Below are 56,893 nucleotides of genomic sequence, written 5' to 3' on the forward strand. Positions count from 1 at the left end.
TCCGTGGCGTACCACGTCTGGGTGAGCCGCCCGGCCGGGTTGACGTCGCCGAAGAGCACGTCGGCGACCGCGTGGCCGGTCTCGGCGCCGGCGTGGGTGGTCCACAGCAGGGTCGGCGCGTCCACGATGACCGGATAGCTGGTCTCCAGCACGACCACGGTCCTCGGGTTGGCCTTGCGCACGGCGTCGATCAGCCGCCGCTGCCCCTCGCCGAGCTGGAGGTTGTCGCGGTCGTGGAACTCGCGGGCCGCGACGAACGGGTGGCTGCCGACCACCACGACCGCCACCTCGGCCTTGCGGGCCTGCTCGGCAGCCGCGGCGACGCCGTCGGAGACGACCTCCTTGGCGAAGCGGGCCGCCTGCGCCTTGGGGGCCAGGCCGAGCGTGCCGTCGGCGCTGACGCTCACGTACGGGTCGGGCAGGCCGTACCAGCTCTCGACGCTCTCGTAGCCGGCGTAGCGGACCAGGTAGGAGCCGTCGCCCTGCCTCTCCATCGCGAACTGCTGCTGGACGTACCAGCCGTCGGGCTCGGCGTCGTCGGTGTCGAGCGAGCGCCAGTCGCCGCCGAGCAGCTTGCCGTTGCCGGCGTTGCGCAGCGTGGAGACGCCGCCGGTCCAGTCGGTCAGGTCCCACTGGGAGGCGGGGGTGGGGGCGGTGTCCACGAGGGCGGCGTTGTCGTCGGGGCCGGTGCCGGTGGCCGTGAGGTACCTGCCGGTGCCGAGGTGCTTGAGCGCGATCCGCTCCAGCCCGGCGCCGGTCGTGACGTCGGCGACGCGTTCCTTGATCCCGTCGAGCGGGGTCACCTGGTAGGCCGCCTGCCCGCCGTACCAGTCGCGGTGGAGGCGGTCGGCCAGCGGGCCGACGACGGCGGCGCTCTTCGGCCCGGCGAGCGGGAGCACGCCGGAGTTGCGCAGCAGCACGGCCGCCTTCCCGGCGGTCTCGCGGTTCAGCCTCCGGTGCGCGGGGCTGTCGATCACATCCTTGGTGATCTTCTTGTACGGCCCGCCGTCGGGGTCGAAGTGGCCGAGCCGGAACCGGATCGACAGCACGTGGCGCACGGCGTCGTCCACGTCGGCCTGGGTGAGCAGGCCGCGGTCCAGGGCGCTCTGGAGGAGCTGCGCGGTCGGCCCGGGGTTGCTGTCGTCCACGGTGTAGCTGTCGAGGCCGGCCTTGAGCGCCGCGGCGAACGCCTCGGGCTTGTCGTCGTAGTACTTCTCCAGCTCGGTCAGCGCGTACGGGCCCCAGGCGTCGCTGACGTTGTAGAGCGTCTTGTCCGTCCAGGACCGGACGGCGTCGTCCAGGTCGGGGTTGACGTGGTTGGGCCGGCCGTTGACCAGGTTGTAGGAGGCCATGACGCCGGTCGCGGCGTCGGCGGAGATCGCCGCCCGGAACGCCTTCTCGTAGTACTCGTGCCTGAGCTTGGGCGTCAGGTTGGAGGAGGTCACGCCGCGGTCGGTCTCGTTGTTGTAGGCGAGGTAGTGCTTGAGCACCGGCGCCGTCTTCAGGTGGAGGGGGTCGTCACCCTGCAGGCCCTTGCCGTACGCGGTGGAGACGGCGCCGGTCAGCAGCGGGTCCTCGGAGTAGCCCTCCTCGTTACGCCCGGCCCGGGGGTCGCGCAGGAGGTCCACGACCGGCGCCCACACCTGGAGCCCCCACAAGGTGGGGTTGACGGCGTTGTAGCCGCGCGCCTCGTCGCCCACGGCCGAGCCGACCCGCTTGATCAGGTCCGGGTCCCAGGTGCTGGCCAGCCCGACGGCCTGCGGGAAGACTGTGCCGCTGGCGAACTTCTGCTTCCAGCCGTCGTCGAGGTCGTTCGACCAGGCGACGCCGTGCAGCGCCTCGGTGCCGTTCTTGTGGTACGGGACGCCGAGGCGCGGGATGGCCTGCTGCGACTGGTGGAGCAGGCCCAGCTTCTCGGGCAGCGTGAGCCGGCCGAGCAGGTCGTCGATCCGCCGCTCCAGCGGCAGGGCGGGATCACGGAAGGGCGGCTCCTCGGCGGCCTGCGCGGGCGCGGCCAGGAACGAGGCCGCCAGCGCGAGGACGGCCAGGAGGGAGGTGCGGCGTAAGCGTGGGGGCATGGCTGCTCCAGTGCGGGAGGCTCACTTGACGGCGCCGACCGTGACGCCTCGGGTGAGCGTGCGTTGGAAGATCAGGAAGAACGCGACCGCCGGGACGATGCCGAGCAGCGCCGAGGCGCTGGACATGGTGGCGTCCATGTACTTCTCGCCCTGCAGGACTCCGAGGGCGACGGGTACCGTCTGGTTGTCGTTGGAGATGAGGAAGATGAGCGGCAGGAAGAACTCGTTCCACGTCCAGATGAAGAAGAAGATCAGCAGGACGTTGATCGTGGGGCGGCTGATGGGCACCACGATCCGCCACAGGGCACGGAAGCGGCCCGCGCCGTCGATGGCCGCCGCCTCCAGGATCTCCCGGGGGAACTGGCCGAGGACGGCGCTGAGCAGGTAGGTGCCGAACGCGGCCTGGATCGCGGTGAACACGATGATCACCGAGAGCTTGGAGTCGTAGAGGCCCACCTCCTTCGACAGGTAGTAGAGGGGGTAGGCCAGCGCCTCCTGCGGCAGCGTGTTGCCCACGAGGAACAGCACGAGGATCCACAGCCGGCCGCGCACCCGCCCGATGCCCAGCGCGTACGCGTTGAGCACCGACAGCACGACCGCGAGCACCGCCACCGAGCCGCTGATGACGAGGCTGTTCCAGAGCTTGCCGCCGAAGTCGACGCGCCTCCAGAAGTCGGCGATGCCCTGGAGGTACAGCTCGCCCGGCAGGCTGAGCGGCCCTTCGGCGCCGTACTCCGCCGGCGACTTCACCGCGTTGACCGCCACGACCAGGAACGGGAACAGCATCACCGCGGCCAGCACGACCAGCGCCGCCAGCACGGCCCACCGGCCCGGCCCCGCCCTCATGACTCACGCTCCTGCACGCGCAGGAACAGGAACGTCACCACGATGATGATCAGGGCGAGCACCGTGGCGATGGCCGAGCCGTAGCCGACGTTGCTCTTCTGGAAGAAGCTCAGATACGAGAAGTACGACGGCACCATCGTGGCGTTGCCCGGCCCGCCGCGCGTCAGCACGTAGATCGGCCCGAACACCTTGAGCGCCGCGATCGTGCAGGTCAGCAGCACCACGAACGTCTCCGGCCGGATCTGCGGGATCGTGATGTGCCAGAACCTGCGCCACCACGACGCCCCGTCGATCTCGGCCGCCTCGTGCAGCGCCGGGTCCACCCGCTGGAGCCCGGCCATGAAGATGACCACCGGGTAGCCGAGCTGGAACCACACCATGACCGCCATGACCGTGGCCAGCGCCAGGTCGGGGTCACCGAGCCAGTCCAGCTTGAGCCCGAAGATCTCGTTGACCGCGCCGTACGACGGGTGCAGCATCCAGCCCCACACGACGCCGGCCACCGCCACGGGCAGCACCTGCGGCAGGTAGTACGCCGCCCGCAGCGCGGCGGCCGTGCGGGCGCCGAACCTGCGGCCGATGTAGTCGAACAGGACGGCCGCGAGGAGCAGGCCGAGCGCCGTGGGCACGATCGCCATGGCCACGATGAGGCCGACGTTGTGCTGGAAGGACTGCCAGAAGCGCTCGTCGTCGAGCAGCCGGGTGTAGTTGTCCAGCCCCACCCAGCGCGGCGTGCCGACGCCCGACCAGCGGGTGAAGCTCGTGGCGACGTTCATGACGAACGGCGCCACGATCACGGCGAGGAACAGGACCAGGCTGGGGGCCAGATACCACCAGTAGCCCTTGGTGCGAGCCCTCATCTAGTTGCCGATGTCGGCGAGGTTGTCCTCGTACGGCTTGGCCAGCTCGTCCAGCACCTGGGCCGGCGGCTTGCTGCCGTTGACGAGGTTCTGCACGCCCGCCACCATCACGTCGTAGTAGCCGGGCGCCGGCCAGTCGGGGTAGAAGGCCAGGCCGTCGGCGGCGGTGAGCTTGTTGAAGCTCTCGATCAGCTCCTTGCTCCGCGGGTCGGTGATCGCGGCCGGGTCGGCGGCCACGGGGACGCCGCCGGAGTTGCCCAGCAGGTTCTGGATGTCCTTGCTCATCGTGATGTCGATGAAGTCGTAGGCGAGGTCCTTGTTCGCCGACTTCTCGGGGACGACCCACACGTTGCCGCTGGAGCCGGGCGACATGGTGGCGCCGGGGAACAGGAAGTGGCCCCACTCGAACTTCTTGATCTCGGAGGCGAACCGGCCGTACCACCAGCTCCCGCTGATCATCATGGGGTACGTGCCCTTCATGAAGGCGACGCCCATGTCCTCGGCCTTGAGCCCGGCCGCGTTCTTGTCCAGGTAGCCCTTCTTCACCCAGTCGGCCAGGGTCTGCGCGCCGTAGGTGAACTCGGGCCCGTGGAAGTCCACCTTGCCCTTGTACGACTGGAAGGCGTCCACCCACGGCCGCTGCGCCTTGGTGAGGGCGAGCTGGTAGAAGATCTGCTGGGCGGGGTACTCGGCGCCGGCCGTGGCGATGGGCGTCACGCCGGCCTTGACGAACGTGTCGAGCGCCGCCGTGAGCTCGTCGAACGTGCTCGGCACCTTGACGCCGTGCTTGGCGAACAGGTCCTTGTTGTAATAGACCATCACGAACTCGCCGTAGTTGGGCACGCCGTACCACTTGCCGGAGCCCATGACGCCCCGGTCGTCGTACTTCGCTGTCACCTGGAGGCCGCCGGGCAGCAGCTTGTCCCAGCCGCGCTTGGTGGCCTGCTCGCTCAGGTCGGCCAGCAGCCCCTGCTTGGACAGCAGGCCGGCGGTGGCGTTGCCCTTGTTGTACTCCATGACGTCGGGCGCCTCGTCGGAGTTGAGCACCATGCTCGCGGTCTTCTGGATCTGCTCGAAGCCCTTCTCCTCGAACTTCACGGTCACGCCGGGGTGCGCCGCCTCGAACCGCTTGACCGCCTCGGCCCACGCCTTGCCCATGGCGCTGTCGGCCGTCTCGTAGTGCCAGAGCTTGAGCACGCGCGGCTCGCCGCTCGCGGCGGTCTTCCCGCCGTCGCCCGCGTCACCCGAACCGCCGGACCCGCAGGCCGCGAGCGCCAGCGCCACGGCGGCCAGCACCGCGACGCCCATCGACTTTTTCATCAGATACCTCCGAGGAGACCCCTGCCTTCAGGCGAGGGAGAAATCGGATCATCCCTGCTGAGCAGGGCAAGGGCGGGCGATCTGCCGCCGGGCGGCTCGCTGTCAACGCAAACAGGCCACCGGTCAGCTGATCCCGCGGCAGGCTATGAGGGTGCCGCGCATGATGAAGCGGGCCTACAAGTACCGCTTCTACCCGACTCCCGGGCAGGCCACAGAGCTTGCCCGGACCTTCGGCTGCGTGCGACTGGTCTACAACAAGGCTCTGGAAGAACGGACCCGCGTCTACACCTTGCACGGGCGCCGTGTCTCCTACGTGGAGACCTCTGCGGCGCTGACGGCGTGGAAGAAGACACCGGAGCTCTCGTTCCTGGGCGAGGTGTCGTCGGTACCGTTGCAGCAGGCGCTGCGCCACCTCCAGGCAGCGTTCGTGAACTTCTTCGCGCGTCGCGCCAAGTACCCCGTCTTCAAGGCGCGCAAGAAGTCTCGCGCGAGCGCTGAATACACCCGCAGCGCGTTCCGATGGCGAGACGGTCGGCTCACCCTGGCGAAAATGGACGCGCCGCTGGACATCGTGTGGTCGCGCCCGCTGCCGGAAGGCGCGCAGCCGTCCACGGTCACCGTGTCGAAGGACGCGGCCGGGCGCTGGTTCGTATCCCTTCTGGTAGAAGAAGCCATCACGCCGCTGCCACCGGCCGAGCGGTCGGTGGGCGTCGACGCGGGTATCACGGCGCTGGTCACTCTCTCGACCGGCGAGAAGATCGCCAACCCGACGTTCGAGCGGGCCGACCGGCGCAAGCTGGCCCGTGCCCAGCGGGTACTCGCCCGCAAACAGAAGGAATCCAACAACCGGATCAAGGCTCGGCTGCGCGTGGCGAAGGTGTACACCCGGATCGCCGACCGCCGCCGGGACTTCCTGCACAAGGTCACCACACGGCTCGTTCGCGAGAATCAAGTGATCGCCGTGGAAGACCTGACGGTGCGCAACATGGTCAAGAACCGCTCGCTGGCCGGCGCCATCGCGGATGCGTCCTGGCGGGATCTGCGGATGATGCTGGAGTACAAGGCGGCCTGGTACGGGCGCACGCTGGTAGCGGTGGACCGCTGGTTTCCCTCCTCCAAGCTGTGCTCGGCCTGTGGGACCATGCGCGACAAGATGCCGCTGAACGTCCGTGAGTGGACCTGTCCCGCCTGCGGCGAGACGCATGACCGGGACGTCAACGCGGCACGCAACGTGCTCGCCGCCGGGCTGGCGGAGAGCTGAAACGCCTGTGGAGCTGGTGTAAGACCTCAACGAGAGTCCTCTCGGGAGGGCGACCGGCGACGAAGCAGGAAGGCCGACCGGCGACGGTTGGAATGCCCTCCCTTCGCTTCGGGGAGGGTGGAGGTCAAGCGTTCTCCTGAGTGATGACGGCCCGGCCGGGGGCGCCCGCCACCGGGGCGAACTCGACCGTGGTGATCCGTTTGGGTCCGGTGACGGCCACGCGCAGGGTGTCGCCGTCCCGGGTGGCCACGACGACGGTCACGCCATCGGTGTCGTGGATCTCTGTACGGCTGTCGCCGCCCCCGAAGGCGACCAGCGTGAGCTCGGCCGGCGTGGTCACCGTGTCACCGGGGTCGGTGACCGGCAGGAGCGCGCCGTGCCGGACGAACAGCGGGATCTGCTCCAGCGGCTTGGCGACCCGCACGTAACCGGGCCCGGCCAGCACCTCGCCGGTCCAGTAGTCGACCCACTCCCCGCGCGGCAGGTAGACCTGGCGCGTGCCGTCCGGTGAGGTCATGGGGGCGACGAGCAGGTCGCGCCCCAGCAGGTACTCCAGGTCGGCCTGCCAGGCGACCGGGTCGTCCGGATGGTCCACGCACAGGGCGCGCATCATGGGGGCGCCGGTCCTGGCCGCCTCGACGGCCGCCGCGTAGAGGTAGGGCATGAGCCGGTAGCGCAGCCGCAGCGCCTCGACGGCCCGCTCCTCGACGGCCGGGAACTGCCACGGCTCGCGGCTGGTGGTGCCGTGCAGGCGCAGCAGCGGCGACAGGGCGCCGAACTGGGTCCAGCGCACGTACAGGTCGTCGGTGGGCCGGCCGGTGAAGCCGCCCGCGTCGTGGCTCCAGAACGGCACGCCGGACAGGCCGTGCGCGAGCCCGCCGCGCAGCGTGCTGCCCATGGCCGCGTAGCTGGTGTAGGTGTCGCCGCCCCACTGGGCGCTGTGCCGCTGGCCGCCGAGGTAGGACGAGCGCGCCCAGACCAGGGTGTGGCCGTGGACCTCGCGGGTGACCTCGGCGACGGCGTCGTTGAACAGCAGCGTGTAGACGTTGTGCAGGTCGGTGCCCGTCATGCCGTTGGCGGCGACGGCGTCGTGCGGCACGCCCTCGGCGAAGTCGGTCTTGAACGCCTGGACGCCCTGGCGCAGCAGCGGGCGCAGCAGGCCCTGGAACCAGGCGACGGCCTCGGGGTTGGTGAAGTCGACGATGCCGCAGGGCGGGAACGAGCCGTGCCAGCAGTCGGCGACGTACGCCTCCTCACCCGCCGTTTTCAGGAAATATCCGGCTTCGGCGGCTTCGAGGAAGACGGGGCTGAGGTGGGAGACGTACGGGTTCATCCAGAGGCAGACCTTGAACCCCATCCCGTCCAGCTCGGCCAGCATCGCCTCCGGGTCCGGGAAGGTCTCCGGATCCCAGCGCAGGTCCGACCAGTGCCCCTCCTTCTGCCAGTACGTGTCGAGGTGCAGCACGTCGCACGGGATGCCCTTCGCCCTGATCGTGCGCGCCCTGGCCAGCACCCGCTCCTGGCTGTCCACGAAGAACCCCGAGGAGATCCACGTGCCGAACGCCCACTTCGGCGGCAGTGCCGGGCGGCAGGTCAGCCGGTCGTAGCGGTCGAGCACCTCGGCCGGGGTCGGCCCGGCCAGCACGTAGTAGTCGAGGACGTCGTCGGGCACGAGGATCTGCACGACGCTGTGGGTGGACTGGCAGACGTCGAACTCGGCCGGGGCGCCGCTGTCGAGCAGCACGCCGTACCCCCTGCTCGACAGGTACAGAGGCACGTTCTTGTAGGCGCGCTGCGACTCGGCGCCGAAGGCGTCGAAGTTCCACATGACCGGCCGCTGCCCGCGCTTGTCCAGCGGTGTGAACGACTCGCCGAACCCGGTGAACGCCTCGTCGGGGGCGGCGGCGAGGCTCTCGTGGTAGGCGACGGCGCTTCCGCCCGCGCTCGACCGGCCGAACGGGAGCGTGCGCAGCCGGCCGCTGATGTCGGTGTGGCCGCGATCCTGCTCGACCAGGGTCCGGCCGGAGGCGTCCACGAAGCGCAGGTGCCACGGCGTGAGGCTGATCTCGGCCCGGATCGAGCCCGCGTCGATCACGATCGGCTCGCCCGGCGTGACCCCGGCACGGGCCCCTGCGTACGTGCCGGGGGTCACCAGCGCGACGGCCCGCTCCGAGCGGGGCCGGGCCGACGGGTCCTCCGACAACCGCACCCGGATGACGCCCTCACCGGCCACGCCCACCTGGACGACCAGTGCCTCCTCCGCCGTGGTGACCGCCTTCAGCATCACCTCGGCACCGTCGGCCGCGACCAGCTCGGCGGAGGTGACCGCCGACAGGCCGCCCTCGCCGCGCGTACGCACCGGAAGCTCGGGCGGGTCCGCGACAAAGTACTCGTGCGCGACCAACGGGGGGCGGTAGGGCATGGAGGCTCCTTCCAGGGCTTGCGCCAGCTCGTGGATTAGTTTGGTCTCCATACCAACAAACGTCAACGATTCGGCCCGCCCCGACCCTTCCGCGCGACTCCCGCGCCCACCCCCTCTCCCCGAGGGGCCAACCCTTCCAGGGCCTCATGCCGCTCTTCCCGTTCTTCCGCCTCGCGCGGAGGGCGCGGCTCGCGAGAGGGCGGCGCGGAGGGGCTTGGCGGCCGCGAAAAGCGGTGGTGCCGGGCGGCGAGGGGCGCCCACACTGTGCGACGGGGCCCGCGACGCGAGAGGCAGCGCCATGATCGAGTTCTACTCGTCCCAGAGCACCGTCACCGACCCCGGCGACCTGCGCCGGTGGATCGACGCCGTGCCCGCCGACCTGTCCTCGATCCGCGAGGCCGCCGCCCGGCTGGTGTTCCACTACTGGGCCTACGGCGACATCACCGGCCATGGGATCTCCGCCGACCGGATCGGCGAGATCAACCTGCGCTACGCCGACGCCCTGCTGGCCCGCGCCGCCGAGCTGGGGCCCGGCTCGCCGCTCGCCCGGCGCGCTCCGGCCGAGCGGGTGGTCGGCTGCTGCCGCGACCACACGGTGATCTTCCTCGCCGTCGCACGCCACCACGGCATCGCGGCCCGGGCCAGGTACGGCTTCGCCGACTACCTCATCCCCGGCTGGTGGCTGGACCACATGATCCCCGAGGTGTGGGACCCGGCGGAGGGACTCTGGCGGCTGGTGGAGCCGGAGTTCGAGGAGGGCTGGACGCCGCCGGGCGAGACGCGGCCGCTCCCGCTCACCGACGTGCCTCGCGACCGGTTCCTGACCGGGGCGAGGGCCTGGCGGCTGTGCCGGGACGGCCGGGCCGACCCGGAGCGCTTCGTCGTGGCCCCCGGCATCGGGCGGCCGTCGCTGAGGTCGTGGCCGTACCTCGTGCACAACGTCGTGTTCGACCTGGCAGCCATGAACAAGCAGGAGATGATCAGTTGGGACCTGTGGGGCATGCTCGACTCCCCGCACCCGCCGGGCGAGGCGGCGTTCCCCCTCGCCGACGAGCTGGCGGCCCTGCTGGAGGATCCGGCGCTGACGCCGGAGCGGCTGCGGGCGGCCTACGACGATCCCGCGCTGCGCGTGCCCCCGGTGATCGCCACGTACGCGCCGCCCGACCACCGCCGCGAGCGCGTCACCCTACGGCCCGCCCGCGACTGACCGCCCACCCGCCCCGGGCGCGCCGGGGTCAGGGCGCCCTCGGGAGGGTGGGCGGCCGAGGCCATGCGGCGCCCAGGGAGAGTGGGCGGCCGAGGCCATGCGGCGCCCAGGGAGAGTGGGCGGCCGAGGCCATGCGGCGCCCAGGGAGAGTGGGCGGCCGAGGTCATGTGGCGCCTCGGAGGTCACGAGGCGCCGGCGGGCGAGGACTTGCTCCTGCGGGCGCGGTAGGCCGCCGCCTTGACCCGGTTGCCGCATTCCTCCATGCCGCACCACTGCCGGTTGCCGGCGCGGGAGCGGTCGACGAAGACGCGCGTGCACGCGGCGCGCCCGCACTCGCGGACCCGCGACCTCTCCGCCCCGCCCAGCAGACCGACCGCCGCCCGCGCCACCTCGGCGGCGACCGCCTCCACCCCGCCGGTGCGCACGACACCGGCGGGCGTCAGGGACATCCGGGCCGGGGCGCCGCCCGTCTCCTCGTTCACCAGGCGCAGGTCGTCGTCGGGCCAGGCGAGCCCGCGCATGCCGTGGAGCGCCAGCCGGTAGACCGCCTCGCGCAGCGCGCGCACCCGTGCCACGTCGGCGGTGTCGAGGGCGGGCGCCTCGGTGAGCACGCCGGCCTCGACAGCCCATCGCGCCAGGTCGGCGGGGGCCTCCAACAGTTCCTCCGGCTCGCTGCGCCGCCATTTCAGCGTGCCGGCGAGGTCCAGCGCCAGGTTGCCGCTGACGAAGACGAAACTCACGTCACCATCTTGACAGGTGACGGCTCGCGGCCGCAATGTTGGCGTCACCTGCTCAACAGGTGACGCGACGCACCGACGGCCGAGGAGCCGCATTGATCACCGAAGACGACTACCTGTACTTCGCCTGCCGGGCCCTCGACGGCATGCGCGGCATCGTGGAGGGACTGGGCGACGAGCTGGCCAACCGCAGGCCGTCGATCCCCGGGGCGAACTCGCCGTACGCGCTGCTCACCCACTGCCTGGGCGTGGTCTCGTACTGGGCCGGGGCGCTGGTCGCGGGACGGGAGGTCGTCCGCGACCGCGACGCCGAGTTCACGAGCGCGGGCCCCGTGCGCCCGCTCCTCGACCGGGCCGCGGCCGTGCGCGACCGGCTGGCCGAGGACGTGCGGGCCGCCGAGCCGGGCGCCCCGCTGCGCGCCGCCCCGCCGTCCGCCTACCTCGGTCCCGACCGCGAGCTCACCCAGGGCGCCGCCCTGCTCCACGTCTACGAGGAACTGGCGCAGCACCTCGGCCAGATGGAGGTCCTGCGCGACGCCCTCCTGGCGGAGGACGCCCGCCGGGACGGCGGGAAGTCCCGATGAGCGGGGCGTTCGACGTCGTGGACGTCACCCGCCTGCGCTCGGGGCACGGCGTCAAGTGGGGGTCCCTCCCGGCCGGCATCATCGGCGCCTGGGTGGCCGACATGGACTTCGGGGTGCCGCCGGCCGTCCGCGAGAGCATCGTCCGCGTCGCCGAGCGCGAGGACTTCGGGTATCCGTTCTGGCCCGGGGAGGACCCGGTGGTCGAGGCGTTCGAGGAGCGCATGGCCGGCCGTCACGGCTGGCGGCCGCGCCCCGGACGGACCCGCGTGTTCACCGACCTCATCCAGATCCTCCAGGTCATGATCGAGCACGCCACCGCGCCGGGCGACGGCGTCGCGATCCACGTCCCGTCGTACCCGCCGTTCCTGGCCGCCGTCGCCCGCTCGGGACGCCGGATCGTGCCCCTGCCGATGCTGTGGGACGAGACGGGCTGGGGCTTCTCGGCCGAGGGCCTCGCCGACCGGCTGCGCGCACAGGGATGCCGCATGATCGTCCTGGTCAACCCGCACAACCCGACCGGCCGCGTCCTGACCCGCGCGGAGCTCTCGGCGGTGGCCGCGGCGGCCGAGGAGCTGGACCTGGTGGTTCTGGCCGACGAGATCCACGCGGACCTCGTCTTCGCCCCGCATCGGCACGTGCCGTTCGCCTCGCTCGGCGCGGACGCCGCAGCGCGGACGATCACCGCGACCTCGGCCACCAAGGCGTTCAACATCGCCGGTCTGCGGTGCGCCGTCGCCCACGTCGGGCCGGAGCGCGTCCTGGAGTCGCTGGCCGCGGCCCCGCTGGACTACTTCGGCACGCCGAGCGTCCTCAGCCGGGTGGCGACCGTGGCCGCCTGGCGCGAGGGCGGCGCCTGGCTGGACGGCCTCATGCGCACCCTGGACGACAACCGGCGCACGCTGGCGGACTGGGCGGCGAGCTCGCCGTGGGACCTGCGCCACCACACGCCGCAGGCCACGTACCTCGGCTGGCTCGACTTCGCCCGCACGCCGGTGGGGGGCGACTCCCCCGCCGCGTACCTGGAGCGCCACGCGGGGGTGAAGCTCAGCGAGGGGGGCGAGTTCTCGCAGCACACCAGCGTCTCGACCGCCTCGTTCGCGCGCGTCAACTTCGCGACCAGTCCGGCCAACCTGCGCGAGATCCTCTCCCGCGTCTCGGCCGGCCTGGAGGCGGCCTCCGCGGCCTAGATGCCGATGGCGGCCTCCGGCTGCATGAGCCGGCGGGCCGCCTCGGTGATCGAGCCCGACAGCGACGGGTAGACCGCGAACGTGTGCGCGAGCTGGTCCACGGTCAGCCGCTGCTGCACCGCCACCGACACCGCGAGGATCAGCTCGGACGCGCGCGGCGCCACCACCACGCCGCCCAGCACGATGCCGGTGTGCGGCCGGCAGAACAGCTTGACGAAGCCGTCGTTGAAGCCCTGCATCTTGGCCCGCGCGTTGGTCGCGAGCGGCAGCTTGACCACGTTGGCCTCGATCTCGCCGGCCTCGATGGAGCGCTGCGCCACGCCGACGGCGGCGATCTCGGGGTCGGTGAAGATGTTGGAGGCCACGGTCGCCAGCCGCAGCGGCTGGACGGCCTCGCCGAGCGCGTGCCACACGGCGATGCGGCCCTGCATGGCCGCCACCGAGGCCAGCATGAGCACGCCGGTGCAGTCGCCCGCCGCGTAGACGCCGGGCGCGGAGGTGCGCGAGACCTTGTCGACCTTGACGAACCCGCCCCGGTCGAGCTGCACCCCGGCCTCCTCAAGGCCCATGCCGCCGGTGTTGGGCACCATGCCGACCGTCATCAGCGCGTGGGAGCCCTCGGCGGTGCGGCCGTCCTCCAGCGTCACCACGACGCCGTCGGCGGTGCGCTTGACGGAGGCGGCGCGGGAGCGGCCCATGACGTTCATGCCGCGGCGCCGGTAGACCTCTTCGAGCACCTCGGCGCCGTCGGCGTCCTCGTTGGGCATCATGCGGTCGCGGCTGGAGACGAGCGTGACCTCCGCGCCGAGCGAGCGGTAGGCGCCCGCGAACTCGGCGCCGGTGACGCCCGAGCCGACCACGATGAGGTGCTCGGGCAGCTCCTCCAGGTCGTAGAGCTGGCGCCAGGTGAGGATGCGCTCGCCGTCGGGCTCGGCGCCGGGCAGGACGCGCGGGGTCGCGCCGGTGGCGACGAGCACCACGTCGGCGCGGATCGTGCGGTCGCCGGCCTTGACCACCTGCGGGTCGACCAGCCGGCCGCGCGCCTTGATGATCTCCACGCCCTCGGCGGCGACCCGCGCCTCGATGTCGGCCGACTGGGCCTGGGCCAGCTCCTTGACGCGCTTGTTGACCAGCGGGAGATCCACGGTCGCCGCGCCGATGTCGCCGTCGCCGCCGCCCGAGAAGCCGACGCCCAGCGACGGGGCGTCGAGCAGCGCCTGCTTGCGCACGGAGGTCGCGATCAGCGTCTTGGACGGCACGCAGTCGGTCAGGACGCACGCCCCGCCGGGCCCGTCCTGCTCGACCATCGTGACCTGCGCGCCCAACTGCGCGGCCACCAGAGCTGCCTCGTATCCGCCGGGTCCGCCGCCGATGATCACGATCCTTGTCACGTGTACCATTCTCCCGCATCGTCCGGCCTGCCGACGAACGGGGCGGCCATCGTCGCGCTACCCTTGTGAGCTGTGCCTGTCTACGCCGCCTACGGCAGCAACATGGACCCCGAGCAGATGGCCATGCGCGCCCCGCACTCCCCCGTGCGCGGCGTCGGCTGGCTCCAGGGATGGCGCCTGACGTTCGGCGGTGAGGACATCGGCTGGGAGGGCGCGCTGTCCACCATCGTCGAGGATCCCGACGAGCATGTCTTCGTGGTCCTGTACGACGTGCCCGAGTGGGACGAGAACTCGCTCGACCAGTGGGAGGGCGCGGTCCGCGGCCTCTACCACAAGGTCCGGCTGCGGGTGCAGACCCTGGAGGGCGAGCAGGTCGCCTGGTTCTACGTGCTCGACGGTTACGAGGGTGGCCTGCCCTCCGCCCGCTACCTCGGCATCCTGGCCGACGCGGCGGAGCGGGCGGGGGCGCCCGACGACTACGTCAAGGAGCTGCGCGGGCGCCCCTGCAAGTCGCTCGGCACATGAGCGGGTCCGCCTAGCTCAGCGGCTGGTCCTTGGTCTCCTTCAGCGCGAACGCGTAGACGCAGGTCGAGATCAGCGCCAACGCCGAGACGTACCACGGGAACAGGTGCATGTTGCCGGCCTCCTGCAGCGCGGTGCCGATCAGCGGCGCCGTGCCGCCGAAGATCGCGACGGTCAGCGAGTACGGGAAGCCCACGCCCGCCGCGCGCACCCGGGTCGGGAACAGCTCGGAGTTGATGGCGGCCGCGATGGAGGTGTAGCAGCCGAGGAAGACCATGCCGAGGCACTGGACGAACAGCAGGCTGGCGAAGGAGTTCGACAGCATGCCGAGCAGCGGCACCGGCAGGATCAGGAAGGCCAGGCCGAAGACGATGAGCATCGGCTTGCGGCCGATCCGGTCCGACAGCATGCCGAGCAGCGGCTGCAGGACCATGAAGAACAGCAGCGAGATGGTGCCGACCGTGAGCGCGTCGGCCTTGTCGAACTTCACCGTGAGCTGGGCGTAGGTCGGCAGGAACGTCGTCCAGGTGTAGTAGGAGACGGTGCCGGCGACCGTGATGCCGACGATGAGCGCGGCCTTGGTCGGGTAGCGCACCAGGAACTCGAACAGGGCCGGCCGCTCGGCCTTGCCCTCGCGGATCTCCTCGGCGACCGCGCTGGTCTCCTCGGCGCCCTTGCGGATCCACAGGCCGACGAGGCTGATGACGGCGCCGACCACGAACGGGATGCGCCAGCCGTACGAGCTCATGTCGGCCTCGCTGAGGCTCTTGGCGAGGAGCGCGGCCAGGCCGGAGGCGAGGAGCTGGCCGATCGTGGTGCTGACGTACTGGAAGCTGGAGAACAGGCCGCGGCGGCCGGGCGGGGCCGACTCGACGAGGAACGTGGTGGCGGCGGCGAACTCGCCGCCGACCGACAGGCCCTGGATGAGCCGCGCGAGCGTCAGGACGATCGGCGCGAGCACCCCGGCGGCCGCGTAGGTGGGCGTGACCGCCAGCAGCAGCGACCCGCCGCCCATCAGGATGATGGTGAACGTCATGGCCGCCTTGCGGCCGAACCGGTCGGCGAAGGCGCCCACGAGCAGCCCGCCCAGCGGCCGCATGAAGAAGCCGACGGCGAAGACCGCGAAACCGCTGAGCAGCGGGACGAGGCTGTTGTCCGTCTCGGGGAAGATCTGCTTGGAGAAGTAGATCGCCAGGAAGCTGTAGGTGTACCAGTCGAACCACTCGACGACGTTCCCGACGCTGGCCGCCATGAGCTGGCGGACACGGCTGCGGGGGATGCCGACGGTGGACGGCGCAACGGGGGAGGTCGCCACTCGGGGCTCCTTTGCTGAAAGGTGCGGTATGGCCTACTGTGCAAGTGGACGACCGAAACAGTCAAATATCACGGCACATATTTACAAACCCGACATAGAAACGGCTCTCAGTGGACGTTCTGGACCGCCGGCTGGTCGCCGCCCTCCAGGTCAGCCCGCGCGCGGCGTGGGGTGAGATCGGACGGGCGGTCGGCGAACACGAGCGCACGGTCGCCCGCCGCCTGCAGCGCCTGGTCTCCGAGGGGGCCGTGCGCGTCACCGCGATCTACGACGACCTCCGCTCCGGTCACGGGCGCCCCGTCCACCTGCACGTCCAGGTCCGGCCCGGCACCGCCGGCGCGGTCGCCAAGGCCCTGTCCGACCGGCCCGACACCCGCTCGGTCTACGCCCTGACCGGGGTCGCCGACATCGGCTGCGAGCTCGTCTCCCCCTCGCGCGAGGCGCTGCACGACATCATCACCGCGCAGGTGCCCGCGATCGACGGGGTCCTCCAGACGCAGACCCAGGTCGTGCTGCACACGTTCCGGACCGTGGCCGAGTGGCACGCGCCGTACCTCACCGAGCAGGAGGTGGCGGAGCTGCGCCCGGCCGCCGCGGGCGGCCCCCTGCCCGACGAGGACGGAATGTCGCCGCTGGAGCAGGAGATCGCCGAACTGCTCGTCGCCGACGGCCGCATCGCCTTCACCGCCATCGCCGAACGGCTCGACGTCTCCGTGCCCACGGCCCGGCGGCGCGTCACCTCGCTCCTCGAACGCCGGGTGTTGCTGCTGCGCGCCGAGGTCGAGCCCGCCCTGCTCGGCCTGGAGGTGGAGGCCCAGCTCTGGCTCAAGGTGCGCCCGGACGGGCTCGACACGGTCGGCCGCACCCTGGCCGCCCACCCCCACGTGCGGTACTGCGCCGCCACGGCGGGCACCCACTCCCTCATCGTGCAGGTCGCGGTGGCCCACGAGGCCGCCCTGTACCGCCTGCTCACCGAGGTGGTCGGCGACCTGCACGAGGTCACCGGCACCGACGTCACCCTGATCACCCGCGCCTACAAGCGCGGCCATCTCCGCAAGTCCGGCCTTCTCACCCTGGAAAGGACACCATGACTTCCGCCGAGACCCCTGCCACGACCCCCGCCGAGAACGAGGTCGCCGAGCTCTGCACCGAGCTGATCAGCGTCGACAGCAGCAACTACGGCGACGGCAGCGGTCCGGGCGAGCGCGCGGCCGCCGAGGTCGTCATGGCCCGGCTCGCCGAGGTCGGCATCGAGGCCACCTACATCGAGAGCGCGCCCGGCCGCGGCAACGTGATCACCCGCGTGGAGGGCACCGACCCGTCGCTGCCGGCGCTGCTCGTCCACGGCCACCTGGACGTGGTGCCCGCCAACGCCGCCGACTGGTCCGTGGACCCGTTCGCCGGCGAGATCCGCGACGGCTACATCTGGGGCCGGGGCGCCGTCGACATGAAGGACATGGACGCGATGATGCTCGCCGTCCTGCGCCAGCTCACCCGCGACGGCCGCCGGCCGCGCCGCGACCTCGTCTTCGCCTGGGTCGCCGACGAGGAGGCGGGCGGCGTGTACGGAGCCAAGCACCTGACCAAGCACCACCCCGAGCTGTTCGAGGGCGTCACCGAGTCGATCAGCGAGGTCGGCGGCTACTCCCTGGAGGTGGACCCGTCGCTGCGGCTCTACCTCATCGAGACCGCGCAGAAGGGCCTGGCCTGGATGCGGCTCGTCGCCGACGGCACCGCCGGGCACGGCTCCATGCTCAACTCCGACAACGCCGTCACCGAGATCGCCAAGGCCGTCGCCCGGATCGGCGCCCACGAGTGGCCCATCACCCTCACGCCGACGGTCCGCACGTTCCTCACCGAGGTCGCCGCCGCCTTCGGCATCCCCTTCGACGAGAACGACCCCGCGCCGGTCCTCGACAAGATCGGGCCGCTGGTGCGCTTCGTCGGCGCCACCCTGAGCCACACCACCAACCCCACCCAGCTCGACGCCGGCTACAAGTCCAACGTGATCCCCGGCCAGGCGAGCGCCGTCGTGGACGGCCGGTTCCTGCCCGGGCACGAGGACGAGTTCTTCAAGACCGTGGACGAGCTGATCGGGCCGGGCGTGCGCCGCGAGTTCGTCCACCACGACATCGCGCTGGAGACCTCGTTCGACGGCGCCCTCGTCGAGTCGATGATCGCCGCGCTCAAGGCGGAGGACCCGACGGCGCGGGCGGTCCCGTACTGCATGTCGGGCGGCACCGACAACAAGACCTTCTTCGCCGACCTCGGCGTGCGCGGATTCGGCTTCGTGCCGCTGCGGCTGCCCGGCGACATGGACTTCGCGTCGATGTTCCACGGCGTGGACGAGCGGGTGCCGGTCGAGGCGCTGCAGTTCGGCGTGCGGGTGCTCGACAGGCTCCTCCTAAACTACTGAGGTGACCAACGACCCGTACAAACTGGCCGGTGAGGCGGCCGCGGCGCTGAAAGCCGCGACCGGCCTCGACACCTTCGACGTCGCCCTCGTGATGGGCTCCGGCTGGGTCCCGGCCGCGGACGCGCTCGGGGAGGTCGTGACGGAGATCCCGCTCACCGACCTGCCCGGCTTCGCGGCCCCCGCCGTCGCCGGGCACGGCGGCAAGCTCCGCCTCGTCCGCACCGGCGGCGGCCGGCACGCGCTCGTCCTGCTCGGCCGCAGCCACCTCTACGAGGGCCGGGGCGTCGACGCGGTCGTCCACGGCGTGCGCACCGTCGCCGCCGCCGGGGTCCGCACGATCGTCCTGACCAACGCCGCCGGCGGCCTGCGCCCCGAGACGCAGCGCGTGGGCGACCCGGTGCTGATCAGCGACCACATCAACATGACCGGCGCCAACCCGATCACCGGCACCACGTTCATCGACCTGTCCGAGGTCTACTCCAAGCGGCTGCGCGCGCTCGTCCACGAGGTGGACCCCTCGATCGCGGAGGGCGTCTACGTCGCCTTCCGCGGCCCCACCTACGAGACGCCCGCCGAGATCCGCATGCTGCGCACGCTCGGCGGCGACCTCATCGGCATGTCCACGGTGCTGGAGGCCGTCGCCGCCCGCGAGGCCGGGCTGGAGGTGCTCGGCGTCTCGCTGGTCACCAACCCCGGCGCGGGCCTGTCCGACCAGCCGCTCGACCACACCGAGGTCCTGGAGGTCGGCCGCGCCACGGCCGCCCGCATGGGCATCCTGCTGGCCAAGGTCCTCGACCGCGTATGAGCGGCGACACCTCCTCCATCGACCTGGCCGGGGCCGCCCGCGCCTGGCTGGCGCAGGACCCCGACCCCGAGACCCGGGCCGAGCTGTCGGCCCTCCTCGACGCGGGCGACACCGAGGCGCTGCTCGACCGGTTCGGGCAGCGGCTGGAGTTCGGCACGGCAGGGCTGCGCGGCGAGCTGGGCGCGGGGCCCAACCGCATGAACCGGGTCACCGTCATGCGCGCCGCCGCCGGTCTCGCCGCGGTGCTCGGCCCCGGCCGGCACGTGGTCATCGGCTACGACGCCCGGCGCAACTCCGACGTGTTCGCCCGCGACACGGCCGCCGTGCTGACCGGCGCCGGGCTGCACGCCTCGATCCTGCCGTGCCCGCTGCCCACGCCGGTGCTCGCGTTCGCCGTGCTCCACCTGGAGGCCGACGCGGGCGTCATGGTCACGGCCAGCCACAACCCGCCCCGCGACAACGGCTACAAGGTCTACTGGGGCGACGGCTCCCAGATCACGCCGCCGATCGACGGCCGGATCTCGGCCGCGATCGACGCCGTGGGCCGCGTCGACGAGCTGCCGCTCGGCACGCCCGGCACGCTGACCGAGCTGAGCGAGGACCTCGTCGACGACTACATCGACGCCGTCACCACGCTGCCGCTGGGCGACGCCCGCGACCTGCGGGTGGCGTACACGCCGCTGCACGGCGTCGGCGGCGCGACGCTGACCGACGCGTTCCTGCGGGCCGGCTTCCCGAGCCCGATGGGGGTCGAGGAGCAGCGCGACCCCGACCCCGGCTTCCCGACGGTGGCCTTCCCCAACCCCGAGGAACCCGGGGCCATGGACCTCGCCGCCGCGCTGGCCGCCCGCACGAAGGCCGACCTCGTGCTGGCCAACGACCCCGACGCCGACCGGTGCGCGGTGGGCGTGCCGCTGGCCGACGGGTCGGTGCGCATGCTGACGGGCGACGAGGTGGGCGGGCTGCTCGCCGAGCACGTGATCACCCACACCACGGGCGACCGCATGGTGGCCACCACGATCGTCTCCTCCACCCTGCTCGGCAAGATCGCCCGCGCCCACGGCGTCCGCTACGGCGAGACGCTGACCGGGTTCAAGTGGATCATCAAGGCGGGTCCTGGCCTGGTGTTCGGCTACGAGGAGGCCATCGGCTACAGCGTCGGGTCCGCCGCGGGGCTGCCGGTGCGCGACAAGGACGGCATCGGCGCCGCCCTCACGGTCGCGGCCGTCGCCGCCGCCGCCAAGCGCGACGGCCGCACGCTGCTCGACCTCCTCGACGACCAGGCCCGCCGCTACGGGCTGCACGCCACCTCGCAGCTCTCGGTCCGGGTCGAGGACCTGTCGCTGATCGCGGGCGCCATGGCCCGGCTGCGGGCGACTCCCCCGGCCGCGCTGGGTGGCCGCGCGGTGGAGCGGGCCGACGACCTGAGCCGGGGCGACGGCGGCCTGCCGCCGACCGACGGCCTGCGCTACACGCTGTCGGACGGCGCCCGCGTCGTGGTGCGCCCCTCGGGCACGGAGCCCAAGCTCAAGTGCTACCTGGAGGTCGTGGTCCCGGTCACGGGCGACGTTCCGGCGGCCCGCGCCGAGGCCGCCCGCGCCCTCGACGCCCTCAGGGCCGACCTGACCAAGGCCCTCGACCTGCACTGACGTCCACGGCCCCGGCCGGGCGACCGTCACGCCCGGCCGGACGTCCCACTCCCCGACCGGGCGACCTCGGCGCCGACGTTGCCGGTGCCACCGGTCACCAGATACATGGTGCGGATCTCCTGTTCGTCAACGGGTGGGCCGGCGGGCCTGGTTGGCCTCGCGGACGACCGCCCAGGCGTCCGCCACGGGGCCCAGGTGCCGCAGCTTGTCGGGGTTGATCACGGCGCGGATCGTCTGGACCCGCCCGTCGAGGACGTCGAGCGCCAGGGCGTTGACGACCTTGCCGTCGCGGTCGCGGAAGATGGCGCCCGGCTGGCCGTTCATCTCGTGCGGCTCCACCGTGCCGCCGATCCGCAGGAACGGCGCGACGATCGAGGCCAGCGTCCGGGCGACGTTCTCGGCGCCGAAGACGCCCTTGCCCCACAGCGGGGCCTTGCCGCCGCTGTCACCGACCATCCGCACGTCGGCGGCCAGCAGCTCCCGCAGCCCCTCCACGTCCCCTTCACGGAAGGCGTCGAAGAACCGTCCGGCGAGCTCCTCCCGTTCCCGGCGATCCGCCGCGAACCGGGCGCGTCCGGCGTCCATGTGGCGGCGCGCCCGCACCGCGAGCTGACGGCACGCCGCCTCCGAGCGGCCCACCGCCGAGGCGACCTCCGTGAAACCGAACCCGAACACCTCCCGCAGCACGAAGACCGCCCGCTCCAGCGGGCTGAGCCGCTCCAGCAGCAGCAGGGCCGCCATCGACACCGAGTCGGCCAGCTCCGCCGACCGCTCCGGGTCCTCGTACGGGTCGGCCAGCAGCGGCTCGGGGAACCACTGCCCGGCGTACTCCTCCCGCCGCACGCGCGCCGAGCGCAGCACGTCGATCGCGATCCGCGACACCGTGGCCGACAGGAACGCCTTGACCGAGGCCGGCCGGGTCGCGGAGGACGCGTAGCGCAGCCAGGTCTCCTGCACCGCGTCCTCGGCCTCGCTCACGCTGCCGAGAATCCGGTAGGCGATCGAGAACAGCAACGGCCGCAGCTCCTGGAACTCCTGCGCCCTGCTCATGCCAGCTCCTCCTCGAACCCCTGCCGCCAGGACGGGTGGCGCAGCTCCCAGCCGAGCTCCCGCTTGGCCTTGGCGTTGGAGAACCCGCGCCCCTCGGTCATCATCGCGACCGCCGCCGGGCCGGCCAGCAGCCGGGCCAGCCAGACGGGGATCCGCATGGGCGGCTTCGCCCCGGCGCACGCCGCCAGGTGGGGCAGCCACTCGCGGGCCGGGGCCGGCTCGTCGTCCACGATGTTGAACACGCCTCTGGCCCGCTGCTCCACCGCGAGCACGGTGGCGTCGGCCGCGTCGTCCAGGTGCACCCACGAGCTGTGGCCGCCGCCGTCGCCGATCACCGGGTACTGCCGCCTGCGCACCAGCTCGACCTGGTCGCCGGTGGCGCCCGGCCCGTAGAACGAGCCGTAGCGCAGGACCGCGCCCCCGGCCCTGACCACCACGTCCTCCAGGTGCCGGATCGCCCGTGCCCCCTGGCCGGTGCTGGTGGGGTCCAGCGGGTCCTCCTCGGTCTTGATCCATCCGCCCTCGCGGATGCCATTCCAGGAGGCGTAGCCCTGGGCGACGACGTGCGGCACCCCGGTCGCCTCGGCGGCGGCCAGCAGGTGGTCCGTCCCCTCGCTGCGCAGCCGGTTGGTGACGGCGAACCAGCGGTCGAAGTGCTTGATGTCGGGCTTGCCGGAAATAGCCGTCATCTGGTGCACGATCACGTCCGGCCGGGCGTGGGCCACGGCCTCACCGACCGAGCGGGCGTCCAGCCCGTCCATCACGACGGCCTCGGCGCCCAGCCGCTCCAGCAGGCCGAGCCTGGCCTGACTGGTCGTGGTCGCCGTCACCTCGTGGCCCCGCGCCACGAGCCGCGGCACCAGCCGCCGCCCCAACACCCCGGCCCCGCCGGCCACGAACACCCGCATGACCATCACCTTCCCGACGCGCATGTCTGTCTCCGTCACCCGAGACGAGACAGCCCGCCCGCCTGTGACATGGCGGGCGGGCGGGTGCCCTGGGAGGGCTCAAGCGAGCCGTCGCGGGCGGGCGGGGGGCTCTGGGGGCGCTCAGGCGAGGCGGAACTCCAGCGTGGTGTCCCAGTTCGCCGGGTCGGGCTCGACGCGCGGGTCGGTCTCGTAGAGCTCCAGGCGGCAGCCCCAGCGCTCGACGCCGTCGCGCTCCGCGAGGTCCCACGTCAGGCCCTCCTTGTCCGCCCAGGCCAGCAGGTCGCCGATGACGCCGGCCAGGCGGTCGGGGTGGCCGTGGTGGGTGACCGTGGCGTAGCGCCCGGCCGGGAGCGCGGCGGCGAAGAAGCCGGCCTCCTCCGCCAGTGAGCCGTCCACGGGCCGGGCGATCGGCACGCCCGCCTCCACCTCCAGGCGGTCGGCGGCCGTCTCGATCACCCGGTACCTCAGGAACGGGGCGCCGGCCAGGGCGAGGCCCTGCCGTCCCAGCCAGGCGATCAGCTCGGGGATGCGGTCGGCCACCTCGCCGAAGGTCGTCATGGTGATGGTCCTGAGCACGCCGACGTAGGGGCGGTCGGGATGGGCCACGATGCGGGGCATGGTCATGGGTTCCTCCTTCTCTCACCCATGGGTACGGAGCCGGGGCGCCGAACTCATCGGCAGGCCGAACATCGGGAACAGCCGGTCACCGAGAAAGGTGGTCTGGCCCGTGACCAGCCCGCCCGAGGTCTCGAACAGCACCAGCGCGAACGGCCGCCCCTCCCGGTACTGGCCGAAGGCCGCGGCGCCGTTCGCCCGCCCGGCGGGCACCAGCCGGGACCCCGCGCAGGGCGCCCCGGCCGCCCGCAGGACCGCGCCGACGGCGTCCCGGCCGCGCAGCCACCAGGTGTACGGCGGCATCGCCATCGTGGCGTCCTCGTGCAGCAGCGCGACCAGGGTCTCGACGTCGTAGCGCTCGAAGGCGTCCACGTACCGGCCGAGCAGCTCCTCGTCCACCCCCTCGTACGGCGTCTCCGGCGCGGCCGGGAGCGCGGCCCTGGCCCGCTGGAGCGCGCTGTTGACCGCGGCGACGCTCACGCCGAGCAGGCCGGCGACCTCGGCGGCGCTCCAGCGCAGCACCTCGCGCAGGATCAGCACGGCCCGCTGGCGCGCCGGCAGCCGCTGCAGGGCCGCCACGAACGCCAGCCGCACCGTCTCCCTGGTCACCGCCAGCTCGGCCGGGTCGGGAGGCGGCAGGCGGCCGTCGGGCAGCGGCAGCACCCAGCGCTCCTCCGGCAGCGGCGCGCCCAGCCCGGCGCCGGGGGTGGCCGCCGGGGTGAGGTCCATGGCGAGGGCCCGGCGCTGGGGACCGCGCAGCATGTCCGGCAGACGTTCGTGGCGATGGCGAACAGCCAGGAACGGACGGAGGCGCGGCCCGGGTCGTAGCGGTCGAGGCCGCGCCACGCCTTGACCAGGGTCTCCTGCACCGCGTCCTCGGCCTCGAACCCGGAGCCGAGCATGCGGTAGCAGTAGCCGGTCAGCTCGGCGCGGTGCCGTTCGAGGTCGGCGGGCCCGTCACCGCCGCCGGGGCCACCTCGACCTGGAGCTCCGTCACCCACGCGTCCTCCTCCTCCGGGCAGTGCAGGTACACCTCCCTGCCGAGCGACAGCGAACGGTACCCGTTCTCCTCGATCCAGTGCGCCAGCGCCTGGAACGTCTGCCCCACCCCGTCCATGCACCCGTGGTGCACGACCGTCGCCGCCGTCTCGACGCCCGGCAGCGTGACGACCCGCAGCCCGCCGCCGGCGGGCGGCTCGGCGGAGACCGGGAACGCGGCGTGGACCCGCACCGGCCCGTCGCCCTCCGGCAGGTAGTACGCGACGGACGGACCGGCCGGCGGCACGCCCGCCGCCTCCAGCCGCGCGCACAGCTCTCCGAAGAGCGGCCCGATGACCGGACTGATGCTCTCCGGCTCGTAGCTCGGGGCGAGCGCGCTCAGCTCGGCCACCCGCGCCGGCGCCACCTTCTTGACCACCACGTCCGCGGGCGCCATGGCGCCCTCCGTCTCGATCGCGCGCAGCCGCGCCTCGACGCCGCGCAGCCGGGCCCGGTCGGCGCTGATGCGCGCCTCCAGTTCGGCGCGGCGCAGCCGCACCATGCCGTGCAGCTCCTCGGTGCTCACCTCGTCGTCGAGGATCGCCCTGACCTGCTCCAGCGTGAAGCCGAGGTCCTTGAGCGCGACGACGCGGTTGAGCCGGGAGAGCTGGGCCGCCTGGTAGGAGCGGTAGCCGGTGACCGGGTCCACGTGCGCGGGGCGCAGCAGGCCGATGGCGTCGTAGTGGCGCAGCATGCGCACCGACACGAGCCCGAGCCTGGCGAAGTCTCCGATGCCGAACATGACCGCTCCAGGTGTAGGACCTCACACGGTGTCAGGGTCAACCGGTGTCGGGGTCAACCGATGCCGGGGCCGACCGGCGGTCGTCAGCCTGCCGCGACGGCGACGACCACCATGACCACGGCGAGGACGATCGCCGCGAACGAGTCGTAGGCCCACGACACCCGCGCCGGACCCGGCTCCTTGCCGCGGTGCCGGGCCGTCTCGGCGCGCTCGGTGATCTGCTCCCCCACCCAGTCGGCGTGGGTCCTGCCCGCCAGCGCGTCGGCCGCGTTCTGCTCGCCCTTGGTCAGCGTGGGCTCGGTGCGGAAGCGGCCCCGCTGCGGTTGCGCGGCGCCCCGGCGTCGCGCCCTGGCCCGCTCGCGGGCGCTGCTCACCGGGGTCCACAGCCGCAGCAGCTCGCCCGCGCCGTGGCGGACGTTGATGGAGTGGGAGACGGTGACCTCCTCGACCGACGCCCAGGGCACGGCGGTCGTGCGCAGCGGGTTGCGGCCGACCAGCGCGTCCTCGGTGAAGCGGGTGACCGGCCGGAGCGCGACCACGTACACGAGCGCGGTCAGGACGGCCAGCACGGCCAGCGCCACGAGCGCCGGCTTGCCGTTGTAGCGGACGATCAGGTCGAAGACGTTGAGCGCGGTGAACGCCACCCACACCCATCCGAGGACGAACGCGAACCGCGACCGGTAGGACTGCTTCACGGCTGCCACTTCAGCCGCGCGTACCCCGGCTTGATGACCCCGTTGATCAGCGCCAGCCGCTCGTCGAACGGCAGGAACGCCGACTTCATCGCGTTGACCGTGAACCACTGCAGGTCGTCCCAGCCGTAGCCGAACGCCTCGACCAGCTTGGCGAACTCCTCCGACACGGTGGTCGAGCTCATCAGCCGGTTGTCGGTGTTGACCGTGACCCGGAAGTACAGGCGGCGCAGGAGCCCGATGGGGTGCTCGGCGATCGAGCGGGCGGCGCCGGTCTGCAGGTTGGAGGTGGGGCACATCTCCAGCGGGATGCGCTTGTCGCGCACGTACGCGGCCAGGCGGCCGAGCTTGGCGGTGCCGTCCTCGGCCACGGAGATGTCGTCGATGATGCGCACGCCGTGGCCCAGCCGGTCGGCGCCGCACCACTGGATGGCCTGCCAGATCGACGGCAGCCCGAACGCCTCTCCGGCGTGGATGGTGAAGTGGGCGTTCTCCCGCTGGAGGTACTCGAAGGCGTCGAGGTGGCGGGTGGGCGGGTAGCCGGCCTCGGCGCCGGCGATGTCGAAGCCGACCACGCCGACGTCGCGGTAGCGCACGGCCAGCTCGGCGATCTCCATCGAGCGGGCGGCGTGGCGCATCGCGGTGAGCAGCGTGCCGACCCGGATGCCGCGCCCCGCCGACCCCTGGCGGAAGCCCTCCAGCACGGCCTCCACCACCTGGTCGAGGGTGAGCCCGGCGGTGGTGTGCTGCTCGGGCGCGAAGCGGACCTCGGCGTAGACGACGCCGTCGGCGGCGAGGTCCTCGGCGCACTCGGCGGCCACCCGGACCAGCGCCTCGCGGGTCTGCATGACGCCCACCGTGTGGTCGAACGTCGTGAGGTAGCGCTCCAGCGACCCGGAGTCGGACGCCTCCTCGAACCACTGCCGCAGCTCGGCGGGGTCGGTCGTGGGCAGGCCGCCGTAACCGGCCGCTCGGGCCAGCTCCACGATCGTCTCGGCGCGCAGGCCGCCGTCGAGGTGGTCGTGGAGCAGCACCTTGGGCGCCCGGCGGATCTCGTCAAGCGTGGGGCTCATCAGGCCATGATATGTGGCCTCTCCCCCGCCTCAGGGAACGCGTACGACACGCCCGCCCGCCACACGCGTGCGACCCGCCCGCCGGTCACCCGGCGACGGTCACTCGCGGCCGGCGGTCTCGGGGCTGAAGGCGGGCAGGCAGACCGCGACGTACTCGGCGCCCTCGGGCCCGGCGCTGTAGCGGATCTTCTCCCCCGGCTCCGACACGACGCTCTGCCCCGCCGACACCTCGGTGACGCCGCCGGCGTGCTCGACGAGGACCGTGCCGCGCAGCACCACGGTGTACTCGGTGAACGACGGCGTCTGCGCGGGCTCCTCCCAGCCGGGCGGCGCGATCATGTGCGCGACGGAGATCGCCTCGTCGCCGCTGTTGACCCGGCCGATGTGCTCGTCGATGAGCTTGCCGCCGGGCACCGGGATCCGCGTGGGTCCTTCGATCCTTCTCACCACCGTGTCAGTGTGCCACGTCGATGACCAGGCGGTCGGGCCGGGTGTATTCGCGCACCCGGAACGGCGTCCTGGAGGCGGCGACGATCCCGGCGCTCACCCGTCCCTCGAAGTCGCCCGCCTTGAGGATCCGGGTGACGTTGCCGAGCGGCTGGGCGAGCGGGGTGCCGGTCCAGGTCGGGGTGCCGTCCTCCGTGTGCGCCTGGGCGGGGGTGAGCAGGACGTACAGGCAGGGGCTCCCGCGCAGGTCGAGCGGCTTGCCGGAGCCGTCCTGCTCCAGCTCGTCCACCCAGCGGACGGTGTAGCCGGGCATGCCGCCCTTGAGGTCCACGACGACGCGGTCGAAGCCGTCGTGGCGGCCGGCGCGGACCCCGGTCACAATGGCCGGCTCGCCGAGGTCGCGCTCGACCCGGACGGGCGCCGTGCTGGTCGGGAGGGGCGTGGGGGCGAGCTCGTCGGGGCGGGTGCTCGCGGTGGCCTCGCCGGGGCCCGGGGTGCCGGCGGGCGTGCCGGACGGGGTGGCCGTGCCGGCGGGCGTGCCGGACGGGGTGGCGGGGCCGGAGGCGGTGTCCTCGCCGGGCCGTACGGGGGCGGTCGGCTCCGGGGAGATCGTCGCGGTCGTGGCGCCGCCCGCGCCGGCCCCGCAGGCCGCCAGGGGCGCGACGGCGGCCAGGACGGCGAGCCCGGTGAGAAGGCGAAGCCGCGCCGCCGGGCGCGCCGGGGCCGGGGATGACGTGCTCATACCGGTGATCTGCCCGGCCGGGGCCGCGGTGAAGCCCGACCGGAGCCGTCCGTCATGGCTCGGCGGGCGCGGTCGTCACGAGGTCCGTACACGGCGAAGGGCCCCGCCGCGGTCGCGGGGCCCTTCGCTTTCGGGAGTCGCGCCTCCGGCAGGAGGCTGTCAGACGGTCTCGTACGCCTTGACCTCGGGCTCCTCCACCAGGGCGGGCTTGGCGGGTCGCAGCCCGAAGGCCGAGATCCCGAGCCCCACCACGGCGAGGATCAGCGAGACCACGATCGCCGAGCGCAGCGCGCCGACGGACAGGCCGCCCGCCGGGCCGGAGGTGAGGACCGCGGTGACCACGGCCAGCACGATCGCGCCGCCCACCTGGCCGGAGGTGTTGAGCAGGCCGGAGGCCAGGCCCTGCTCGTCGTCGTCCACGCCGTTGGTGGCCTGGATGTTCAGCGACGGGAACGACAGCGCGAACGCCACGCCGAGCAGCAGCATGCCCGGGATGACCAGGCCGCCCAGGCTGGGCCGCTCGTCGATGCCGAGGAACATCGCGTAACCGCCGGCCAGCGCGGCGGAGCCGATGACGATGAGCTTGCCGGTGCCGAACCGGTCGGCGAAGTCGCCCATCTTCGTGGACGTCACCGCGACCAGCAGGCCGGCGGGCAGGAAGGCGAGGGCCGTGCCGAGGGCCGACCAGCCGAGCAGGTTCTGGAAGTACTGCATGGCGACGAACTGGAAGGCCACGTACGAGCCCATGAGGATGAGCAGGCCGAGGTTGGCGCGGACCAGCGAGCCGGAGCGCAGGATGCCGAGACGCACCAGCGGGTGGCGCATGCGCAGCTCGGCGAAGACGAACAGGCCGAGCAGCGCGGCGCTGGCCACGAGGGAGCCGATGGTGCGCACCGAGCCCCAGCCGGCCTCGGGGGCCTGCACGACGGTGAAGACCAGCAGCAGCATCGAGGCCGTGATCAGCACGGCGCCCAGCAGGTCGTGGCCGCCCTCGGCGCGGTCCTCGGCGACGCGGGGCAGCACCTTCAGCGCGGCGACGAGCGCGATGATCGCGATCGGCACGGGCATCAGCAGGGTCCACCGCCAGCCGATCTCGGTGAGCAGGCCGGAGATCACCAGGCCGAGCGAGTAGCCGCTGGCGCCACAGGCGGTGAAGATGCTCAACGCCCTGTTGCGCTCCGGCCCCTCGGGGAAGGTGGTCGTGATGATCGACAAGGCGGCCGGGGCGGTGAAGGCGGCGGCCACGCCCTTGACGAACCGGGCGACGATCAGCAACGTGCCGTCGTCCACGACGCCGCCGAGCAGCGAGGCGACGGCGAAGACGCCCAGAGCGACCAGGAACACCCTGCGCCGCCCGAGCAGGTCGGCGGTCCGGCCGCCGAGCAGGAGCAGACCGCCGTAACCGAGCACGTAGCCACTGACGACCCACTGGAGGGATGACGTGGACAACCCCAGATCGTGCTGGATGGAGGGCAACGCCACACCGACCATCGACACGTCAAGGGCGTCAAGGAAGATCACAGCACAGAGCACGGCGAGCGCGCCCCAACGAGATGAGGAAGACGACATGGGTCAGTACATTACATGCATCCGCATCTAATGCAAACGCATTTAATTCCGTTGCATGGGATTTCGCGGAGTGGTAACCTCCGCGTCATGGACGAGGCGTTCGTCGTGGTGTGGCACGACGTCCTGGCCAAGCACGCCAGGACCATGTGCATGCTGGAGCGCGAGCTGGGCGACAAGCACGGGCTCGGCGCCAGCGAGTTCGAGGTGCTCGACCGGCTCGCCGGCCACGAGCGCAAGCTGCGGCTCCAGGAGCTGTGCGACGAGGTCCACCTCAGCCAGAGCGCGCTGTCACGCGTGGTCGCCCGGCTGGAGAAGGCCGGGCTCGTCCTGCGCGGGGCGTGCGACGTCGACCGGCGCGGCGTGTTCGTGTGCCTGACCGACGACGGGCGCGCCCGCCACGCGGCGGCGCTGCCGACCCACCGCGCGGTCCTCGCCGAGGTCTTCGCCGACGCGCCCGTCCCCGTCGCCTGATCCGCATGCCGCGTCCCGGGCACGGGAAGCGCTGCGCCCACGCCGCCGGGGTCCCGGCACGACGGAGCCCGCGCGAGAGGTCTCGCACGGGCTCGTGAGCGTCTCGGAGCGCTACGCCGTGATGCGGTCGACGACCAGCGGCAGGTGCTCCCCCGCCGCCGGCCCGACCGCGTAGCCGCCCTCCAGGGCCTCCAGGGCCCGCTCGAAGCGGGCGCTGTCGTCCGCGTGCAGGGTCATGAGCGGCTGCCCCTCACGGACCACGTCGCCCGGCTTGGCGTGCAGGGTGACGCCGGCGCCGGCCGACACCGGGTCCTCCTTGCGGGCCCGGCCCGCCCCGAGCCGCCAGGCGGCCAGGCCGACCGCGTACGCGTCGAGGCCGGACAGCACGCCCGACGCGGGGGCCGCGACGGTCATGGTCTCGGCCGCGCGGGGCAGCGGCGCGTCGGGGTCGCCGCCCTGGGCGACGATCATGCGGCGCCAGTGGTCCATCGCCGAGCCGTCCTTGAGCGCCTGCGCGGGGTCCTTGCCGGCGATCCCGGCGGCCTCCAGCATCTCCCGCGCCAGCCGTACGGTGAGCTCCACCACGTCGGACGGCCCGCCGCCGGCCAGCACCTCGACCGACTCCTCGACCTCCAGCGCGTTGCCCACCGCCAGCCCGAGCGGCCGGTCCATGGCCGTCAGCAGCGCCACCGTCCGCACGCCCGCGTCGGTGCCGAGCGCGACCATCGTCTCGGCCAGCTCGCGGGCCCGCTCCACGGTCTTCATGAACGCCCCGGAGCCGACCTTGACGTCGAGCACCAGCGAGCCCGTGCCCTCGGCGATCTTCTTGGACATGATGGACGAGGCGATGAGCGGGATCGACTCGACCGTGCCGGTGACGTCGCGCAGCGCGTACAGCTTCTTGTCGGCGGGCGCCAGGCCGGAGCCGGCCGCGCACACCACCGCGCCCGCCGAGCGCAGGACGTCCAGCATCTCGTCGTTGGACAGCGAGGCCCGCCAGCCGGGGATCGACTCCAGCTTGTCGAGCGTGCCGCCGGTGTGGCCGAGACCGCGGCCCGAGAGCTGCGGCACGTACGCGCCGCACGCGGCCACGAGCGGCGCCAGCGGCAGCGTGATCTTGTCGCCGACGCCGCCGGTCGAGTGCTTGTCAGCCGTCGGCCGGTCCAGGACGGACCAGTCCATGCGCTCGCCGGAGCGGATCATGGCCTGGGTCCAGGCCGCGATCTCCCCGCGGTTCATGCCGTTGAGCAGGATCGCCATGGCCAGGGCCGACATCTGCTCGTCGGCGACCTCGCCGCGGGTGTAGGCGTCGATCACCCAGTCGATCTGCGCGGTCGTCAGCTCGCGGCCGTCGCGCTTGGCGACGATGACCTCGATGGCGTCCATCAGGAGCTCCGCGACAGGTCGTCGGGGCCGAAGGCGTAGGGCAGGATCACGGCCATCGGCTTCGGCCCGTCCACGGTCTCCACCAGCAGGTCCTCGCCGCCGAACTCGAACAGCAACTGCCGGCAGCGCCCGCACGGCATCAGCAGCTCGCCGTGGCCGTCCACGCAGGTGAAGGCCACCAGCCGGCCGCCGCCCGTGGCGTGCAGCGCCGACACCAGGCCGCACTCGGCGCACAGGCCGAGCCCGTAGGAGGCGTTCTCCACGTTGCAGCCGGTCACGACGCGGCCGTCGTCGACCAGCGCGGCGGCCCCGACGGGGAACTTCGAGTACGGCGCGTACGCCCGGTGCATGGCCTCCGTGGCGGCGGCCCGCAGCCCCTCCCAGTCGAGGCTCGTGTCGGTGCCCATCAGTGTTGCTCCCCCCGGCGGTAGCGCACGCCGTCGGCCTTGGGCATCCGCAGCCGCTGCGAGGCGACCAGGAGCACGAGCAGCGTGAGCATGTGTGGTGTGATGAAGACGAACTCGTTCGGCAGCTTGTCGACCACGATCCAGAGCCACAGGAGCGCGAGCGCTCCCACGACGGCGGCCGCGAGCATCGTGTACCCCTTGGGGGTCCGGGTGACGGCCACCTCGGCCTGACCCGGTACGAGCATGGCCACGATCCGCATGCCGACGTAGATCAGCAGCAGGATGGCCGCGAACAGCAGGATCGACGTGACGGCCTCAGAGCTGCGCAGCTTCAGGCCCTCGGCGTAGCCGAACAGCGCGGCGCCGGCCGTGAGGCCGCCGGGCCGCCAGTTGCCGAAGATCATGGCGGCCAGGCCGATGAAGCCGCGGCCCTGCGTCTGGCCCTCGACGTACTTCGTGCTGATGAAGACCAGGAAGACGCCGCCGAGCCCGGCGAAGGCACCGGAGATGACCACCGCGACGTACTTGATGCGGTAGACGTTGACGCCCAGCGACTCGGCCGCCCACGGGTTCTCGCCCGCCGAGCGCAGGCGCAGGCCGAAGGCCGTGCGCCAGAGCACGAAGAACGTCAGCGGCAGCAGCAGCACGGCCAGGATGACCAGCACGTTCACATTGTGCGTCAGCCCGCGCAGGATGCCCGCCACGTCCGACACGAGGAACCAGTGGGTGCGCTCCAGGCCGCCCAGCCAGTCGGGCCCGGAGGACAGCAGCGGCAGGCTGGGAGTGGGCGCCTGCGACGACAGCGGCGGCGAGGTGGTGATGCCGGCGCCCGCCGCGGCGGCCGGGGTGCCCTCCTTGTAGAGCACCTCCGACAGGAAGCGGGTGATGCCGGGGCCGAGCAGGTTGATGGCGACGCCGCTGATGATGTGGTCGACGCCGAAGGTGATGGTCGCGACGGCGTGGATGAGCCCGCCGAGCGCGCCCGCGAGCAGACCGGCGACCAGCGCGGCCCACGGCCCCCACTGGTAGCCGGCCCAGCCGGCGAACCAGGTGCCGAGCACCATCATGCCTTCGAGGCCGATGTTGACCACGCCGGCCCGCTCGGCCCACAGGCCGCCGAGACCGGCCAGCCCGATCGGCACCGCCAGCATCAGCGCGGCGGCGAACGTGCCGGACGAGGTGAGGTCGTTCTCCCCGGAGATCACCCGGACGAGCGACAGGAGCAGGACGAGGACGGCGACGCCGATGAGCGCCAGGTGGTACTTGCGGATCCGGGTCGAGCCCAGGACGGTCGTCATGCTGCCACCTCAACCGGAGTGTCCCTGCCGAGCTGCCGCGCGGCTCGCCGTTCCTCGCGCCGCAGCGCCATCCTGCTGGTGATCTCGTTGGCGACGACCACCAGGAGCACGATCGCGCCCTGCATGATCGCGATGACCGAGGGCGGCACGTTGGCGAACTGCAGCGGCCCCTGCGCCCGGTCGAGGAAGCCGAACAGCAGCGCGGCGACCGCGATGCCCACCGGCCGGTTGCGGCCGAGCAGGGCGACGGCGATGCCGAGGAAGCCGAGGCCGGGGGTGAAGTTCGAGCCGAAGTTGTGCTTGTCGCCGAGGATCTCCGGCAGCCCGATCAGGCCCGCGATCGCGCCGGACAGCACCATCGCGGCGATGACCATCTTCTTCGGCTTGACGCCCGAGGCCAGCGCGGCCATCGGGTTGAGGCCGCTGGCCTTGACCTCGAAGCCGAACTTGGTCCGCTCCAGCAGCACCCAGACGGCCACGCCGAGCAGGATCGCCACGACGAGGAAGCCCCACAGCCCGCCGCCGCGCGGCGCGGGCAGGCCGAACATCTCGAACAGGCCGTTGAGGTTGGGGAACCAGGCCGACTCGGGCAGCGTGGGCGTGCTGGTGGTGAGCTGCCCCTTGGCACGCTCGCCGGTGAACGGGCCGCGCACGAGGAACGCCGCCAGGTTGATGGCGATGTAGTTGAGCATGATGGTCGCGATGACCTCGTTCACGCCCCGGGTGACCTTCATGACGGCCGGGATCAGCGCGTACAGGCCGCCGACGGCCGCCGCGACCACGATGATCACGAGGATCTGGATCGGGGCGGGCAGCGAGAACTGGGCGCCGACGAACGCGGCGCAGATGGCCGCGATCCGGTACTGGCCCTCGACGCCGATGTTGAAGAGGTTCATCCGGAAACCGACCGCCACGGCCAGCCCGGCGATGAACAGCGGGACCGAGCGGTTGATCATGGTGGTGACGCCGTTCACCACCGCGCGCTCGGTCTCGCCGAAGTTGAACAGCGCCGCGAACGCCGCCTCCGGGCTGGCGCCCGCCACGCTGATGGCGACGCTGGAGATGACCACCGCCAGCACGATCGCGATGGCGGCGCCCGCGACGGTGAGCAGCGCCCGGTAGAGCCCCGCGGGCATCACGCCTCCTCCCCGGCGGGCTCGGCGGTGGAGCCGCTGATCGCGCCGGTCATGTAGCCGCCCAGCCGTTCGGGGGTCACGTCGGACGGGTCGAGCCGGGCGACGAGCCGTCCCCGGTAGATCACGTGCAGGGTGTCGGACAGGCCGATCAGCTCGTCCAGGTCGGCCGAGATGAGCAGCACCGCGAGCCCGGCGGCGCGGGCGGCGCGCAGGTGGTCCCAGATGGCGGCCTGGGCGCCCACGTCCACGCCCCGCGTGGGGTGGGCGGCGATGAGGAACACCGGCTCGCCGCTCATCTCGCGGCCGACGATGAGCTTCTGCTGGTTGCCGCCCGACAGGGCGAGGGCGAGGGTGTCGACGCCCGGGGTGCGGACGTCGTACTCGTCGATGATGCGCTGGGTGTCGGCCTTGGCGGCGCGCCGGTCGATCCAGACGCCGCTGCGGGACGGCTTGCGGGTCTGGTGGCCGAGGACGCGGTTCTCCCACAGCGACGCCTCCAGCAGGAGCCCCTGCCGGTGGCGGTCCTCGGGGATGTAGCCGATGCCGGCCTCGCGCCGCTTGAGCGTGCTCCACGAGCTGATGTCGGCGCCGGCGAGTTCCACGGTGCCGTGCGCGGGCCGCATGCCCATGATCGCCTCGATCAGCTCGCTCTGGCCGTTGCCCTCGACGCCGGCGATGCCGAGGATCTCGCCCCGGTGGATGTCGAACGACACGTCGTCCAGCAGCAGCCGGCGGCCCTCGGCCCGCAGGCCCGCCGTGTACTCGGCGACCGGGGTGCCCTTCGGCAGCGGCCGGAACCCGTCGGCCTCCATGGTCAGCCCCGACACGCTCAGGGCCACGGTGTCGGTCACCGTGGACTCGCGGGTCTCGGGCGTGGGCAGCTCGCTGCCGACCATGAGCTCGGCGAGCTGCCGGGCGGTGACCTCGCGCGGGTCGACGCTGGCGACCGTGGTGCCGCGCCGGATCACGGTGATCGCGTCGGCGATGCTGAGCACCTCGTCCAGCTTGTGCGAGATGAAGATGACGGTCAGGCCGCCCGCCTTGAGCTCGCGCAGGTTCTGGAAGAGCTCGTCCACCTCCTGCGGCACGAGCACCGCGGTGGGCTCGTCGAGAATGAGGATGCGGGCGCCCCGGTAGAGGACCTTGAGGATCTCCACGCGCTGCCGGTCGCCGACACCGAGGTCCTCGACCAGCCGGTCGGGGTCCACCTGCAGGCCGTGGGTGGACGACAGCTCCCTGATGCGGGCGCGCGCCCGGGCGGTGTCGAGGACGCCCACCGTCGTCGGCTCGGCGCCGAGCACGACGTTCTCCAGCACGGTGAAGTTGTCGGCCAGCATGAAGTGCTGGTGCACCATGCCGATGCCGGCCGCGATCGCGTCGCTGGGCGTGCGGAACGACACCTCCGTGCCGTTGATCCTGATGGTGCCCTCGTCCGGCTTCTGCATGCCGTAGAGGATCTTCATCAGGGTCGACTTGCCCGCGCCGTTCTCCCCGACGATCGCATGCACCGTGCCGGGTTCGACGGTGATGCGGATGTCGTGGTTGGCGACGACGCCGGGAAATCGCTTGGTGATGCCCTCCAGCTCGACGGCGGGTCGCGCCGTGGCGGGGGCGTCGGCGTTCATTGGTCGCTCACCGTTCCTCATTCGCTCCGCTCCGGATCACTGTCCGCTCCCGCGCCTTCCGGGCCGGGTGGAGCGGGCGCAAGAGACCGAAGGCCCGGGGTACGGACTCCGGGCCCTCGGTCGTCGTCCCTGTCACCCGTTACGGCTTGGCCGGAACGGTGATCTTGCCGTCGACGATGTCCTTCTTGGCGGCGTCGAGCTTGTCCTTGATGTCGTCGATCTCGCCACCGGTGGTGGCCAGGCCCACGCCGTCGACCTTGAGGTCGTAGACGGTGTTGCTGCCGCCCTTGGCGCCACCCTGGAACGCCTTGATGAACTCGAAGACGCCGACGTCCACGCGCTTGAGCATCGAGGTCATGATGACCGACTGCAGGTCGGTCTCCTTGATGGTCTGGCGCTGGTCGGAGTCGACGCCGATGGCCTTCTTCTTGGCCGCGGCGGCCGCCTGGAACACGCCGAGGCCGGAGTCACCGGCGGCGTGGTAGACGATGTCGGCGCCGTCCTGGTACATCTTCTCGGCGGCGACCTTGCCCTTGTCCGGGGCCTTGAAGCCGCTGAAGTCGCCGTCGGGCGTGAGGTACTTGACGTCGATCTTGGCGTCCTTCTTGACCGACTTCACGCCGGCCACGAAGCCCGCCTCGAACTTCTTGATCAGGTCGTTCTCGACGCCGCCGACGAAGCCGACGTGGCCGCTCTTGGCCTTCAGCGCCGCGGCGACGCCCGCCAGGTAGGAGCCCTGCTCCTCGGCGAACTGCAGACCCGTCACGTTCGGGGCGTTGGAGGCGGAGTCGACCACCGCGAACTGGATGTCGGGGTACTCCTCGGCGGTCTTCTTGATGTCCTCGCCGTAGGCGAAGCCGACCCCGATGATCGGGTTGTAGCCAGCGTCCGCGAGCTGGCGCAGCAGCTCACCGCGGTTGGAGCCGTCGGAGGCCGGGCTCAGGTCCTTGATGTCCGCGCCGAGTTCGGCCTTGGCCTTCTCCAGGCCCTGGTAGGCGGCGTCGTTGAACGACTTGTCGCCGCGCCCGCCGACGTCGAACGCGAGACCCACCTTGAGCGCGCCCGCCTTGGGCGCGTCGCTGCTGGCGCCCGCGCTGGGCTGGGCGCTGGCCGAGGTGTCCCCGCCGCTGTTGCCGCCGCAGGCCGCCGCCGCCATGAGCATGGCGCCGGCCACCGTGCCGACCGCCATCCTGCCGAATCGCTTGCCGAGCAAGTCGACTCCCTTCCAATTACCCGCCGTCAGACTTCATCGCAGGCGCGAAGAAAAGTACGGCAACTCAAACGGAAGATAGTTGCTCGGTCAGGAGGGTCCAAACCGGCACCCTGGGTCGCAACCGCTCCGTTATCGACATCTCTCGCGTCCGTGACCTGATCTGCGGAGATGGGGACGCCAAAGGCGCCCTGGACAAGCTTTGCCGGACTTTGACCAGAGAGGGGCCCTTGCCCTCGCTCCGATCATGGCAGAGATTCGATCAAAGGTGGAATGGTCGTCTGGAGAGCTGATGCGCCCTCGCAAGGTCCTCGCCGTGCCCCTGTCCGTCCTGCTCGCGCTCCCGCTCGCGCTCGCGTGGGGCCCGCCGGCCACCGCCGCCGGTGTGCCGTCGCCGGTGGCGGACGGCGTCACGCAACCGGTCTTCTCGCGCGCCGAGGCGATCAAGCAGACCGTCTACGTCGAGGTGGCGGGCACCGACAGCGACGGCGACGGCGCGCCGGACCGCGTCGCCGTGGACATCCTGCGCCCCAAGGAGACCGACCAGGGGCTCAAGGTTCCCGTGATCATGGAGTCGAGCCCGTACTACGCGGGCGGCAACGACGTGGCCAACCACGTCGTGGACGTCGACGCCGACGGCAACCCCCTGCCCACCCTGCGCGCCCGCGGCGCGGACAAGCTGCTCGCCGAGCCGTTCGACGGCTACTACGACAACTACTTCCTGCCTCGCGGCTACGCGATCGCGCTGGTGGAGAACCTCGGCAGCGGGCGCGCCACCGGCTGCCCGACCACCGGCGACCGCAACGAGACTGCCGGGCCCAAGGCCGCGATCGACTGGCTGAACGGCCGGGCCCGGGGCTTCACCGCCGGGGGCGAGCCCGTCGCCGCCTCGTGGTCCACCGGCAAGGTCGGCATGATCGGCGTCTCGTACAACGGCACGCTGGCCAACGCGGTGGCCTCCACCGGCGTCGAGGGGCTGGAGACGATCGTGCCGATCGCGGCGATCTCCTCCTGGTACGACTACTACCGGTCGGGCGGCGGCGTGGTCGCGCCGGGCGGGTTCCAGGGCGAGGACGCGGACGTGCTCGCGAAGTACGTGCTCACCAGGGCCGACGGGCAGCGGGTGTGCGGGCCGCTCGTCGAGCGCATCACGGCCGAGCAGGACCGGATCACCGGCGACTACAGCCGCTTCTGGGACGCCCGCAACTACCTGCGCGACGTGGACAAGGTGCGGGCCAGCGTCTTCCTGGTCCACGGCCTCAACGACTGGAACGTCAAGACCGGGCAGTTCGCCCAGTGGTGGCGGGCCCTGGCCAGGCGGGACGTGCCGCGCCGGATCTGGCTGCACCAGGGCACGCACATGAACCCCTTCAGCCTGCGCACCGCCGAATGGCTGCGCCAGCTCCACGGCTGGTTCGACCACTGGCTGTACGGCCTGGACAACGGGGTCATGCGTGAGCCGCAGGCCGACGTGGAGACCGCGCCGGGCACCTGGCAGCGCTACCGGTCGTGGCCGGTGCCCGGCACGACGCCGGTGCGGCTGCACCTTGGCACGGGCGGCCGGCTCGGGCTGGCGCCGTCCCCGGGGACGGGCCGGGAGGCGTTCACGGACCAGAAGTCGCGCACGGCCGAGCAGCTCGCCGAGACGGCGCCCGCGCCCGACCCGAACCGCCTGGCCTACCTCACCGAGCCGCTCCCGGCCGACGTGCGGGTCTCCGGCACGCCGTCCGTGGCGGTCACGGCCTCGCTGTCGGGCGGCCCGTCGCCGTACCTGACGGCGCTGCTGGTGGACTACGGCACGGACGTGCGTCCCACCGGGACGCTGGTGCCGACCGGCGAGACGCTCTGCTATGGGCAGGGGGTCCCCGGCGACACGGGCTGCACGGCCCTGCGGACGCTCGGCACCGCGACCACCCCGTACATGATCGTCTCCCGGGGCTGGCTGGACACCCGCAACCGGCACCGCCCCGACGTGAGCGAGCCGCCGAAGCCGGGCCGGGAGTACGCGTTCCGGTGGGACCTCCAGGCGACCGACCACGTCTTCAGGAAGGGGCACCGGCTGGGGCTGGTGATCCTGTCGACCGACCGCGACTTCACGCTCCGTTACCCGGAGGGCACCAGGGTCGCGCTCGCCCCGTCGCGCTCCGCCTTCACGCTCCCGGCCTCGATCCTGCCGCTCCTGTGAGGCGCCCGGCCTGAGCGCGGCCCCGGCGGGCTCCGCCGGGGCGCGGGCTCAGGCCGGGCTGCGCCGAGGCGCGGGCCCCGGCCGGGCTCAGGCCAGCGAGGTGATGGGGTCGGTGACGGTGACCGGGCGGGACTCCCACAGGGCCGTCAGCGCGGTGGCGGCCATGAGCCGCACGCCCATGCCGATCGCCGACTCGTCGACGTCGAAGGTGCCCTGGTGGATGTCGTAGGTCTCGCCGCCCGGGGTGCGGGTGCCGAGGCGGGCGAACGCGCCGGGGACCGACTCCAGGTACCAGGCGAAGTCCTCGCCGCCGAGCGACTGCTGGGTGGGGGCGACGGAGCCGGGGCCGAGGGCGCGCTGGGCGGCCTCGGCGAGCATCTCGACGCTCATCTCGTCGTTGACGACGGGCGGGACGCCGCGGACGTACTCCATCCGCGCCTCGATGCCGTACGCGCCGGCGACGGAGTCGAGCAGGGCCTTGATGAGGTCGGGGGCGGCGTGCCAGGCGTTCTCGTCGAGGCAGCGCACGGTGCCCTCTGCGACGCCGTCGTCGGGGATGGCGTTGGCGGCCGACCCGGCCTCGACCTTGCCCCAGACGAGGCTGAGGGAGCTGCGCGGGTCGACGCGGCGCGACAGGGCCGCGGGCAGCTCGGTGAGCACCTTGGCCAGCGCGAAGACGAGGTCGGCGGTCAGGTGGGGGCGGGCGGTGTGGCCACCGGGACCGGAGACGCGCACGACGAGCTTGTCGCAGGCGGAGGTGATGGGGCCGGGCTTGAGGCCCACGTGGCCGACGTCGAGGCGGGGGTCGCAGTGCAGGCCGAAGATGCGGTCGACGCCGGTGATGCCGCCGTGGGCCATGACCTCCAGCGCGCCGCCGGGAAGCTCCTCGGCGGGCTGGAAGATCAGCCGCACGCGGCCGGGCAGCAGCCCCGCGGCGGCCTGCTGGGCGAGGAAGAGCGAGGTGCCGAGCAGGATCGTGGTGTGGACGTCGTGACCGCACGCGTGGCAGGAGCCCGGGACGGTCGAGCGGTAGGACACGTCCTTCTCGTCCTGGAGCCCGAGGGCGTCGATGTCGGCGCGGAGCGCGACGGTGGGGCCGTCGCCGCTGCCGACGTCGCAGATCAGGCCGGTGCCGCGCGGGAGCACGGACGGGATGAGGCCGGCGGCGGTGAGCCGGTCGGCGATGCGCTGCGTCGTGCGGTACTCGGCGAAGGCCAGCTCGGGGTGCCGGTGGAGGTCGCGCCGGAACTCCACCAGGTCGTGCTCGTGCTCGCCCAGGAACGCGTCGAGTTCTCCTCGCAGCTCACGTCCCCGCATCAGTCACCGTCCCGTCCCATGCCGTGGGACGTCTACTGCCCCACGCCCACGGCTCATATCGTCAAATGTCGTTACAGTCCCGTCTGGTCTCACGAAGGCCGCTGTCCGGTCAGGGCAGCGACCCGGCGGATCGAAAGCCGGCCCCCCGAGGCTGTGCCAGGGGTCGTCGGCAACGGGCGCGGCCGGAGGACTCCGTGAGGAGGGCAACCGCGACAGCCCGGGAGCACGGTGGGTGACCGTTACCCCGAGGGCGATGCTTCGACTTTATCGCTCCCGCGTACCGTCCCGCGGACAACTACCCCAAAAATTAGCCGACGGCATGCCCGTAACCCAGTGCCGTCACCGTTTGTGAGGGGGCAAGTGACCTTGAAATAGTCACAACGGATCATTAGATGGTGACCCGTTGACACCAGTTTCAAACATGCTGCCCGATTCCGAATCCTGTCACCTTCTGTCATGGTCATGCCACTGCGGCGACGGCTGCTTTCGCGAAAAATGCGTGCTTCACTCGCAATATGATCACTAAAATCCCGTTCGGGGAGAAGTATGCACGGTTGAGCATCTTCGAGCCGAGCGAGGGGACCCTGGTGGTCGTGCCCTCGCTCTCCCTCCCGCAGGACGAGCTGCGCCGCATCACGGCCGCGAGGTGCTACGAGGAGCGCCTGCTCTTCCTCCTCCTCAGCCTCCGCGAGCCCGGGGTCAAGGTGGTCTACCTCTCCTCCATGCCCATCGACCAGGAGATCGTCGACTACTACTTCGGCTTCCTGCCGGACCCCGAGGACGCCGCCAAGCGGCTCACGCTCATCAGCCTCGACGACCCCCGCACCCAGCCGCTCACCCGGAGCCTGCTCGCCCGGCCCGAGATGATCGAGCAGGTCCGCGCGGCCATCGACGGCGAGGACGCCTGGATGGTCCCGTTCGTCCTGAGCGAGCTGGAGGAGGAGCTCGCCTCGTCACTCGGCGTGCCCCTCTACGGACCCGCCACCTCGCTGGCCTCCTACGGCTCCAAGAGCGGCGCGCGCGAGGTCGGCCAGGAGGCCGGCGTGCCCATGGCGCGCGGCTTCGGCGACCTGCGCACCCAGGCGGAGATCCAGGACGCCATCGACGCGCTGCCGGGCGAGCGCGTCATCGTCAAGCTGAACGACGGCTATTCCGGCCTCGGCAACGCCATCGTCAGCAAGTCGGGAGACTCCCGCTTCAGCTTCTCGGCCGACGGCGAGACCTGGGAGACCTTCTCGGCGAAGATCCTCGACCGGGGCGCGGTGGTCGAGGAGTTCATCGAGCACCGGCCGCTGTACTACCCGAGCGCGCTGGCCCGGATCACCCCGGGCGGCCACCACGACGTCGTGGCGACGCACGACCAGGTGCTCGGCGGCGCGAACAACGACGTCTACCAGGGCTGCACGTTCCCCGCCGCGCCCGAGTACCGGGCCGAGGTCGGCGCGTCGGCCGCCCGGATCGCCGCCATCCTGGCCGAGCGGGGCGTGGTCGGGCTGTTCGGCATGGACTTCTTCGCGCTCAAGGCCGACGCGGGCTACGCCGCGCTGCTGTGCGAGATCAACCTGCGCATCGGCGGCACGACCCACCCGTTCGGCGCCGCGGTCCTGACCACCGGCGCCACGTACGACCCGGACACCGGGCTGCTCATGGCCGACGGCCGGCCCAAGTACTACACCGCCACCGACAACTGCTCGTCGTCCTGCCTGCGCGGGCGCTCCCCCGGCGAGGTGACCCGGCTGGCCGAGCGGCTCGGCCTCGGCTTCGACCACGCGGCCCGCAAGGGCAACGTCTTCCACCTGCTGGGCGCGATCCCGGAGCACGGCAAGCTGGGCTTCACCTCGATCGGCGACTCGCGTGAGGAGGCCGACGAGCTTCATCGCCTGACCCGTCTCGCCCTCTGCGGAGCGCCTTCCAGCCGATGACGCCGACGACGGCACCGAGCACGAGGTTGACGGCGATCAGAATGCCGTGCACCACGTAGAACGCGGTCGGATGCCCGTCGGCCAGGTTAAACCCCAGATTCACCCACTCGAAGATCATGAAAATCCCGAGAAGAATGAGGAATCCGGCGATCTTTCGCGACATACCCACCCCTCTAGTATCGACGGACGACCCCCCGGGGAATGTGTCGCCACATGTGCAAGAACGCGAAGCTACTCTGAGATCGCCATGTGGACGAAACTGGTGCCTGCCACGGCACTCCTCGCCGCGGTCACACTCACCGGGACCGCCCACGCCTCACCGACGTCGCCCGTCGGCGCCTCACCGGCGTCACCACTCGGCGCCTCACCGGCGGCACCCGCCATGCCCACCGCCACCGGGACGTCGCCGGGGGTGCCGGAGCCCGTGGGGGGCGAACGGCTGGTCCGCCACGGCATGGTGGCGCCGGACGGCGTCAAGGAGCCGCCCAAGACCAAGGCGACCTCGTACGTGATCGCCGACGCCGACACCGGCGAGGTGCTCGCGGCGAAGAACCCGCACGGCAGGTACCTCCCGGCCAGCACCCTCAAGATCCTGACCGCGGTGACCCTCATCCCGCTGCTCGACAGGAACAGGACGGTCCGGCCCAGCAGCGTGGCCGTCAACCAGGAGGGCAGCGCCGTCGGCCTGACCACCAAGCCGATCTACACGGTGGACGACCTGTTCAAGGCGCTGCTGATGTCGTCCGGCAACGACGCGGCGATGGCGCTGGCCGAGGCCAACGGCGGCGTGCAGAAGACGTTGCACGACATGAACGCCGAGGCCAGGCACCTGCAGGCCAACGACACCGTCGCCAGGACGCCGAGCGGCCTCGACGAGCCGGGCCAGAGCAGCTCCGCCTACGACCTCACGCTCATCGCGCGCGCCGGCCTGGCCAACCCCGCGTTCCGGCGGTACGTGAGCACCAAGGTCGCCAAGTTCCCGGCGCCGAAGAACTACTACGAGATCAGCAACCACAACAAGCTGCTGTGGCGCTACCAGGGCATGATCGGGGTCAAGAACGGCTGGACGTCCAAGGCGCTCGGCAGCTTCGTCGGCGCGGCCACCCGCGACGGCCACACGATCATCGTGACGATCATGCGGCACGAGGGCTACTTCTGGGAGGAGGTGGCCGGGCTGCTCGACTGGGGGTTCGCCAACCGGGGCAAGGTGACGCCCGTCGGGCGGCTGGTCGATCCGCTGCCCGCGGCCGTGCCGGTACGCGAGCGGCAGGCGGCGCCCGCCCCGGCCGTCTCCGCGAGCGCCCGGCCCTCCACGTCGCTGCTCGGCGCGGCCGCCGCAACGCAGGACGACTCCAGCCGGCGCACCGGCCTGCTCGTGATCGGCGGCGGGCTGCTGTTCGGGCTGTGCTGGCTGGGCTTCGGCCTGTGGCGCAGGCGATCACGCCTGTGACGGCAGGCCGGCCGAGGAGCCGTTCGAGGGGATCGGCGACGGCGCGGGTGGCGGGCCGAGCCCGGCCGTGGCCGTCCACGCGGCGACGTACAGGATGAGCCTGGCGGAGAAGTTGATCCACAGCAGCAGGCCCACCATGACGGCGAACGCCCCGTACAGCGGGTTGTTGAGCGTGTGGCTCAGCAGCAGCCCGGCCGCCTGCTTGAGCAGGCCGAGGCCGACCGCCCCGAGCAGCGCGCCCTTGGCGACCACCCGGAACGGCTGGGTGGGCCTGGCCACCCAGCCGAGCACGATGACGAACAGCAGCCAGTCGGCGACCAGGCTGGCCCCGAGGCCGGTCAGGAACAGCCCGGCGTTGTTCAGCGCCGTGTCGTCCAGGCCGAGGAAGCGCACCACCCACGTCGTGGCCTGGGTGGCGAACCCGGTGACCAGCACGGAGGCCAGCAGCGCCGCGCCCAGCAGGACGAGCGTGACCAGGTCGCGCAGCTTGCCGCGGAAGTAGTCCAGCGGCGGCGACGTGGTCATCGACATCTCGCGCAGCGCCCCGCGCAGCGCGTCCACCGCGCCGAGCCCGGCGTAGAGCAGGCCCAGCAGACCGATGACCCCGGCGGTCGCCTTGGCCGTGGCGATGCCCTGGAGGTCGATCTGGTCGGCGAGGCCGGGGATCTGCTCCTCGATGGCCTTGCTCAGCGCCTTCATGGCGGCCTCGTCGTTGGTCAGGACGTAGCCGAAGACGGCGAAGCCGAGCGCCACGAGCGGGAAGAACGACAGGAACGCGAAGTACGTGACCGCGCCGGCCAGCCGGTCGCCCGACTGGAGCTGGTAGCGCTGGACGGTCCGGATCCAGTGGTCGATGAAGGGCCTGCGGACTCGCCAGTGGTCTCTGAGACGGCGCCCGCGCGCCTTCACCGCCTCGATCCGCTCGGACAGGCCCATCGTTCTCGCGCCACCTTTCGCCTCGGCCAGTGGCTCCTGCCCTGCACCGGCCGGTCAAGTCTCCCACCGGGTGACGATTTCCGCCGCTCAGCGACGGTTTCCGCCGCTCAGGAGGCGTGGCTCAGGCGGGGCCGGCTCAGGCGGGCGCGGCGGCTCAGCCTTGCGCGGTGGCTCAGCCTTGCGCGGGTGGCTCAGCCTTGCGCGGGTGGCTCAGCCTTGCGCGGTGGCTCAGGCGAGCGCGGCGGTGACCCGGCGGGCGGCGGCGGCCACCGCGTCGAGCGCCGCCGGCACGTCCTGGCCCACGAGCCGCCCGTCGCGCTTGACCACGCGCCCGCCGACCAGCACGGTGTCCACGGCGCTCGTGTCGGCGTTGAGGACGATCGCGGCGATCGGGTCGTACGCGGCGGCCAGGCCGAGGGAGTCCGTGCCGAGCAGCACGAGGTCGGCCTGCTTGCCCGGGCGCAGCGACCCGGTCACGTCGGCGAGCCCGGCCACCCGGGCGCCGTCGATCGTCGCCATGCGCAGCGCGTCGCGGGTGGTGAAGCCCGTCCCGGCGCCGTCCGGACGTCCTCGCTCCAGCGTGTACGCGGTCCGCATGAGGCTGAACATGTCGCCGGGGGCGCACGTCACGGTGTCGGCGCTGAACGAGACGGGCATGCCCGCGGCCTGCGCCCGCCCGGTCACCGGGTAGCCGATGCCCAGCGTCATCTCGTCGACGGGCGAGACGGACACGCCGCCGCCCGCCCCGGCGATGACCTTGAGCTGCTCGTCGGAGTAGTGGTTGGCGTGGACGAACGTCGTGCCGGGCGTGAGGAACCCGCGCGACTCCAGGAAGGCGAGCCCCCGGGTGGCGCTGTCCGGGCTGTGGCCGCCGAGATGGGCGGTGACGGGCAGGCCCAGCTCGCGGGCGATCTCCAGCTCCGCCAGCGCGTGCTCCTCGGGCGCGATCTCCGGCCCGAACGCGGCCATGACCATGCTCACCAGGCCGGGTGAGGAGAAGTGGGCGTCGTGGACGCGCCGGGTCTCCCTGGCCAGGTCGGAGAGCTGGCCGCCGTGGCAGTAGCCGAGCACGGCGCGGATGCCCGAGGCGCGCAGCGCCGCCACGGCGGCGTCGGTGTGCTCGGGCGTGAGCTGGATGTGCGACCAGTCGAGCAGCGTGGTGACGCCGGCGTCGAGGCACTCCAGGGCGCCGGCGAGGTTGCCGGCGTGGACGTCCTCCGGCCGGAAGGCGGGGGCGAGCCGCCCGAGGACGCGCTCCAGGTAGCCGCCGAACGTGACGTCGCCCATGGTCGCCCGGATGGCGGCCTGCCAGGTGTGGCGGTGGGTGTCGACGAAGCCCGGCATGACGATGTGGCCGGACGCGTCGATGACCTCGGTCCCGTCCGCGGCGGCCAGGCCGGGGCCGACCTCCGCGATCCGGCCGTCCTCGATCCGCACGTCGGCCCGGCCGATGACCACCGGCTGCGGCTCGGTGTCGACGACGATCCCGTTCTTGATCAGAGTTTGCATACAAAAAGCTTAGTGAATAGCTTTCTTAAAAGCAATCTGCTGACAAGTATCCTCGTTCCATGAAGAACGACGAGGTGGACGGGCTCGTCCCGCGCTGGCGCGACTCCGGCATGCCGTCGGACCTCATCGCCGGGCTGGAGCTCAGCAAGCGGACGTCCCGCCTCGACATGCTCTTCCAGGAGGCCATCAAGGCCGAGCTGGCCGGGCTGGGCCTCACCTACGCCGAGTTCGACATCCTCGCCGCGCTGGCCCGCGCGGAGCCCCCGCACGCCATGAAGCCGAGCGAGCTGTCCAAGGCGCTCTTCCTCACCTCCGGCGGCACCAGCAACGTGCTCCAGCGCCTGACGGCCGCCGGCTACGTCGAGCGCGCCGCCGATCCCGGCGACGCCCGCAGCAGGTGGGTGCGGCTGACGCCCGAAGGGCTGAAGGTGGCCGAAACCGCGCTGGGCCTCGCGGGCAAGGCCAACAGCGAGGTGATGGCGGGCGTCCCCGAGGAGACGGTGCGGCGGGCCGCGGACGCCCTGCGCGAGATCCTCGTGGCCCTGGGCCGCCGCAGGGTGCGCTGACAGCCGCAGGGTCCGCTGACAGAACGCGCGACGGCGCCCGGCTCGATCAGGAGCCGGGCGCCGTCGGTGCGTGCCGGGACTCGCCGTCCGCGCACTCGGGGACTCGCCGTCCGCGCGCTCGCGGGCTTGCCGTCCGCGCGCTCGGAGGCTCGGGTCAGAGGCTCGCCAGGAAGCCGACCTTGTCGCGGACCCGCTCCATCGTCTCCTCGGCGACCTCGCGCGCCCGCTGGGCGCCGATCGCCAGCAGGCGGTCGAGCTCGGCCTCGTCGGCCAGCAGCTTCTCGGTGCGCTCGCGGATCGGCGTGAACGTCTCGACCACGGCCTCGGCCACGTCCTTCTTGAACGTGCCGTAGCCCTGACCCGCGTAGCGGGCGACCAGCTCGGGGATGGGCGTGCCGGTCAGCGCCGACTGGATGCGCAGCAGGTTGGAGACGCCGGGCTTGTTCTCCTCGTCGAACAGCACCTCGGAGCCGGTGTCGGTGACCGCGCGCATGACCTTCTTGCGCAGCGGGCCGGGCTGGTCGAGCAGGTCGAGGATGCCCGCCGGGCTGGAGGACGACTTGGACATCTTGGCCGTCGGGTCCTGGAGGTCGGTGATCTTCTCGACCTCCTTGGGGATGTACGGGGCGGGCAGCGTGAACAGCTCGCCGTAGCGGTGGTTGAAGCGCTGCGCCAGGTCGCGGGTGAGCTCCAGGTGCTGCTTCTGGTCGGCGCCCACCGGCACGCTGTCGGCCTGGTAGAGCAGGATGTCGGCGGCCTGCAGGATCGGGTAGGTGAACAGCCCGACGCTGGCGGCGCTCTCGCCGAACTTGGCGGCCTTGTCCTTGAACTGCGTCATCCGGCCGGCCTCGCCCATGCCGGTCAGGCAGATGAGGATCCAGGCCAGCTCGCTGTGCTGCCGCACGTGCGACTGCACGAAGACCGTGGAGCGCTGCGGGTCGAGCCCGGCGGCGAAGAGCTGCGCGGCGGCCACGCGGGTGCGGCGGCGCAGGTCGGCCGGGTCGGTCGGCACGGTGATGGCGTGCAGGTCGACCACGCAGTAGAAGGCGTCGTGGGTCTCCTGCATCGGGACCCACTGGCGGACCGCACCCAGGTAGTTGCCCAGGTGGAAGGAGTCCGCGGTGGGCTGGATGCCGGAAAGAACACGAGGTCTGGCCATGGCACACAATTGTGTCAGGAATCGGGGTCGGGCGGCGACTCGACGGCCGGACCGCGTTTCACCCGCACCCGAGCGACCCGCCGCCCGTCCAACTCGGTCACGGTGAGCTCGAAGCCGGGGATCTCCACGGTCTCGCCCACGTCGGGGACGTGGCCGAGCATCGCCATGACGAAGCCGCCGAGCGTCTCGTACGGCCCATCGGGCAGCTTGATGCCGGTCTCGGCGGCGAAGTCGTTGAGGTTGGTCAGGCCGTCGATCTCGATCTCGCCGGCCGGGAGGACCACGGTGTCGTCCTCGACGTCGTACTCGTCCCTGATGTCGCCGATGAGCTCCTCGACCAGGTCCTCCAGGGTGACGATGCCGGCGGTGCCGCCGTACTCGTCGATCACGATGGCCAGGTGGTGGCCCTCGTCGCGCATCTCCGACAGCGTGGTGAGGATGCGCTTGGAGGCGGGCACGTACTTGACCGGCCGGATCGGGACCAGCTCGCTGATCGGCTCGACGCGGCCGGTCAGCACCGGGTCCAGCAGGTCGCGGACGTGGACGAACCCGATGACCTCGTCGTACGACTCGCGGTAGACGGGGAAGCGCGAGTGGGGCATGCCGGCGGCGAGCACGGCGGCCTCGGCCAGCGGCGTGTCGACCTCCATGAACTCCACCTCGGTGCGGGGCAGCATCACCTCGCGCACCTGGCGCTTGCCCGCGGCGAACACCTCGGCGATGAGATGGCGCTCGTCGGCGGTCAGGTCGGTGTGGCCGACGACCATGTCGCGCAGCTCCTCGGTGGTGACCTCCTCCCGGTCGGCCTGCGGGTTGCCGCCGAGCAGCTTCACCACGCCGTCCGTGGACTTCGACAGGGCCCAGATGACCGGCCGGGACAGGGTGGCGATCGAGTCGAGGAAGGGCGCGACGAACAGCGACAGGCCCTCGGCCCGCTGCAGGGCCAGGCGCTTGGGGGCCAGCTCGCCGAGCACCAGCGACACGTACGAGATGGCCAGCGTGACGAGCACCAGCGCGAGCACCGGGGCGACGGCGGCCGGCACGCCCCAGCCCTTCAGGACCGGCACGAGCTGCATGCCGAGCCGGTCGGCGCCGAACGCGGCCGACAGCATGGTCGCCACGGTCACGCCGATCTGCACGGCCGACAGGAAGCGGTTGGGGTCACGGGCCAGCTTGGCCACCCGCTCGCCCCGGCGGCCCCGGTCGGCGAGCTTGCGCACCTGGCTCTCGCGCAGGCTGACCATCGCCATCTCCGCGGCCGCGAAGAAGCCGCCCACGAGAATGAAGACCAGGACGAGGGCGATGTTCGCGACGACGGTGTCAAACATGGTGGTTGGCAGAGTACTCAACGCCTTTGGGGCGTATGCTGAACGGCAAGCCGTACATTATCCAACATATTCGCACAGGAGTAGACATCATGAGGCTTCTGGTCACTGGAGGCGCGGGGTACGTCGGAAGCGTGGTGGCGGCCCAGCTCGTGGAGGCCGGGCACGAGGTGACGGTGCTGGACGACCTCTCCACGGGCCACGCGGACGCGGTGCCGGAAGGCGCCCGGTTCGTCGAGGGCTCGATCACCGAGCCGGGTGACGCGCTGGCCGGCGTGGAGGCGGTGCTGCACTTCGCGGCCCGGTCGCTCGTGGGCGAGTCGGTGGAAAAGCCCCGGTTGTACTGGTCGCACAACCTCGGCGGCACGCTGGCGCTGCTGGAGGCCATGCACGAGCGGGGCCTGCGGCGGATCGTGTTCTCCTCCACGGCCGCCACGTACGGCGAGCCGGAGCGCTCCCCCATCGTGGAGAGCGACCCCACCCGCCCGACCAACCCCTATGGGGCCTCCAAGCTGGCCGTGGACATCGCGCTCACCGCCTACGCGGGCCTGCGGGGGCTCGGCGCGGTGAGCCTGCGCTACTTCAACGTGGCCGGCGCCTACGGCCGCTTCCGCGAGCGGCACACGGTCGAGACCCACCTCATCCCGAACGTGCTCAAGGTCGCCACCGGCGAGCGCGAGTCGGTGAGCGTGTTCGGCACCGACTACCCGACCCCCGACGGCACCTGCGTGCGCGACTACATCCACGTGAGCGACCTGGCCCGCGCCCACCTGCTGGCGCTCGACGCCGTCACCGAGGGGCAGCACAAGATCTACAACCTGGGCAACGGCACCGGGTTCTCCGTGCAGGAGGTGATCTCGGTCTGCCGCGAGGTCACCGGCCACGACATCCCCGCCGTCGTCGGGCCGCGCCGGGCCGGCGACCCGGCCGTGCTCGTGGCGTCGTCGGAGAAGATCCAGCGCGAGCTGGGCTGGAAGGCCGAGCGGGCGTCCATCCGCGACATCGTCTCCGACGCCTGGGACGCGCTTTGCGGCGAATGAGGCATGAGGCGGCGCGATATGTGCTGTGATACCGAAATGTGAGGAGCTTTTCACCATGGGTCACGAAGCTGCTCTTCGGCGCCGCCGTGGCGCTCGGCAGCGTCGCGGCCGCCGCCGGAGTCGTGTTCGCCACGGCCTCATCAGCTCCCTCTGCCCCCTCGGGGTCACCCTGCCCCGGATCGGGTGAGGCGAACACGCCCGCGCCCACCGCCTCGGCCGCCCAGCCGTAGGCCGTCGCGTACGGGTGCGTGGGGCCGCGCCAAAACGAAGCGCGCGCCCCGCGGACGGGACGCGCGCCTTGACGAGACCGGGAACGGCCCCGGCCGACGGCTCAGATGAGGCCGAGGGACTTGACAGCCTCGCGCTCGTCGGCGAGCTCGGCCACGCTGGCGTCGATGCGCTCACGCGAGAACGCGTCGATCTCCAGGCCCTGGATGATCTCGAACCGGCCGCCGGCCGCGCGGACCGGGAAGGACGAGATGAGGCCCTCGGGCACACCGTAGGAGCCGTCGGAGACGACCGCGGCCGAGGTCCAGTCGGTGCCGTTGACCCAGTCGTGGACGTGGTCGATCGCGGCGTTGGCGGCCGAGGCGGCGCTGGACGCGCCCCGCGCCTCGATGATCGCGGCGCCGCGCTTGGCCACGGTCGGGATGAAGGTCTCGCGCAGCCACTCAGAGTCGACCTGCTCGGCCGCGACCTTGCCGCCCACCTCGGCGTGGAACAGGTCGGGGTACTGGGTGGCCGAGTGGTTGCCCCAGATCGTCATGTGCTTGATCTCGGTGACCGGCACCTGGAGCTTGGCGGCGAGCTGGGAGAGCGCGCGGTTGTGGTCGAGGCGGGTCATCGCGGTGAAGCGCTCGGCCGGCACGTCGGGGGCGTGCTGCTGCGCGATCAGCGCGTTGGTGTTGGCCGGGTTGCCGACGACGAGGACCTTGATGTCGTCGGCGGCGTGGTCGTTGATCGCCTTGCCCTGCGGGCCGAAGATGCCGCCGTTGGCGCCGAGCAGGTCGCCGCGCTCCATGCCGGCCTTGCGCGGCATGGCGCCGACCAGCAGGGCGACGTTGGCGCCGTCGAACGCCACGTTGGGGTCGTCGGTGATCTCGATGCCGGACAGCAGCGGGAACGCGCAGTCGTCGAGCTCCATCGCGGTGCCCTCGGCCGCCTTCACGGCCTGCGGGACCTCCAGCAGGCTCAGCTTGACCGGCACGTCCGCGCCCAGCAGCTGGCCCGACGCGATGCGGAACAGCAGCGCGTAGCCGATCTGACCGGCGGCTCCGGTGACGGTGACCTTGACGGGCGTGGCCATGGCCTTCCCCTAACTCGCAGGACGAATCATTGACTTTGGGATGCTACCCGCTCGTCACCCGCAGGTTTCCATCGCGGGCGGCTTGAGCTCCAAGGTGAAGTCGACCTTGGCGAAATACCTGGTCAACAGCTCCTTCATGACGCCCGTCCGATAGAGGCCGGCGATGACCCCGCTGACCGCCTGGCAGGTGCGCGCGTCGCCGCCCCGGATGCCGACGGCGTAACGCTCGTTGCTCAGCTTCGCTCCGATGATCTTGTAGCGGAGGGGCTCGCGGCCGGCGAACCCGGCCAGGATGAGGTCGTCGCCGGGCACCGCGTCGACGCGGCCGCTGCGCAGCTTGTCCATGCACTCGGCGTAGTTGCCGGCCCGGACCGGCTCCACGTCCACCAGCGCCTGCACCTTGCCGACCGAGGGGCTGTTGACCGCGCAGATCTTGCGGCCCTTCAGGTCCTCGATCTTCTCGATGCCGGCGCCGTCGGGCACCAGCACGTCCTGGTGGGCCAGGTAGTACGGGCCGGCGAACTCCACGCCGCTCTTGTCGATGGAGTACGTGGCGAGCACGAGGTCGACGGAGCCGTCGGCCAGCATGTCGTCGCGGTTGCCGACGCCGACCCGGACGAACGAGGTGTTCTTCGCGCCCAGCTCGGCGGCGATCCGCTTGCCCAGCTCGACGTCGAACCCCTCGAAGCCGCCGTCGCGCTCCAGGCCGATGCCGGGCAGGTCGCCCTTCACGCCGATGACGAGCTTGCCGGTGCTCGCGACCTTGTCGACGACGCTGGCGAACGCGCCGGTCGACGGGGTGTCCTGGCCGTCCGGGCCCTGGCCGAAGAGGCGCCGCGGCCAGTCGTCGACCACGGCGACGGCGACGGCGGCCACGACCACGGCGAGCACGGCGGCCAGGGTGATCCACCACCGCTTGCGGCGGCGGGCGCGTCCGCCGAGCTGGGTGGGCGGCGTCGGCGGCACACCGGTGTGCCCGGTGGACGGCTGGTGCTCGGTCCCCTGGAGCGCCGGGGGCTGCTGGTGCTCGACCGCCTGGAACGCCGCGGAAGGCTGGTGCTCGGCCCCATGGACCGCCGCGGGCCGCTGGTCGGCGGGCGACTGGTGGCCGGCGGGCATGAGCAGCCCCGCGAGCGCCTGGCGGCCGTCCTGAGCGGGACGGCCGGCCTGACGGTCGTGGTCGGCCCGGTGGTCGCGATCGGCGCGGTGGTCGTGGTCGCCCCGGTGGTCGTGGTCGGCCCGGCGGTCGCGATCGGCGGCTCCCGGCGGGGCCTCGGACGGCATGGCGGAGGAGCGGATGAGCGAGGTCTCGGCGTTGGGGTCGTCGGGGTCGTACCCGAACCCGCCGCCGGTGGGCGCGGAGCCCGCTCCCGTCTGGCCGGGCGCGCCGGTGTGCCCGGTCGTGCCCTGGCGCGTCCCGGGCGTGCCGGCGAGGACACCGGACGTCCCCCCGCCGTGCGGCTGCGGGGCGCCGGTCGCGGGCTGACCGCCTCCGGTGGTGGTGCGCGGCGCGCCGGGAGGGGCGAGGGTGGACGAGACCCGCAGGAACGGCGTGGTGTCGTCGCTGGCCACCTGGACGCCTCGGGTGAGCACCGCCGTCGAGGCCCCGGAGGTCTCCGGCTGGCCGAGCAGCCGCAGCAGGATCTGGTCGGCCGAGGGCCGCTCCTCGGGCGACTTGGCCAGCGCCGAGCGCACCACGCCGCGCAGCGGCTCGGGCATCATGCTCACGTCGACCTCGTGGTTGAGGATCCGGTTGAGCACGACCGCGATCGAGTTGCCCTCGAAGGCGGCCTTGCCGGAGGCCGCGAAGGCGATGGTCGCGCCCCACGCGAACACGTCGGTGTAGGGGCCGACGTCGTCGCCGGCGATCTGCTCGGGCGCCATGTAGGCGGGGGTGCCGATGGCCCGGCTGGTGATGGTGCCGGTCGAGTCGATGATGCGGGCGATGCCGAAGTCCACCACGCGCGGCCCGTCGGCCGCGATGAGCACGTTGTCGGGCTTGAAGTCGCGGTGGATGATCGAGGCGTGGTGGATGGCGGTCAGCGCGGTCGCGGTGCCGATGGCCAGCCGGTCGAGGACCGTGCCACGCAGCGGCCCGTCGGTGTCGACGATGTCGCGCAGGGCGCGCCCGTCGATGTACTCGCTGGCGATGTACGGCGTGTCGCCGTCGAGGTCGGCCTCGATCACCCGGGCGGTGCAGAACGACGCCACCCGCTTGGCGGCCTTGAGCTCCCTGGCGAAGCGGGAGCGCGCGATCTGGTCGCCGCTGAACTTGACGTGCAGGAGCTTGATGGCGGCGCGCTCACCCTGCTCGTCGACGCCCAGGTAGACGATGCCCTGACCGCCCTCCCCGATCCGTCCGGTGAGCCGGAACGACCCCACCTCGCCGGGGTCGCCGGTCACCAGCGGCGAGATCTGCGGCATTCGTCTTCCCCACACTGTGCTTACGGCCCGACGAGGCAAACTTTACGACGCGCGGGAAGCCCTCAGGGAGGCGTTAACCGTTCGTGACCCGCCCTTAGCGGCACTCCTTCCCACAACGGTGACACGTGGCGGGACCGCCGTCACGTTCAGGAGTCGCACGCGGACTCCACCGCGTACCCTCCCTGCGGCCCGTCCGGCTCCTCCGGCGAGACGGTGACGGCCTGGCTCCCCCACCACCGGCTGACCTCGAAGACCACCTCCGGCGGCCGCGCCCGCACGGCCGCGCAGTCCTCGACGTCGAGGTCGAGGACCAGCCGCAGCAGCTCGCCGGGTCCCACGGCGCGCGGGAAACGGCCTTCGAGCGGTCTCACCCGGCGCAGGACGACACCGTGGCCGCGCACGCCCACTCCGGTGACCGTGACGGGCATCCAGCCGTTGTTGACGAAGCTCTCGTCCACCCGCGCGGTGATGTACGTCTCACTGGTGATCTCGCGCGAGTCCTCGCCGCCGTCGTCCCCGTACCCGAGACGCGGCACCACGGCGCCGCTCGCCCACACCAGGGCCGCCAGGGCCGGCACCAGCGCCACCGTCAGGGTGGTCCGGGCCCTCGTCCTGGGCGACCGGCCGGCTTCGGCGGCCAGCCGGTCCGCTATCGAATCAGAATCCACCAGATATCCCCCATGCGTGAGATCCCGGATTCTGCTACTTTTTTCGCCGTGATGAGAGCCGATTCTTGTTAACGGCGGCGTTCCTCGTTCTCGTCGCGGTAACGATGACGGTCGTTGTCTCCATTTCCGGAGATCCCGTACAACCCGCCGAATTAGCGAGATTCGCCCAGCGACAGTACCTGACAGGCACGCCGTACAACACACCGGAAATCGCGCGCGGGCTGCGCGCGGAGCGGCGATTCCGCTGGGTGGGCGCTACCGCCGGATGCGCACTCTGCCTGTCCGCCATCACCCAAGGGACTTTCGTCATCGCCGCTTTCTATCCGGTCACCGGGTGGTTCGCGGGCGTGGTCGCGGCGGAAATGGCCTGCGCCGCATCGGCGCCGCGCGGGGTACGACCTCCCGGCATGCGGCTCGCCCCGTCCGGGCTCGTCCTGGTCTGGCGGATCGCCGCCGCCGTCGCCTCCGGAATCGCCCTCAGCACGGTCGCGCGGTCGTTCCGCATGGACGTGGGGGTCGCCGAGCGGCTGTGGGCGGCGTTCGCGCTGTGCTCCGTGCTCGCCGTCCACGCGCTCGTCAGGGGCCTGCAACGGCGGCCCCTGCCCGCCGGGCCCGCGGACCTGGTGGCCGCCGAGCTGGCGCTGCGGTCCCGGTCGGCGCGCGCCCTGCTCGCGGGCGGCACCGCCGTCGCCCTGTGGTCCGCCCATCGCGGCGGTCTGCCTGCGCTGCCCCACCTCCTGCTCGTCGCCGCCTTCGTGCCCGGCATCGTCCTTCCTCTGATCGCCCTGGGCTACGGAATCAGCCCCTGGCAGGTCGGCCCGGCACGCCCCGCCCGGATCTCGCGAGCCCTGCTGACCGGCCTCGCGGGGGGCGCCACCGCCCTGGTGCTGACCGCCTGCCTCCTCGCCGGCTGGACCGTGTGGGCGGCCGGCTCCTTGAGACTGGACGTCGGAACCGGTCAGTACGCGTGGGAGAACAGCCGGGTCGTGAGCCTGCGCGACGTCGTCACGGGCGCCGACGGCTGGGGTGTGCGCCAGGCCGCCGCCGCGACCGCGCCGGAACCGGCCGCGTTCCTCAACGAGGGCCCGGTCCGGTACGCCCTGGTGAACCGGCAGCAGGAGGTGTGGGAGCTGTCTTTCCCCCACGACGGGTCGGGCTTCGCCCCGGCGGTCGTGCGCCTGGCGGACGGCGGCCCGCGCGGCCGGGTTGCCCCGTTCACGCTGAGCGGCGACGGCCGGCACATCGCCTACCTCGACGGCGCCTCGCGCCGCCTCGTCCTGCTCGACCTCGCCACCGGTGGCCTGCGCCCCCTCACCGGCCCGCTGGACGACGAGACCGTCCCCGAGCCCGGGCTCTCCGCCGACGGCAGCCTGGTGTCGCTGACCTCCGCGACCGGCACGGAGCTGCTCGACGTGCACACCGGCGGCAGGACCCGCCTGCCCGGCGTGGCCCGCGTCCTCGGTCTCGGGACCGACCGCGTGATCGCCACCACGGGCCGCCACACCCTGCCCGGCGCGCCCGACACCGAACTGCTGACGCTCGACCGCCGGGGCGCCGTGCTGACCCGCGTCCCCTTCGACCCGGCGCTGGAGGCCCTGGCCACGCCCGACGGCCGCGAGCTGGCCGTGCTCACCGGGGACGAGCTGGTGCTGATGGACCCCGCCAGGGGCCGCGTGCTCCGGCGCGCCGCCCTGCGCCTCGACGGTCATGACCACGGGACGCCCCGGGCGCTGGGCTGGTCCACCGACGGGAGGCTGCTCGTCCACGCCGAGCGGAGCGCGGCGCGGCGGCCGGAGCATCAGCTCGTGGACCTCGCCACCGGCCGCGGCAGACCCGTCAAGGGCCTGCCCGACGACCTGGGCGACGACGCCGTGTTCGGCGCGATCGGATGACGGGGGTGCGGATGAGGGCTCCGGGGCCGTGGACGTGTGCCGCCGCCGCGCTGGCGGTCGTGGCGGCCCTCTGGGTGACCGCGCCCGCGTGGTCGGAGCCGCCCGTCCGGTTCGTCCGCACCGGCGCGGACCCGCTCGCGCCCGCGCCCGGCCCGCGCGAGCTG

At 72.2% G+C, this 56,893-nt stretch carries 49 protein-coding genes and 2 pseudogenes (2 of these 51 only partly in view); 17 read left to right on the forward strand and 34 right to left on the reverse strand.

The features are described from left to right. The 4 genes in view from HD595_RS10490 to HD595_RS10505 are tightly spaced (at most 21 nt apart) and all read right to left on the reverse strand, a layout consistent with a single transcriptional unit that may run on beyond the window. Positions 1-2,078 carry the 5' portion of a glycoside hydrolase family 3 C-terminal domain-containing protein gene (locus HD595_RS10490; protein WP_253767999.1) on the reverse strand. Its footprint begins 814 nt before the window's first position, so 2,078 of the gene's 2,892 nt are visible here — the first part of the coding sequence; the start codon lies at positions 2,076-2,078; its stop codon lies off the left edge, out of view. 21 nt (positions 2,079-2,099) lie between these two features. Beyond that, positions 2,100-2,924 carry a carbohydrate ABC transporter permease gene (locus HD595_RS10495; protein WP_253768001.1) on the reverse strand — a complete coding sequence of 275 codons (825 nt, stop codon included), beginning with the start codon at positions 2,922-2,924 and terminating at the stop codon, positions 2,100-2,102. After that, entirely contained in the window at positions 2,921-3,784 is an 864-nt protein-coding gene (locus HD595_RS10500) for a carbohydrate ABC transporter permease (RefSeq protein ID WP_253768003.1), read from the reverse strand. The genes HD595_RS10495 and HD595_RS10500 overlap by 4 nt, the downstream gene beginning before the upstream one ends. Beyond that, entirely contained in the window at positions 3,785-5,104 is a 1,320-nt protein-coding gene (locus tag HD595_RS10505; RefSeq protein WP_253768005.1) for an ABC transporter substrate-binding protein, read from the reverse strand. A gap of 163 nt (positions 5,105-5,267) precedes the next feature. Here HD595_RS10505 and HD595_RS10510 point away from each other — a divergent pair. Continuing rightward, positions 5,268-6,505, forward strand: a pseudogene (locus tag HD595_RS10510) (RNA-guided endonuclease InsQ/TnpB family protein). Here HD595_RS10510 and HD595_RS10515 read toward each other — a convergent pair. After that, positions 6,490-8,787: a TIM-barrel domain-containing protein gene (locus HD595_RS10515; RefSeq protein ID WP_253768007.1), complete on the reverse strand. Its 2,298-nt coding sequence runs from the start codon at positions 8,785-8,787 to the stop codon at positions 6,490-6,492. The pseudogene HD595_RS10510 and the gene HD595_RS10515 overlap by 16 nt on opposite strands. 298 nt (positions 8,788-9,085) lie before the next feature. Between HD595_RS10515 and HD595_RS10520 the strand changes: the two genes are divergently transcribed. Further along, positions 9,086-9,994, forward strand: coding sequence for a transglutaminase domain-containing protein (locus tag HD595_RS10520; protein ID WP_253768009.1), 909 nt, complete (start codon positions 9,086-9,088; stop codon positions 9,992-9,994). Positions 9,995-10,176: 182 nt separating this feature from the next. On the opposite strand, the gene HD595_RS10525 is transcribed toward HD595_RS10520, so the two are convergent. After that, complete coding sequence (locus HD595_RS10525; RefSeq protein ID WP_253768011.1) at positions 10,177-10,734, reverse strand: CGNR zinc finger domain-containing protein; 558 nt, start codon at positions 10,732-10,734, stop codon at positions 10,177-10,179. Between the two features lie 92 nt (positions 10,735-10,826). On the opposite strand from HD595_RS10525, the gene HD595_RS10530 reads away from it, so the two are divergent. Continuing rightward, positions 10,827-11,315 (forward strand): DinB family protein, encoded by a 489-nt coding sequence (locus HD595_RS10530; protein WP_253768013.1) that lies wholly within the window; start codon positions 10,827-10,829, stop codon positions 11,313-11,315. Continuing rightward, a complete protein-coding gene (locus HD595_RS10535; protein WP_253768015.1) occupies positions 11,312-12,502 on the forward strand; it encodes a MalY/PatB family protein in 1,191 nt (396 codons plus the stop codon). The genes HD595_RS10530 and HD595_RS10535 overlap by 4 nt, the downstream gene beginning before the upstream one ends. Here HD595_RS10535 and HD595_RS10540 read toward each other — a convergent pair. Then, positions 12,499-13,893: an NAD(P)H-quinone dehydrogenase gene (locus HD595_RS10540; protein ID WP_253768017.1), complete on the reverse strand. Its 1,395-nt coding sequence runs from the start codon at positions 13,891-13,893 to the stop codon at positions 12,499-12,501. The two genes, HD595_RS10535 and HD595_RS10540, sit on opposite strands and share 4 nt — an antisense overlap. 72 nt (positions 13,894-13,965) lie before the next feature. Here HD595_RS10540 and HD595_RS10545 point away from each other — a divergent pair, with 72 nt between their 5' ends. Then, positions 13,966-14,418: a gamma-glutamylcyclotransferase family protein gene (locus tag HD595_RS10545; protein ID WP_175587710.1), complete on the forward strand. Its 453-nt coding sequence runs from the start codon at positions 13,966-13,968 to the stop codon at positions 14,416-14,418. A 10-nt stretch (positions 14,419-14,428) separates the two neighbouring features. Here HD595_RS10545 and HD595_RS10550 read toward each other — a convergent pair whose 3' ends face one another. Then, positions 14,429-15,730 carry an MFS transporter gene (locus HD595_RS10550; RefSeq protein WP_253768019.1) on the reverse strand — a complete coding sequence of 434 codons (1,302 nt, stop codon included), beginning with the start codon at positions 15,728-15,730 and terminating at the stop codon, positions 14,429-14,431. A gap of 110 nt (positions 15,731-15,840) precedes the next feature. On the opposite strand from HD595_RS10550, the gene HD595_RS10555 reads away from it, so the two are divergent. Genes HD595_RS10555 through HD595_RS10570 form a run of 4 tightly spaced genes read left to right on the forward strand, consistent with a single transcriptional unit; the run spans position 15,841 to position 20,600 of the window. After that, complete coding sequence (locus HD595_RS10555) at positions 15,841-16,821, forward strand: Lrp/AsnC family transcriptional regulator (protein ID WP_253768021.1); 981 nt, start codon at positions 15,841-15,843, stop codon at positions 16,819-16,821. Then, the gene (locus HD595_RS10560; RefSeq protein WP_253768023.1) at positions 16,818-18,146 is read left to right on the forward strand and encodes a M20/M25/M40 family metallo-hydrolase; all 1,329 of its coding nucleotides are present in this window, start codon (positions 16,818-16,820) and stop codon (positions 18,144-18,146) included. Before HD595_RS10555 ends, HD595_RS10560 begins: the two co-directional genes overlap by 4 nt. 1 nt (position 18,147) lies before the next feature. After that, entirely contained in the window at positions 18,148-18,951 is an 804-nt protein-coding gene (locus HD595_RS10565; RefSeq protein ID WP_253768025.1) for a purine-nucleoside phosphorylase, read from the forward strand. Further along, entirely contained in the window at positions 18,948-20,600 is a 1,653-nt protein-coding gene (locus HD595_RS10570; RefSeq protein ID WP_253768027.1) for a phospho-sugar mutase, read from the forward strand. Before HD595_RS10565 ends, HD595_RS10570 begins: the two co-directional genes overlap by 4 nt. A 126-nt stretch (positions 20,601-20,726) precedes the next feature. Here the strand turns inward: HD595_RS10570 and HD595_RS10575 are convergent, their stop codons facing one another. The 11 genes and pseudogenes from HD595_RS10575 to HD595_RS10625 all read right to left on the reverse strand — a co-directional run bounded on the left by HD595_RS10575 (position 20,727) and on the right by HD595_RS10625 (position 29,497). Then, positions 20,727-21,650, reverse strand: a complete 924-nt coding sequence (locus HD595_RS10575) for an RNA polymerase sigma-70 factor (protein ID WP_253768029.1) — start codon at positions 21,648-21,650, stop codon at positions 20,727-20,729. After that, positions 21,647-22,582, reverse strand: a complete 936-nt coding sequence (locus HD595_RS10580) for an NAD-dependent epimerase/dehydratase family protein (RefSeq protein WP_253768030.1) — start codon at positions 22,580-22,582, stop codon at positions 21,647-21,649. The genes HD595_RS10575 and HD595_RS10580 overlap by 4 nt, the downstream gene beginning before the upstream one ends. Positions 22,583-22,699: 117 nt before the next feature. Then, a complete protein-coding gene (locus HD595_RS10585; RefSeq protein ID WP_253768032.1) occupies positions 22,700-23,203 on the reverse strand; it encodes a GyrI-like domain-containing protein in 504 nt (167 codons plus the stop codon). 15 nt (positions 23,204-23,218) lie between these two features. Then, positions 23,219-23,956 (reverse strand): RNA polymerase subunit sigma-70, encoded by a 738-nt coding sequence (locus tag HD595_RS10590; protein WP_253768034.1) that lies wholly within the window; start codon positions 23,954-23,956, stop codon positions 23,219-23,221. Between the two features lie 62 nt (positions 23,957-24,018). Further along, a pseudogene (locus HD595_RS10595) lies at positions 24,019-24,096 on the reverse strand (sigma factor); the annotation flags it as partial. A 17-nt stretch (positions 24,097-24,113) separates the two neighbouring features. Continuing rightward, the gene (locus HD595_RS10600; RefSeq protein ID WP_253768036.1) at positions 24,114-24,974 is read right to left on the reverse strand and encodes a MerR family transcriptional regulator; all 861 of its coding nucleotides are present in this window, start codon (positions 24,972-24,974) and stop codon (positions 24,114-24,116) included. An 83-nt stretch (positions 24,975-25,057) separates the two neighbouring features. After that, positions 25,058-25,669 (reverse strand): hypothetical protein, encoded by a 612-nt coding sequence (locus tag HD595_RS10605; RefSeq protein WP_253768038.1) that lies wholly within the window; start codon positions 25,667-25,669, stop codon positions 25,058-25,060. Continuing rightward, a complete protein-coding gene (locus tag HD595_RS10610; protein WP_253768039.1) occupies positions 25,666-26,739 on the reverse strand; it encodes an adenosine deaminase in 1,074 nt (357 codons plus the stop codon). Before HD595_RS10610 ends, HD595_RS10605 begins: the two co-directional genes overlap by 4 nt. A 99-nt stretch (positions 26,740-26,838) precedes the next feature. Further along, the gene (locus HD595_RS10615; protein WP_253768040.1) at positions 26,839-27,189 is read right to left on the reverse strand and encodes a cupin domain-containing protein; all 351 of its coding nucleotides are present in this window, start codon (positions 27,187-27,189) and stop codon (positions 26,839-26,841) included. A gap of 4 nt (positions 27,190-27,193) precedes the next feature. Next, entirely contained in the window at positions 27,194-27,928 is a 735-nt protein-coding gene (locus HD595_RS10620; RefSeq protein ID WP_253768042.1) for an AMIN-like domain-containing (lipo)protein, read from the reverse strand. Between the two features lie 159 nt (positions 27,929-28,087). Beyond that, on the reverse strand, positions 28,088-29,497 hold the full coding sequence (locus HD595_RS10625) for an MFS transporter (RefSeq protein ID WP_253768043.1): 1,410 nt from the start codon (positions 29,495-29,497) through the stop codon (positions 28,088-28,090). Between the two features lie 87 nt (positions 29,498-29,584). Between HD595_RS10625 and HD595_RS10630 the strand changes: the two genes are divergently transcribed. Continuing rightward, a complete protein-coding gene (locus HD595_RS10630; protein WP_253768044.1) occupies positions 29,585-29,968 on the forward strand; it encodes a MarR family winged helix-turn-helix transcriptional regulator in 384 nt (127 codons plus the stop codon). Between the two features lie 111 nt (positions 29,969-30,079). Here the strand turns inward: HD595_RS10630 and HD595_RS10635 are convergent, their stop codons facing one another. The 6 genes from HD595_RS10635 to HD595_RS10660 form a co-directional block, all read right to left on the reverse strand. Further along, positions 30,080-31,354: a thymidine phosphorylase gene (locus HD595_RS10635; RefSeq protein WP_253768046.1), complete on the reverse strand. Its 1,275-nt coding sequence runs from the start codon at positions 31,352-31,354 to the stop codon at positions 30,080-30,082. Continuing rightward, a complete protein-coding gene (locus tag HD595_RS10640; protein WP_253768048.1) occupies positions 31,354-31,761 on the reverse strand; it encodes a cytidine deaminase in 408 nt (135 codons plus the stop codon). Before HD595_RS10640 ends, HD595_RS10635 begins: the two co-directional genes overlap by 1 nt. Continuing rightward, the gene (locus tag HD595_RS10645; protein ID WP_253768050.1) at positions 31,761-33,059 is read right to left on the reverse strand and encodes an ABC transporter permease; all 1,299 of its coding nucleotides are present in this window, start codon (positions 33,057-33,059) and stop codon (positions 31,761-31,763) included. Before HD595_RS10645 ends, HD595_RS10640 begins: the two co-directional genes overlap by 1 nt. Further along, complete coding sequence (locus tag HD595_RS10650; protein ID WP_253768052.1) at positions 33,056-34,195, reverse strand: ABC transporter permease; 1,140 nt, start codon at positions 34,193-34,195, stop codon at positions 33,056-33,058. The genes HD595_RS10645 and HD595_RS10650 overlap by 4 nt, the downstream gene beginning before the upstream one ends. Beyond that, on the reverse strand, positions 34,195-35,820 hold the full coding sequence (locus HD595_RS10655; RefSeq protein WP_253768054.1) for an ABC transporter ATP-binding protein: 1,626 nt from the start codon (positions 35,818-35,820) through the stop codon (positions 34,195-34,197). Before HD595_RS10655 ends, HD595_RS10650 begins: the two co-directional genes overlap by 1 nt. Positions 35,821-35,959: 139 nt before the next feature. Continuing rightward, the gene (locus tag HD595_RS10660; RefSeq protein ID WP_253768056.1) at positions 35,960-37,033 is read right to left on the reverse strand and encodes a BMP family lipoprotein; all 1,074 of its coding nucleotides are present in this window, start codon (positions 37,031-37,033) and stop codon (positions 35,960-35,962) included. Positions 37,034-37,322: 289 nt separating this feature from the next. On the opposite strand from HD595_RS10660, the gene HD595_RS10665 reads away from it, so the two are divergent. Beyond that, positions 37,323-39,215 (forward strand): Xaa-Pro dipeptidyl-peptidase, encoded by a 1,893-nt coding sequence (locus HD595_RS10665; protein WP_253768058.1) that lies wholly within the window; start codon positions 37,323-37,325, stop codon positions 39,213-39,215. An 87-nt stretch (positions 39,216-39,302) separates the two neighbouring features. On the opposite strand, the gene HD595_RS10670 is transcribed toward HD595_RS10665, so the two are convergent. After that, complete coding sequence (locus HD595_RS10670; RefSeq protein ID WP_253768060.1) at positions 39,303-40,532, reverse strand: M20 family metallopeptidase; 1,230 nt, start codon at positions 40,530-40,532, stop codon at positions 39,303-39,305. A 554-nt stretch (positions 40,533-41,086) separates the two neighbouring features. Here HD595_RS10670 and HD595_RS10675 point away from each other — a divergent pair. After that, positions 41,087-42,454, forward strand: a complete 1,368-nt coding sequence (locus HD595_RS10675; protein ID WP_253768062.1) for a peptide ligase PGM1-related protein — start codon at positions 41,087-41,089, stop codon at positions 42,452-42,454. Here the strand turns inward: HD595_RS10675 and HD595_RS47195 are convergent. Then, positions 42,366-42,617 carry an SCO4848 family membrane protein gene (locus tag HD595_RS47195; protein WP_420540700.1) on the reverse strand — a complete coding sequence of 84 codons (252 nt, stop codon included), beginning with the start codon at positions 42,615-42,617 and terminating at the stop codon, positions 42,366-42,368. The two genes, HD595_RS10675 and HD595_RS47195, sit on opposite strands and share 89 nt — an antisense overlap. A gap of 84 nt (positions 42,618-42,701) precedes the next feature. Here HD595_RS47195 and HD595_RS10680 point away from each other — a divergent pair, with 84 nt between their 5' ends. Then, positions 42,702-43,904, forward strand: coding sequence for a D-alanyl-D-alanine carboxypeptidase family protein (locus tag HD595_RS10680; RefSeq protein WP_253768064.1), 1,203 nt, complete (start codon positions 42,702-42,704; stop codon positions 43,902-43,904). Here the strand turns inward: HD595_RS10680 and HD595_RS10685 are convergent. Together HD595_RS10685 and HD595_RS10690 are read right to left on the reverse strand one after the other, a co-directional pair. Next, complete coding sequence (locus tag HD595_RS10685; protein ID WP_253768066.1) at positions 43,893-44,840, reverse strand: YihY/virulence factor BrkB family protein; 948 nt, start codon at positions 44,838-44,840, stop codon at positions 43,893-43,895. The two genes, HD595_RS10680 and HD595_RS10685, sit on opposite strands and share 12 nt — an antisense overlap. Before the next feature lie 228 nt (positions 44,841-45,068). Then, positions 45,069-46,349 (reverse strand): amidohydrolase family protein, encoded by a 1,281-nt coding sequence (locus HD595_RS10690; protein ID WP_253768068.1) that lies wholly within the window; start codon positions 46,347-46,349, stop codon positions 45,069-45,071. A gap of 59 nt (positions 46,350-46,408) precedes the next feature. On the opposite strand from HD595_RS10690, the gene HD595_RS10695 reads away from it, so the two are divergent. Next, the gene (locus HD595_RS10695; RefSeq protein ID WP_253768070.1) at positions 46,409-46,915 is read left to right on the forward strand and encodes a MarR family winged helix-turn-helix transcriptional regulator; all 507 of its coding nucleotides are present in this window, start codon (positions 46,409-46,411) and stop codon (positions 46,913-46,915) included. Between the two features lie 154 nt (positions 46,916-47,069). Here the strand turns inward: HD595_RS10695 and trpS are convergent, their stop codons facing one another. Further along, positions 47,070-48,074: a tryptophan--tRNA ligase gene (gene trpS / locus HD595_RS10700; protein ID WP_253768072.1), complete on the reverse strand. Its 1,005-nt coding sequence runs from the start codon at positions 48,072-48,074 to the stop codon at positions 47,070-47,072. Positions 48,075-48,088: 14 nt separating this feature from the next. Next, positions 48,089-49,402, reverse strand: a complete 1,314-nt coding sequence (locus tag HD595_RS10705; protein WP_253768074.1) for a hemolysin family protein — start codon at positions 49,400-49,402, stop codon at positions 48,089-48,091. 89 nt (positions 49,403-49,491) lie between these two features. Here HD595_RS10705 and galE point away from each other — a divergent pair, with 89 nt between their 5' ends. After that, positions 49,492-50,439, forward strand: a complete 948-nt coding sequence (gene galE / locus HD595_RS10710; protein ID WP_253768076.1) for a UDP-glucose 4-epimerase GalE — start codon at positions 49,492-49,494, stop codon at positions 50,437-50,439. Between the two features lie 331 nt (positions 50,440-50,770). On the opposite strand, the gene HD595_RS10715 is transcribed toward galE, so the two are convergent. The 3 genes from HD595_RS10715 to HD595_RS10725 all read right to left on the reverse strand — a co-directional run bounded on the left by HD595_RS10715 (position 50,771) and on the right by HD595_RS10725 (position 54,837). Further along, positions 50,771-51,745, reverse strand: coding sequence for a malate dehydrogenase (locus HD595_RS10715; protein ID WP_253768078.1), 975 nt, complete (start codon positions 51,743-51,745; stop codon positions 50,771-50,773). Positions 51,746-51,799: 54 nt separating this feature from the next. Further along, entirely contained in the window at positions 51,800-54,169 is a 2,370-nt protein-coding gene (locus HD595_RS10720) for a protein kinase domain-containing protein (protein ID WP_253768080.1), read from the reverse strand. A gap of 146 nt (positions 54,170-54,315) precedes the next feature. After that, positions 54,316-54,837, reverse strand: a complete 522-nt coding sequence (locus HD595_RS10725) for a hypothetical protein (protein ID WP_253768082.1) — start codon at positions 54,835-54,837, stop codon at positions 54,316-54,318. 407 nt (positions 54,838-55,244) lie between these two features. On the opposite strand from HD595_RS10725, the gene HD595_RS10730 reads away from it, so the two are divergent. Together HD595_RS10730 and HD595_RS10735 are read left to right on the forward strand one after the other, a co-directional pair. After that, positions 55,245-56,729 (forward strand): WD40 repeat domain-containing protein, encoded by a 1,485-nt coding sequence (locus tag HD595_RS10730; protein WP_253768084.1) that lies wholly within the window; start codon positions 55,245-55,247, stop codon positions 56,727-56,729. 11 nt (positions 56,730-56,740) lie between these two features. Beyond that, positions 56,741-56,893, forward strand: the beginning of a protein-coding gene (locus HD595_RS10735; RefSeq protein ID WP_253768086.1) for a hypothetical protein. 951 nt of this gene lie beyond the right edge of the window; only the first 153 of its 1,104 coding nucleotides appear in the window; the start codon lies at positions 56,741-56,743; its stop codon lies off the right edge, out of view.

The sequence above is a fragment of the Nonomuraea roseoviolacea subsp. carminata genome, from assembly GCF_024172185.1.
GTDB lineage: Bacteria > Actinomycetota > Actinomycetes > Streptosporangiales > Streptosporangiaceae > Nonomuraea > Nonomuraea roseoviolacea.

Excerpts from the sequence above, each read along its gene's own strand:
- HD595_RS10495 (WP_253768001.1), bottom strand. The coding sequence starts at position 2,924 with ATGAGGGCGGGGCCGGGCCGGTGGGCCGTGCTGGCGGCGCTGGTCGTG.
- HD595_RS10500 (WP_253768003.1), bottom strand. The coding sequence starts at position 3,784 with ATGAGGGCTCGCACCAAGGGCTACTGGTGGTATCTGGCCCCCAGCCTG.
- HD595_RS10505 (WP_253768005.1), bottom strand. The coding sequence starts at position 5,104 with ATGAAAAAGTCGATGGGCGTCGCGGTGCTGGCCGCCGTGGCGCTGGCG.
- HD595_RS10515 (WP_253768007.1), bottom strand. The coding sequence starts at position 8,787 with ATGCCCTACCGCCCCCCGTTGGTCGCGCACGAGTACTTTGTCGCGGAC.
- HD595_RS10520 (WP_253768009.1), top strand. The coding sequence starts at position 9,086 with ATGATCGAGTTCTACTCGTCCCAGAGCACCGTCACCGACCCCGGCGAC.
- HD595_RS10535 (WP_253768015.1), top strand. The coding sequence starts at position 11,312 with ATGAGCGGGGCGTTCGACGTCGTGGACGTCACCCGCCTGCGCTCGGGG.
- HD595_RS10560 (WP_253768023.1), top strand. The coding sequence starts at position 16,818 with ATGACTTCCGCCGAGACCCCTGCCACGACCCCCGCCGAGAACGAGGTC.
- HD595_RS10570 (WP_253768027.1), top strand. The coding sequence starts at position 18,948 with ATGAGCGGCGACACCTCCTCCATCGACCTGGCCGGGGCCGCCCGCGCC.
- HD595_RS10575 (WP_253768029.1), bottom strand. The coding sequence starts at position 21,650 with ATGAGCAGGGCGCAGGAGTTCCAGGAGCTGCGGCCGTTGCTGTTCTCG.
- HD595_RS10580 (WP_253768030.1), bottom strand. The coding sequence starts at position 22,582 with ATGCGCGTCGGGAAGGTGATGGTCATGCGGGTGTTCGTGGCCGGCGGG.
- HD595_RS10585 (WP_253768032.1), bottom strand. The coding sequence starts at position 23,203 with ATGACCATGCCCCGCATCGTGGCCCATCCCGACCGCCCCTACGTCGGC.
- HD595_RS10590 (WP_253768034.1), bottom strand. The coding sequence starts at position 23,956 with ATGCTGCGCGGTCCCCAGCGCCGGGCCCTCGCCATGGACCTCACCCCG.
- HD595_RS10600 (WP_253768036.1), bottom strand. The coding sequence starts at position 24,974 with ATGTTCGGCATCGGAGACTTCGCCAGGCTCGGGCTCGTGTCGGTGCGC.
- HD595_RS10610 (WP_253768039.1), bottom strand. The coding sequence starts at position 26,739 with ATGAGCCCCACGCTTGACGAGATCCGCCGGGCGCCCAAGGTGCTGCTC.
- HD595_RS10620 (WP_253768042.1), bottom strand. The coding sequence starts at position 27,928 with ATGAGCACGTCATCCCCGGCCCCGGCGCGCCCGGCGGCGCGGCTTCGC.
- HD595_RS10625 (WP_253768043.1), bottom strand. The coding sequence starts at position 29,497 with ATGTCGTCTTCCTCATCTCGTTGGGGCGCGCTCGCCGTGCTCTGTGCT.
- HD595_RS10630 (WP_253768044.1), top strand. The coding sequence starts at position 29,585 with ATGGACGAGGCGTTCGTCGTGGTGTGGCACGACGTCCTGGCCAAGCAC.
- HD595_RS10635 (WP_253768046.1), bottom strand. The coding sequence starts at position 31,354 with ATGGACGCCATCGAGGTCATCGTCGCCAAGCGCGACGGCCGCGAGCTG.
- HD595_RS10640 (WP_253768048.1), bottom strand. The coding sequence starts at position 31,761 with ATGGGCACCGACACGAGCCTCGACTGGGAGGGGCTGCGGGCCGCCGCC.
- HD595_RS10645 (WP_253768050.1), bottom strand. The coding sequence starts at position 33,059 with ATGACGACCGTCCTGGGCTCGACCCGGATCCGCAAGTACCACCTGGCG.
- HD595_RS10650 (WP_253768052.1), bottom strand. The coding sequence starts at position 34,195 with ATGCCCGCGGGGCTCTACCGGGCGCTGCTCACCGTCGCGGGCGCCGCC.
- HD595_RS10655 (WP_253768054.1), bottom strand. The coding sequence starts at position 35,820 with ATGAACGCCGACGCCCCCGCCACGGCGCGACCCGCCGTCGAGCTGGAG.
- HD595_RS10665 (WP_253768058.1), top strand. The coding sequence starts at position 37,323 with ATGCGCCCTCGCAAGGTCCTCGCCGTGCCCCTGTCCGTCCTGCTCGCG.
- HD595_RS10670 (WP_253768060.1), bottom strand. The coding sequence starts at position 40,532 with ATGCGGGGACGTGAGCTGCGAGGAGAACTCGACGCGTTCCTGGGCGAG.
- HD595_RS47195 (WP_420540700.1), bottom strand. The coding sequence starts at position 42,617 with ATGTCGCGAAAGATCGCCGGATTCCTCATTCTTCTCGGGATTTTCATG.
- HD595_RS10680 (WP_253768064.1), top strand. The coding sequence starts at position 42,702 with ATGTGGACGAAACTGGTGCCTGCCACGGCACTCCTCGCCGCGGTCACA.
- HD595_RS10685 (WP_253768066.1), bottom strand. The coding sequence starts at position 44,840 with ATGGGCCTGTCCGAGCGGATCGAGGCGGTGAAGGCGCGCGGGCGCCGT.
- HD595_RS10690 (WP_253768068.1), bottom strand. The coding sequence starts at position 46,349 with ATGCAAACTCTGATCAAGAACGGGATCGTCGTCGACACCGAGCCGCAG.
- HD595_RS10695 (WP_253768070.1), top strand. The coding sequence starts at position 46,409 with ATGAAGAACGACGAGGTGGACGGGCTCGTCCCGCGCTGGCGCGACTCC.
- trpS (WP_253768072.1), bottom strand. The coding sequence starts at position 48,074 with ATGGCCAGACCTCGTGTTCTTTCCGGCATCCAGCCCACCGCGGACTCC.
- HD595_RS10705 (WP_253768074.1), bottom strand. The coding sequence starts at position 49,402 with ATGTTTGACACCGTCGTCGCGAACATCGCCCTCGTCCTGGTCTTCATT.
- galE (WP_253768076.1), top strand. The coding sequence starts at position 49,492 with ATGAGGCTTCTGGTCACTGGAGGCGCGGGGTACGTCGGAAGCGTGGTG.
- HD595_RS10715 (WP_253768078.1), bottom strand. The coding sequence starts at position 51,745 with ATGGCCACGCCCGTCAAGGTCACCGTCACCGGAGCCGCCGGTCAGATC.
- HD595_RS10720 (WP_253768080.1), bottom strand. The coding sequence starts at position 54,169 with ATGCCGCAGATCTCGCCGCTGGTGACCGGCGACCCCGGCGAGGTGGGG.
- HD595_RS10730 (WP_253768084.1), top strand. The coding sequence starts at position 55,245 with ATGCGGCTCGCCCCGTCCGGGCTCGTCCTGGTCTGGCGGATCGCCGCC.